The 57,671-nt window shown below is 55.7% G+C and carries 47 protein-coding genes and 3 tRNA genes (2 of these 50 cut by a window edge); 19 read left to right on the forward strand and 31 right to left on the reverse strand.

Annotated features, from left to right (window positions below; genetic code table 11):
- The 3 genes from JHD74_RS01825 to JHD74_RS01835 form a co-directional block, all read right to left on the reverse strand.
- Window positions 1–2,795 carry the 5' end (the start) of an alpha-2-macroglobulin gene (locus JHD74_RS01825; RefSeq protein WP_199061416.1) on the reverse strand. 3,202 nt of this gene lie to the left of the window's left edge, so 2,795 of the gene's 5,997 nt are visible here — the first part of the coding sequence; its start codon is at window positions 2,793–2,795; its stop codon lies off the left edge, out of view.
- A gap of 71 nt (window positions 2,796–2,866) precedes the next feature.
- Complete coding sequence (locus JHD74_RS01830) at window positions 2,867–3,310, reverse strand: hypothetical protein (RefSeq protein ID WP_199061418.1); 444 nt, start codon at window positions 3,308–3,310, stop codon at window positions 2,867–2,869.
- A 206-nt stretch (window positions 3,311–3,516) separates the two neighbouring features.
- Window positions 3,517–3,843: a YqcC family protein gene (locus JHD74_RS01835; protein WP_199061420.1), complete on the reverse strand. Its 327-nt coding sequence runs from the start codon at window positions 3,841–3,843 to the stop codon at window positions 3,517–3,519.
- Window positions 3,844–3,995: 152 nt separating this feature from the next.
- Between JHD74_RS01835 and JHD74_RS01840 the strand changes: the two genes are divergently transcribed.
- Entirely contained in the window at window positions 3,996–5,234 is a 1,239-nt protein-coding gene (locus tag JHD74_RS01840) for an MFS transporter (protein WP_024529493.1), read from the forward strand.
- A 619-nt stretch (window positions 5,235–5,853) separates the two neighbouring features.
- Here JHD74_RS01840 and syd read toward each other — a convergent pair.
- Window positions 5,854–6,402: a SecY-interacting protein gene (gene syd / locus JHD74_RS01845; protein ID WP_199061422.1), complete on the reverse strand. Its 549-nt coding sequence runs from the start codon at window positions 6,400–6,402 to the stop codon at window positions 5,854–5,856.
- Window positions 6,403–6,465: 63 nt separating this feature from the next.
- Here syd and queF point away from each other — a divergent pair, with 63 nt between their 5' ends.
- From queF to xni, 3 genes are all read left to right on the forward strand, one after another.
- Window positions 6,466–7,311, forward strand: coding sequence for an NADPH-dependent 7-cyano-7-deazaguanine reductase QueF (queF, locus tag JHD74_RS01850; RefSeq protein ID WP_199061431.1), 846 nt, complete (start codon window positions 6,466–6,468; stop codon window positions 7,309–7,311).
- 183 nt (window positions 7,312–7,494) lie between these two features.
- The gene (gene ppnN / locus JHD74_RS01855; protein ID WP_024529490.1) at window positions 7,495–8,859 is read left to right on the forward strand and encodes a nucleotide 5'-monophosphate nucleosidase PpnN; all 1,365 of its coding nucleotides are present in this window, start codon (window positions 7,495–7,497) and stop codon (window positions 8,857–8,859) included.
- Window positions 8,860–8,917: 58 nt separating this feature from the next.
- The gene (gene xni / locus JHD74_RS01860) at window positions 8,918–9,676 is read left to right on the forward strand and encodes a flap endonuclease Xni (RefSeq protein ID WP_199061441.1); all 759 of its coding nucleotides are present in this window, start codon (window positions 8,918–8,920) and stop codon (window positions 9,674–9,676) included.
- Between the two features lie 30 nt (window positions 9,677–9,706).
- On the opposite strand, the gene rlmM is transcribed toward xni, so the two are convergent.
- From rlmM to JHD74_RS01880, 4 genes are all read right to left on the reverse strand, one after another.
- Window positions 9,707–10,810: a 23S rRNA (cytidine(2498)-2'-O)-methyltransferase RlmM gene (gene rlmM, locus JHD74_RS01865; protein ID WP_199061443.1), complete on the reverse strand. Its 1,104-nt coding sequence runs from the start codon at window positions 10,808–10,810 to the stop codon at window positions 9,707–9,709.
- Entirely contained in the window at window positions 10,803–11,198 is a 396-nt protein-coding gene (locus JHD74_RS01870) for a DUF423 domain-containing protein (protein ID WP_024484299.1), read from the reverse strand. The genes rlmM and JHD74_RS01870 overlap by 8 nt, the downstream gene beginning before the upstream one ends.
- 52 nt (window positions 11,199–11,250) lie before the next feature.
- On the reverse strand, window positions 11,251–12,168 hold the full coding sequence (locus tag JHD74_RS01875) for a transcriptional regulator GcvA (protein WP_024484298.1): 918 nt from the start codon (window positions 12,166–12,168) through the stop codon (window positions 11,251–11,253).
- A gap of 538 nt (window positions 12,169–12,706) precedes the next feature.
- Window positions 12,707–12,931 (reverse strand): YgdI/YgdR family lipoprotein, encoded by a 225-nt coding sequence (locus tag JHD74_RS01880; RefSeq protein WP_024529487.1) that lies wholly within the window; start codon window positions 12,929–12,931, stop codon window positions 12,707–12,709.
- Between the two features lie 193 nt (window positions 12,932–13,124).
- Here JHD74_RS01880 and csdA point away from each other — a divergent pair, with 193 nt between their 5' ends.
- Entirely contained in the window at window positions 13,125–14,330 is a 1,206-nt protein-coding gene (csdA, locus tag JHD74_RS01885) for a cysteine desulfurase CsdA (protein ID WP_024529486.1), read from the forward strand.
- A 19-nt stretch (window positions 14,331–14,349) separates the two neighbouring features.
- Window positions 14,350–14,784: a cysteine desulfurase sulfur acceptor subunit CsdE gene (csdE, locus tag JHD74_RS01890; RefSeq protein WP_199061509.1), complete on the forward strand. Its 435-nt coding sequence runs from the start codon at window positions 14,350–14,352 to the stop codon at window positions 14,782–14,784.
- Here csdE and tcdA read toward each other — a convergent pair.
- Together tcdA and mltA are read right to left on the reverse strand one after the other, a co-directional pair.
- Window positions 14,775–15,581 carry a tRNA cyclic N6-threonylcarbamoyladenosine(37) synthase TcdA gene (gene tcdA, locus JHD74_RS01895; RefSeq protein WP_024529484.1) on the reverse strand — a complete coding sequence of 269 codons (807 nt, stop codon included), beginning with the start codon at window positions 15,579–15,581 and terminating at the stop codon, window positions 14,775–14,777. The two genes, csdE and tcdA, sit on opposite strands and share 10 nt — an antisense overlap.
- 78 nt (window positions 15,582–15,659) lie before the next feature.
- Window positions 15,660–16,805 (reverse strand): murein transglycosylase A, encoded by a 1,146-nt coding sequence (gene mltA, locus JHD74_RS01900; protein WP_074031362.1) that lies wholly within the window; start codon window positions 16,803–16,805, stop codon window positions 15,660–15,662.
- 237 nt (window positions 16,806–17,042) lie between these two features.
- Here mltA and JHD74_RS01905 point away from each other — a divergent pair.
- The 3 genes from JHD74_RS01905 to JHD74_RS01915 all read left to right on the forward strand — a co-directional run bounded on the left by JHD74_RS01905 (window position 17,043) and on the right by JHD74_RS01915 (window position 17,401).
- A tRNA-Met gene (locus tag JHD74_RS01905) sits at window positions 17,043–17,119 on the forward strand.
- A 65-nt stretch (window positions 17,120–17,184) separates the two neighbouring features.
- A tRNA-Met gene (locus tag JHD74_RS01910) sits at window positions 17,185–17,261 on the forward strand.
- Window positions 17,262–17,324: 63 nt separating this feature from the next.
- Window positions 17,325–17,401, forward strand: a tRNA-Met gene (locus tag JHD74_RS01915).
- A 104-nt stretch (window positions 17,402–17,505) separates the two neighbouring features.
- On the opposite strand, the gene amiC is transcribed toward JHD74_RS01915, so the two are convergent.
- On the reverse strand, window positions 17,506–18,756 hold the full coding sequence (gene amiC, locus JHD74_RS01920) for an N-acetylmuramoyl-L-alanine amidase AmiC (RefSeq protein WP_024529482.1): 1,251 nt from the start codon (window positions 18,754–18,756) through the stop codon (window positions 17,506–17,508).
- A gap of 228 nt (window positions 18,757–18,984) precedes the next feature.
- Between amiC and argA the strand changes: the two genes are divergently transcribed.
- Window positions 18,985–20,310: an amino-acid N-acetyltransferase gene (gene argA, locus JHD74_RS01925; RefSeq protein ID WP_024529481.1), complete on the forward strand. Its 1,326-nt coding sequence runs from the start codon at window positions 18,985–18,987 to the stop codon at window positions 20,308–20,310.
- A gap of 59 nt (window positions 20,311–20,369) precedes the next feature.
- On the opposite strand, the gene recD is transcribed toward argA, so the two are convergent.
- The 12 genes from recD to rppH form a co-directional block, all read right to left on the reverse strand.
- A complete protein-coding gene (gene recD / locus JHD74_RS01930) occupies window positions 20,370–22,220 on the reverse strand; it encodes an exodeoxyribonuclease V subunit alpha (RefSeq protein ID WP_024529480.1) in 1,851 nt (616 codons plus the stop codon).
- Window positions 22,217–25,768, reverse strand: coding sequence for an exodeoxyribonuclease V subunit beta (recB, locus tag JHD74_RS01935; RefSeq protein WP_199061445.1), 3,552 nt, complete (start codon window positions 25,766–25,768; stop codon window positions 22,217–22,219). Before recB ends, recD begins: the two co-directional genes overlap by 4 nt.
- Window positions 25,765–28,656, reverse strand: a complete 2,892-nt coding sequence (gene ptrA, locus JHD74_RS01940; RefSeq protein WP_199061511.1) for a pitrilysin — start codon at window positions 28,654–28,656, stop codon at window positions 25,765–25,767. Before ptrA ends, recB begins: the two co-directional genes overlap by 4 nt.
- 292 nt (window positions 28,657–28,948) lie before the next feature.
- Window positions 28,949–32,320, reverse strand: a complete 3,372-nt coding sequence (recC, locus tag JHD74_RS01945) for an exodeoxyribonuclease V subunit gamma (RefSeq protein WP_199061447.1) — start codon at window positions 32,318–32,320, stop codon at window positions 28,949–28,951.
- A gap of 181 nt (window positions 32,321–32,501) precedes the next feature.
- Window positions 32,502–32,855, reverse strand: a complete 354-nt coding sequence (locus JHD74_RS01950) for a prepilin-type N-terminal cleavage/methylation domain-containing protein (RefSeq protein WP_370505603.1) — start codon at window positions 32,853–32,855, stop codon at window positions 32,502–32,504.
- Complete coding sequence (locus JHD74_RS01955; RefSeq protein WP_024529476.1) at window positions 32,845–33,291, reverse strand: YgdB family protein; 447 nt, start codon at window positions 33,289–33,291, stop codon at window positions 32,845–32,847. The genes JHD74_RS01950 and JHD74_RS01955 overlap by 11 nt, the downstream gene beginning before the upstream one ends.
- 2 nt (window positions 33,292–33,293) lie before the next feature.
- Window positions 33,294–33,866 (reverse strand): prepilin peptidase-dependent protein, encoded by a 573-nt coding sequence (locus tag JHD74_RS01960; RefSeq protein ID WP_024529475.1) that lies wholly within the window; start codon window positions 33,864–33,866, stop codon window positions 33,294–33,296.
- Complete coding sequence (locus tag JHD74_RS01965) at window positions 33,854–34,357, reverse strand: prepilin peptidase-dependent protein (RefSeq protein ID WP_074031383.1); 504 nt, start codon at window positions 34,355–34,357, stop codon at window positions 33,854–33,856. Before JHD74_RS01965 ends, JHD74_RS01960 begins: the two co-directional genes overlap by 13 nt.
- 206 nt (window positions 34,358–34,563) lie before the next feature.
- Complete coding sequence (gene thyA, locus JHD74_RS01970; RefSeq protein ID WP_024484282.1) at window positions 34,564–35,358, reverse strand: thymidylate synthase; 795 nt, start codon at window positions 35,356–35,358, stop codon at window positions 34,564–34,566.
- Window positions 35,359–35,364: 6 nt separating this feature from the next.
- Window positions 35,365–36,237 carry a prolipoprotein diacylglyceryl transferase gene (lgt, locus tag JHD74_RS01975; RefSeq protein WP_024529473.1) on the reverse strand — a complete coding sequence of 291 codons (873 nt, stop codon included), beginning with the start codon at window positions 36,235–36,237 and terminating at the stop codon, window positions 35,365–35,367.
- A 195-nt stretch (window positions 36,238–36,432) separates the two neighbouring features.
- Window positions 36,433–38,682: a phosphoenolpyruvate--protein phosphotransferase gene (gene ptsP / locus JHD74_RS01980; protein ID WP_024484280.1), complete on the reverse strand. Its 2,250-nt coding sequence runs from the start codon at window positions 38,680–38,682 to the stop codon at window positions 36,433–36,435.
- Between the two features lie 12 nt (window positions 38,683–38,694).
- On the reverse strand, window positions 38,695–39,222 hold the full coding sequence (gene rppH / locus JHD74_RS01985; RefSeq protein WP_021179868.1) for an RNA pyrophosphohydrolase: 528 nt from the start codon (window positions 39,220–39,222) through the stop codon (window positions 38,695–38,697).
- 696 nt (window positions 39,223–39,918) lie between these two features.
- Between rppH and mutH the strand changes: the two genes are divergently transcribed.
- The 3 genes from mutH to JHD74_RS02000 all read left to right on the forward strand — a co-directional run bounded on the left by mutH (window position 39,919) and on the right by JHD74_RS02000 (window position 42,219).
- A complete protein-coding gene (mutH, locus tag JHD74_RS01990) occupies window positions 39,919–40,599 on the forward strand; it encodes a DNA mismatch repair endonuclease MutH (RefSeq protein WP_024529472.1) in 681 nt (226 codons plus the stop codon).
- Window positions 40,600–40,725: 126 nt separating this feature from the next.
- Complete coding sequence (locus JHD74_RS01995; protein WP_021179865.1) at window positions 40,726–40,944, forward strand: YgdI/YgdR family lipoprotein; 219 nt, start codon at window positions 40,726–40,728, stop codon at window positions 40,942–40,944.
- Window positions 40,945–41,178: 234 nt separating this feature from the next.
- On the forward strand, window positions 41,179–42,219 hold the full coding sequence (locus JHD74_RS02000) for an NADP(H)-dependent aldo-keto reductase (RefSeq protein ID WP_024529471.1): 1,041 nt from the start codon (window positions 41,179–41,181) through the stop codon (window positions 42,217–42,219).
- A gap of 315 nt (window positions 42,220–42,534) precedes the next feature.
- Here JHD74_RS02000 and lplT read toward each other — a convergent pair whose 3' ends face one another.
- Together lplT and aas are read right to left on the reverse strand one after the other, a co-directional pair.
- Complete coding sequence (lplT, locus tag JHD74_RS02005; RefSeq protein ID WP_024529470.1) at window positions 42,535–43,725, reverse strand: lysophospholipid transporter LplT; 1,191 nt, start codon at window positions 43,723–43,725, stop codon at window positions 42,535–42,537.
- Window positions 43,725–45,878, reverse strand: a complete 2,154-nt coding sequence (gene aas, locus JHD74_RS02010) for a bifunctional acyl-ACP--phospholipid O-acyltransferase/long-chain-fatty-acid--ACP ligase (RefSeq protein WP_024529469.1) — start codon at window positions 45,876–45,878, stop codon at window positions 43,725–43,727. The genes lplT and aas overlap by 1 nt, the downstream gene beginning before the upstream one ends.
- A gap of 470 nt (window positions 45,879–46,348) precedes the next feature.
- On the opposite strand from aas, the gene galR reads away from it, so the two are divergent.
- Complete coding sequence (galR, locus tag JHD74_RS02015) at window positions 46,349–47,368, forward strand: HTH-type transcriptional regulator GalR (RefSeq protein ID WP_024485039.1); 1,020 nt, start codon at window positions 46,349–46,351, stop codon at window positions 47,366–47,368.
- On the opposite strand, the gene JHD74_RS02020 is transcribed toward galR, so the two are convergent.
- On the reverse strand, window positions 47,365–47,820 hold the full coding sequence (locus JHD74_RS02020; protein WP_199061449.1) for a GNAT family N-acetyltransferase: 456 nt from the start codon (window positions 47,818–47,820) through the stop codon (window positions 47,365–47,367). The two genes, galR and JHD74_RS02020, sit on opposite strands and share 4 nt — an antisense overlap.
- A 182-nt stretch (window positions 47,821–48,002) precedes the next feature.
- Between JHD74_RS02020 and JHD74_RS02025 the strand changes: the two genes are divergently transcribed.
- Window positions 48,003–49,010, forward strand: coding sequence for a LacI family DNA-binding transcriptional regulator (locus JHD74_RS02025; RefSeq protein ID WP_199061451.1), 1,008 nt, complete (start codon window positions 48,003–48,005; stop codon window positions 49,008–49,010).
- Here JHD74_RS02025 and lysA read toward each other — a convergent pair.
- Entirely contained in the window at window positions 49,007–50,263 is a 1,257-nt protein-coding gene (gene lysA / locus JHD74_RS02030; RefSeq protein ID WP_186529078.1) for a diaminopimelate decarboxylase, read from the reverse strand. The genes JHD74_RS02025 and lysA overlap by 4 nt on opposite strands.
- Before the next feature lie 122 nt (window positions 50,264–50,385).
- Here lysA and JHD74_RS02035 point away from each other — a divergent pair, with 122 nt between their 5' ends.
- The gene (locus JHD74_RS02035; RefSeq protein WP_024529464.1) at window positions 50,386–51,309 is read left to right on the forward strand and encodes a LysR family transcriptional regulator; all 924 of its coding nucleotides are present in this window, start codon (window positions 50,386–50,388) and stop codon (window positions 51,307–51,309) included.
- On the opposite strand, the gene JHD74_RS02040 is transcribed toward JHD74_RS02035, so the two are convergent.
- Window positions 51,306–52,214: a LysR family transcriptional regulator gene (locus tag JHD74_RS02040; RefSeq protein WP_024529463.1), complete on the reverse strand. Its 909-nt coding sequence runs from the start codon at window positions 52,212–52,214 to the stop codon at window positions 51,306–51,308. The two genes, JHD74_RS02035 and JHD74_RS02040, sit on opposite strands and share 4 nt — an antisense overlap.
- A gap of 109 nt (window positions 52,215–52,323) precedes the next feature.
- On the opposite strand from JHD74_RS02040, the gene JHD74_RS02045 reads away from it, so the two are divergent.
- The 3 genes from JHD74_RS02045 to JHD74_RS02055 all read left to right on the forward strand — a co-directional run bounded on the left by JHD74_RS02045 (window position 52,324) and on the right by JHD74_RS02055 (window position 55,836).
- Window positions 52,324–53,208: an MBL fold metallo-hydrolase gene (locus tag JHD74_RS02045; protein ID WP_199061453.1), complete on the forward strand. Its 885-nt coding sequence runs from the start codon at window positions 52,324–52,326 to the stop codon at window positions 53,206–53,208.
- 18 nt (window positions 53,209–53,226) lie between these two features.
- Window positions 53,227–53,865 (forward strand): DsbA family protein, encoded by a 639-nt coding sequence (locus JHD74_RS02050; RefSeq protein ID WP_024529461.1) that lies wholly within the window; start codon window positions 53,227–53,229, stop codon window positions 53,863–53,865.
- A gap of 237 nt (window positions 53,866–54,102) precedes the next feature.
- On the forward strand, window positions 54,103–55,836 hold the full coding sequence (locus tag JHD74_RS02055) for an ABC transporter ATP-binding protein/permease (protein ID WP_199061457.1): 1,734 nt from the start codon (window positions 54,103–54,105) through the stop codon (window positions 55,834–55,836).
- A 57-nt stretch (window positions 55,837–55,893) separates the two neighbouring features.
- Here the strand turns inward: JHD74_RS02055 and agaF are convergent, their stop codons facing one another.
- The 3 genes in view from agaF to agaW are tightly spaced (at most 10 nt apart) and all read right to left on the reverse strand, a layout consistent with a single transcriptional unit that may run on beyond the window.
- On the reverse strand, window positions 55,894–56,328 hold the full coding sequence (agaF, locus tag JHD74_RS02060; protein ID WP_024529459.1) for a PTS galactosamine/N-acetylgalactosamine transporter subunit IIA: 435 nt from the start codon (window positions 56,326–56,328) through the stop codon (window positions 55,894–55,896).
- A 10-nt stretch (window positions 56,329–56,338) separates the two neighbouring features.
- Window positions 56,339–57,232 carry a PTS system mannose/fructose/sorbose family transporter subunit IID gene (locus JHD74_RS02065; protein ID WP_199061458.1) on the reverse strand — a complete coding sequence of 298 codons (894 nt, stop codon included), beginning with the start codon at window positions 57,230–57,232 and terminating at the stop codon, window positions 56,339–56,341.
- A protein-coding gene (agaW, locus tag JHD74_RS02070) for a PTS N-acetylgalactosamine transporter subunit IIC (protein WP_021179850.1) crosses the window boundary here: on the reverse strand, window positions 57,222–57,671 show its 3' portion. It continues 330 nt past the right edge of the window; only the last 450 of its 780 coding nucleotides appear in the window; the start codon falls outside the window, past its right edge — the gene reads right to left on this strand; its stop codon occupies window positions 57,222–57,224. The genes JHD74_RS02065 and agaW overlap by 11 nt, the downstream gene beginning before the upstream one ends.

Consider the following 57,671-nt stretch of genomic DNA (forward strand, 5'->3'; position numbering starts at 1 on the left):
GCATAGGACTTCAGGTCCAGCGGAATATTCGCCACGCCCTGCTCGTTGGTGGTGCGGTCTTCCAGTTCCGTTTCAAAACCGTCGCTATTCTGGCGGTTCTCAAAGAAGGCGTAATCCGGGAAGCGATCGAAGCTTGGATACATTGGCCGTAGTGTCAGCTTCGAGGTAACTCGGCGATCCTGGGCCGGTGTGCCAAACAGGTTCTGCACATCGATGTTCGCCTGCAGCTCAGAAGGTTTTACCCACCCTTGCTGCCGGTTCGGCGTCAACTCCAGCTTGACCTTCAGTTGGTCTGGCTCAAACTCTTTCACGTTGACGGCGGTATGGCCGAGCAAGGTGGATGTGTCGTTATTTTTGCCAATCAGATACAGGTAGACGTTCCACTCGCCCGTTGGCGCGTTCTCATCGGTGGTGTAACTCAATTCATTGAAACCACCGCCACCGAGAGTCAGCGGCACCGTCGTCATCAGTTTGTCGCGCGGATCGCGGATTTCGGCACGCACCGGTACGCCAGCCAGGGCTACGCCCCAATCGGCCGCACGGGTAATCAGACCAATATTGAAGGTATCGCCCGGACGGTACACGCCACGATCGGAGAACAGGTAACTGCTCAGGGTACGTGGATCGATCGGAGTTTCTTCGCCTTCAATATCAAAGCGGGAGAAATCCAGCCCGCGATCGTTGTAGCGGGTGGTCGGCAAGAAGGACACATCGCCTTCTTTTTCCACCAGGAACATCACCGGCTCGCGTTCGTTGGTATACACGTCCAGCGCAGGGAAACGCACGTGCCCATTGGCATCGGTCACCTGGCTGAGCAGCGTCACGCCGTTTTTGGCGATCACCGAGACTTTGGCGTTACCGACTGGCGCACCGCTGTGGATAGATTGGACAAACACATCGCGCGTTTTATCCTGCGAACGTTTGGCAATAATCCCCAGATCGGTCACGACAACAAAGCGCGAATCTCCCACGCTGGGTGAATCATCCCCTTCCTGCTCGCCCTGATCGCCTTCATCCTCTGTGGCCTGCGTCTTTTTCTTTTCCGGCTGCCATTCTGACAGCGTCAGCAGGAACACACCGCGATGGGAATCCGTGCTGGTGGAGAGGTAACGTGAGAGATCGATGCCCTTGTAGCTCACTTCACCCGGCCGATCGTTATTGATTACCGTTTGATACTTAAAGTGTTCGGTAAAATATTCATCGTTAAGCTGGTTGAACTGGGCCGAAGAGTATTCGCTGCTTTTGAATGAGACGATATGTTGCAGCTGGCTTGGGATCACCCGCTTGATATCCAGACGCAGGCCGGGCACGTTACGCGCCGCCACGCTGATTTGCTTGTCACCATTCACCGACAGCAGAGAACCCTGTGACATAAACTGCAAGGTTTTCGGGAAGTCCGGGACTTCGACGATGCGGTAGACCTTCTCCGGCATTTTATAGCCGCCCGAAGAAGTCATCAGGTTGGTGATTTCCAGCAGCATAAAGCGGTGAGCCGGTGCGTCAAACTTGAAGCTGAACTGCGGTTGATAGGTCTCTTCCGCTTCATTCAGGGTCAGCATCAGTGGCGTAGACTGGGCCATCACGCTGTTTTCGATGCTCTCGGTCCCGCCCCACTGATAAAAATCGTCCGGTTCGTTACTGGCTTCAGAGTCGTTAGGGTTATGCTGCGGCAATAACCAGGCCTTGACCGCACGCCCGGCATCTTTGTCTTTGATCGCATCGCTGAAAGCGACAATCAGCGCACGCTGGCCTTTAGTGCCATCGCTATCGACCACCTGAGCACTGGCATCCTTCACCGTGAGGCTATACAGGGTTGGCACCGATACCCAGCTGTCTTTCGATTGAGCGATCTCATTGGCAGACACCACCGACTTGATGCCCTTGCCCAGCACCAGATGCACTTTACCACCGTGATCCAGCGCTTTCAGCGGTTCAGAATGCACCCAGGCGTTCAGTTTCTTGGCGTCAAAGACCACGGAGAAATTGAGTTTCTTTTCAGATTTGGCGTTGGCTTCGATCAACCCCATGGCAATCTGTTTTTCAAAGCTGGCCACGTCTACTGGCGCATTGAATTTGACGTTGAAGATAGCGCTGCGCTTTTGCGGATCTTGTGGGTCCTGATAATACTCGGCTTGCCCAAGTTGATAGTCAAAAGCCGGGGCACTAAAGCTGTAGTTGGTGTTGGCGAGTTTAATCTGCGGGGCCAGCAACACGGCAGGCTCAAGCTTAACCTCATATTTGCTGCCCATCGGCAAAGGGCTTTTCGGCGTGAAGACCAGGGTCCAGGCATTATTCCACTTCCACTGCCCTTCAAGTGCCGGGCTGATGGAGATGCCTTTTTCTACGGCCTTGCCGACATCGGTCAAGGGTGCCACGGAGTTTCTAAAGGTGAGGGTGACCTGCTGCGGCGCAGATTTCTGCACGGCAAAGTTAACCGGCTCAGGATCGGATACTCGCACGCTGGTTTCCTGGTACACCATCGGTGCCGGTTCAATCGGCTGTGGCCGATTCAGCCACCAGTGCCATCCGTAGAAGGCGCCACCCGCGGCGCACAACAGCACCAGCAACGACAGGCTAATGGCTTTGGGATAGGTGTCCACCCCACCTTCCAGCCGCAGGAAGCCGCGCTTCACCCCGCCGGATACCGCTGCCCACCAGGCAGGTGCATTCCAGTTCAGGTTGCCCACCACCGGCTTGAACAGCCGCCCCAACAGGCCAAAAATCAGGGCCAACAGGCGGAACAGACCTTTGATCAACGTAAAAGGCAAACGGAGGATAAACTTCAGCAAATCCATGATTGCAGCACCTTTTTATTCCTTGAAAGACACCCAGAGAGACAACATTCCCGACGCCGGAACCGAGGCAGCTAACAGACTGCACCCACTCCAAAAATCAGTGACAACACCAAAAAAATAAGAAAAATAGCCATGACCACGCCAAAAGCAAACATGGCAATTTGAAAAGCCAGCGTGCCAATTCCGAGCATTACCGCAGCAGAAACCGCGCGCGGGTTTTCCTTACACGCCCCAGCAATAGCGCCCAGGACCACGGCCCCCACCGCCAATACGGCAGTGACGATCTTCAATATTCGATCGACATCATAATGAGGCCGCGAGACCTTTTCAGGGATTTGATGGCCAGCCAATGAGGCCAACAGTGATTCTTTGATGGCCATCGCTTTGCCCGCCACGAGGCTTTCCAACGTCTGCTGAGGGGCAAATGGCCCGGCATAGAAATGCACCATAGCCAATAACAGCGCCAGGCCGCCTAGCGCGATCCCCGACCAACCGAATATATTTTGTTTGAGCATGAGAAACCCTCCTTGGTAACTCGCGATAATGCGCACATTATCTACTAGTTCCACACGGCGGTGGAAACTCTATTTTAGCCATACCGCGTGAATTGCGCATTACCACGCATAAATCGGAAATTGCTGATAAAACGCAACGAGTTCACGACAGACAGGCTAAGCGGGCGCAGCATGCGGCGCACCCTACGGTCGAACATACAGCGCGATTACAGCTCGATATTGAGCAGTGAATCCAGCTGCTGTAGCAGCAACAGCAACGGCAGGCAGTTCGGCTGTTTATCTTTTAGCGCTTCTTCAAAATAGGGGGTGATGGCAAAACGCGTTGGTAGTGGCGCATTGGCATCGAGCAGCGCATGCATCCTTGGCAACAGTACCCACTGCAACCACTCTTCGGCCTGCATGCTTTCGATGCAAAAAGGTTCCGTGCTGGCAAAAGCCTCGGCTTCCGGCGGCGTCAACTGCCACAGCGTCAGATCGCGCATGGACTGTTCAATCGCCTGTAAATTGTGGCGAACCTGGTTGGATATACTCATCGACATTCCCGAACAATTTAAGCATGTTAATCAGCCTACGGCTGCAAGCCGCAAAGCATAACATTTAAGCCCAAAGCACCCAATTTTATCTGGTGGCGCCACGCCTGGCACGGCACAATACGCGCACCCAACAATCACACATGATAAAAGACATGCCCGCAACATCACTCAATAAAAATCACGCTACGCCCGGTAAAGCCATGCTGGCTTCGGTTACCGGTTATGCTATGGACGGCTTCGATCTGTTGATACTCGGCTTTATGCTGCCGGTGATCACTACTGAACTGGGTCTCACCTCATCACAAGCCGGTTCGCTGGTGACCTGGACATTGATCGGCGCAGTGATTGGCGGCGTGATCTTCGGCCATCTCAGCGATCGTTTTGGCCGCATCCGCGTGCTGACCATCACTATCCTGATGTTTTCGCTGTTTACCGGCCTGTGCGCCGTTGCCGTCGGTTACTGGGACTTGCTTGCCTATCGCACCCTGGCCGGGATTGGTCTAGGCGGCGAATTCGGTATTGGCATGGCGTTGATCGCCGAAGCCTGGCCCGCTGAGAAGCGTAACCGTGCCTCAGCCTATGTGGGCATGGGTTGGCAGCTCGGCGTGCTTGCCGCAGCCTTCCTCACCCCGCTGTTGTTACCTTATATCGGCTGGCGTGGCATGTTCCTGGTTGGCCTGCTGCCGGCGCTGGTTTCCTTCCTTATTCGCCGAACCATGGGCGAACCCAAAGAGTTTACGCAGCAAAAAACCAGTGAACAGCAACTCTCCTTTACTCAACGATTAAAGCTGTTATTTAAAGATCGCGCCACCAGCAAGGCCAGCCTGGGGATCTTTATCCTCTGCTCGGTGCAAAACTTTGGCTATTACGGGCTGATGATCTGGATGCCGACCTATCTGGCCAAAAACTTTGGCTTCTCGCTGACCAAATCCGGCGTCTGGACGGGAGTCACGGTGATCGGCATGACCTTCGGTATCTGGCTGTTCGGGATATTGGCCGACCGCTTTCCCCGTTGGATCATCTTTGTCATTTACCAAGTTGGAGCCGTGGTGATGGTCATAAGCTATGCGCAACTCACCGATCCCACGCTGATGCTGTTTGCGGGTGCACTGATGGGGGTGTTCGTTAACGGGATGATTGGCGGCTACGGCGCGCTGATTTCTGACACCTACCCGGTACAGGCTCGTGCCACAGCGCAGAATATCCTGTTCAACCTGGGCCGCGGCGTCGGTGGGCTGGGGCCATTGGTGATCGGTGCGCTGGTCACTCAGGTTTCCTTTACCGCCGCGATCAGCCTGCTGGCTGCAATCTACCTGTTGGATATTTTCGCCACGTTGTTCCTGCTGCCGAAAAAACAAAGCACGGGCGATACATTGGGGGCAATCGGGTAAACCTTGAGGGGGAAGCCAGGCAGGATTTGCTGTCTGGCCTTTGCTCCAGACAAAAAGTTGGGGGCACTGCGTTAACAGTGCCCCCGGTTCGTTTTATAGCTAATCCCGCTACAAGTGTGCTCCCTGCTCAATCCCTGAAAACTTTTCCTTTCGGCCATCCTGACCAAAACAATCCTTCGCAAAATCCTATAGCATCATCCTGACGCGGTTCCTCGGCCTTCCTGACCCACCAACAATCCTGTGCTGGCTCTCTATCTCCGTCCTGGAGGTGTCCTTGGTTTCAATCCTGAAACATCCTGTGTATCATCCTGATACCAATCCCTTTCACTCTTCCTGAGTGCATCCCTTTCTTCTTCCTGAAGCTGCATCATCCTGACGCTTTCCTGCTCCATCCGGCTTCCTTCCGGTAGACATAAGATCGCTTATTTCCTTTCCGTTAACAAGGGCAAGTAGGATGGATTACAGTAAATTTGACTTAGCCCACATCAGCATAAACATATAACAAATTGATATATAAGATTAATTATCGAAAAAACACCAACTAAAGTAAAAAATTAAAAGCGATCTCTCACAGCTTTTGTAAGAGATCTCGCACACGCACTAAAGGCAAATTAGCCGATTAATTAACTCTGGGGCGTAAAGCATTGAGAAAATCCCCCAAACAGGCAGCTAATAGCGTGCGTTTTTTGCTGCCAAATTGCTCAAGCAACACGTTGCCACTGACATTACACAGCGATACCACCGTCATTTCCGATTCTGTGGTCGCCAGGAACAACGTAGGCGAGAGCTTAAGGCGTTTTTGCGTCACCAGATGCCCAATCAGATTCTCCTGCAGGCGAATAAAGTCGTCTTCACTCCAGACCTGCAATAGCGTCAACGGATGCTCGCCAAACTTCGCACTCATATCCCCGGCATAGTGTTGGGTGTAGAAGGTGTGGATATCCGGCTGTAGTTGCAGTTCCAGCGCCTGCTCCACCTTTTCCAGGCTGGCCGCTGGCGTAAACGGCTGCGGCAGCCACAGCACCGTATCATCGCGATTTTCGACAATACAGGGGGAAGCCACACCGTACAGTTCCTGGCTAGCCGGGGCATGGCCGTACTGCTGTTGCCAAGCGTCGACATAGCGCTGGGTAAATTCACGCAGGGCGTGCGATACATCATGGTCCATATTTTTTCTCGCATACGGTAAACTGGTGCCTATTGTACCTATCTCACACCAAGGTGACAGCTCATGTCCTCCTATCAAGATCATCAGGCTCTGGCGGCACTGACGCTGGGCAAACCAACCGCATACCGTGACTGCTACGATGCCTCACTGTTACAAGCGGTTCCTCGCAGTATGAACCGGGAACCGCTGGGGCTTTATCCCGATAGCCTGCCGTTCCACGGGGCCGATATCTGGACGCTGTATGAACTTTCCTGGCTCAATGCCAAGGGGCTGCCACAGGTTGCGGTGGGAGAAATCAGCCTGAATGCCAACAGCATCAACCTGATTGAGTCCAAAAGCTTCAAGCTCTATCTCAACAGCTTTAACCAGACCCACTTCCCGGACTGGGAAGCGGTACGTTCTACGCTTCAACGCGATCTCGCCGCCTGCGCGCAAGGGGATGTCAGCGTGAGCCTGTTCAGCGTAGATCGGCTTGAAGGCAGCCTTATCGCCCGGTTGGAGGGCGAATGCCTTGACCACCAAGACATCAGCATTGATAACTACGAGTTCGATACAGGCTACCTAGAAGGCGCCGCCGGTAGCCAAGTCGTAGAGGAAACGCTGGTCAGCCATCTGCTGAAGTCCAACTGTCTGATCACCAACCAGCCCGATTGGGGCTCGGTACAAATCCGCTATCATGGCCCGCAGATCAACCGTGAAGCCCTGCTGCGCTATCTGGTTTCGTTCCGCCATCACAACGAATTCCATGAACAGTGCGTTGAGCGGATCTTTAACGATCTGCTGCGTTTCTGCCAGCCGCAACAATTGAGCGTTTATGCCCGCTATACCCGGCGCGGGGGTCTGGATATCAACCCTTGGCGTAGCAACGTGGCGTTCGAACCGGCGCATGGCCGTCTGGCTCGCCAATAATGCTCAACAACTGAGCTAACAGGCGGTTTGTATTGGTAAAAATCCGGAGACGGCGGTAAGGTTAAATCAAGAGTGCCCGCTTTTTGCTCAGGCATTCCAGTAGGCAATACAAAATTCTTACCGCAGTGCGCAGAGGCAGGTAAGGATTATTATCGCCCTATTTATGGGCGCAAAGGAGTTACCTTGATTACACATATCAGCCCACTGGGCGCTATGGACTTGTTGTCACAGCTGGAAGTTGACATGCTGAAGCGTACCGCCAGCAGCGACCTGTACCGTTTGTTCCGCAACTGCTCCCTGGCGGTATTAAACTCCGGCAGCCAGACCGACAACAGCAAACAGTTGCTATCGCGTTATGAAAACTTTGATATCAACGTGCTGCGCCGTGAACGCGGCGTAAAACTCGAGCTGGTGAACCCGCCAGAAGAGGCTTTCGTTGACGGTCGCATTATTCGTTCACTACAAGCCAACCTGTTTGCGGTGCTACGCGATATTCTGTTTGTCCACGGCCAAATTGACAGCGCCGAACGTTTCCAACACCTGAATTCGGAAGACTCTGTTCATATCACCAATCTGGTGTTCTCCATCCTGCGTAATGCACGTACGCTACACCTCGACGAAGATCCGAACCTGGTGGTGTGCTGGGGTGGTCACTCGATCAATGAAAACGAATATCTGTATGCCCGTAAGGTCGGTAGCCAGCTGGGTCTGCGCGAGCTGAATATCTGTACCGGCTGTGGGCCAGGGGCAATGGAAGCGCCAATGAAAGGGGCCGCCGTCGGTCATGCGCAGCAGCGTTACCACAATAGCCGCTTTATCGGTATGACCGAGCCCTCCATCATTGCCGCCGAGCCGCCGAATCCGCTGGTTAACGAACTGGTGATCATGCCAGATATAGAAAAACGTCTGGAAGCCTTTGTGCGTATCGCGCACGGCATCATCATTTTCCCTGGCGGGGTCGGCACTGCGGAAGAACTGCTGTATCTGTTGGGCATTCTGATGAACCCGGAAAACAGCGAACAGGTATTGCCGCTGATCCTCACCGGGCCGAAAGAAAGCGCAGATTATTTCCGCGTGCTGGACGAATTCATCATGAAAACGCTGGGCGAGAAAGCCCGTCGTCACTACACCATCATCATCGACAATCCGGCCGAAGTGGCCCGTCAGATGAAAAAGGCCATGCCACTGGTGAAAGAAAACCGCCGTAATACCGGGGATGCCTACAGCTTTAACTGGTCGATCCGTATTGCACCGGACCTGCAGCTCCCCTTCGAGCCAAGCCATGAAAACATGGCCAATCTCAACCTGTACCCTAATCAACCGGCGGAACAGTTGGCTGCGGCTCTGCGCCGTGCGTTCTCAGGGATCGTGGCGGGTAACGTGAAGGAGAACGGCATTCATGCCATCGAACAGTTCGGCCCTTACAAGCTGCATGGCGATCCGTTGATGATGAAGCAGATGGACAGCCTGTTGCAAGGTTTTGTCGCCCAGCACCGTATGAAACTGCCGGGAACCGCCTACGTACCTTGCTACGAGATTGTAGCCTGATCATCACCTCTGGGCGGCGTCATAGCCGCCCTTCTTTTCTGACGTTGTTGCCTTGCCTATGCCTATACATTTACTGATTGTCGATGCTCTGAACCTAATCCGCCGCATTCATGCAGTGCAGGGCTCCCCTTGTGTCAACGCTTGCAAGCATGCGCTACAGCAGTTGATTCAACACAGCCAGCCCACCCATGCCGTGGCGGTGTTCGACGAAGACGACCGTAGCGAGAGTTGGCGCCATCAAATTCTGCCCGATTACAAAGCCGGACGCTCGCCAATGCCGGAAAACCTGCATCAGGAAATGCCGCAGCTGCGCGAAGCGTTTGCCGAGCTTGGAGTGGCCAGTTGGCATTCCGCAGGCAATGAGGCGGACGATCTGGCTGCGACTCTGACGGCCAAAATTGCCGCTGGCGGCCACCAGGTGACGATTGTCTCCACCGACAAAGGCTACTGCCAACTACTGGCACCCAGCGTACAGATCCGTGACTACTTCCAGAAACGCTGGTTGGATATGCCGTTTGTGCAGCAAGAGTTTGGCGTGTTACCGCAACAGCTCACAGATTATTGGGGGTTGGCAGGGATTGGTAGCAGCAAGATCCCAGGCGTTGCCGGTATCGGGCCAAAAACGGCAGTATTGCTGCTACAACAGATGGGCAGCCTGGATGGTCTGTATCAACACCTGGAGCAGGTGCCGGAGAAGTGGCAGGGCAAGCTGTTAGAGCACCGCGAGCTGGCCTATATCAGCAAGCAGGTCGCCACCCTACGTACCGATCTGACGCTGGATGGCAATCTGCAACAGTTACGTTTGCCAACAAAGTAAGGGCGCTGCCAGTAGCAACGCCCATATGCCTTACTCGCGCTCGTCGCGGCGGCCGGGGATAGCCGACCACATGCGGCGCACGTGTACGGTGATCTCTTCACGATCGTGGTACAGCTGCTTGGCGTGGATCTCTGCGCTAATCCCCTCGTTGGCCAAGGCTTCGTGGATACTTTGCAGGCTCTGCGCCACCTCTTCGTAGCGCTTCTTCATCGGCAGCTTCAGGTTAAAGATCGCCTCACGGCACCAGCCTTTGAGCAACCATTGGATCATCAAGCTGGTCACTTTTGCCGGTTTCTCCACCATATCGCACACCACCCAGTAGTTTTTGCTGGTGGTCGGTTCAAAGCGGAAGCCGTCGACACGATGATGGGTCACCTGCCCGGTATCCATCAGGCTCTGGGCCATCGGGCCGTTGTCCACCGAATGCACCATCATGCTGCGTTTGACCAACTGATAGGTCCAGCCGCCAGGGCAAGCCCCCAGATCGACCGCAAACATCCCGCTACCTAAACGCTCGTCCCATTCGTCTGCCGGAATGAAAACGTGGAAAGCCTCTTCCAGTTTCAGCGTAGAACGGCTTGGTGCATCGGACGGGAACTTCAGCCGTGGGATCCCCATATAGAACGGGGAGTTGTTGTTGCTGTAGGAATACCCCACGTAGCAACAGCCCGGCGCGATAAAGAACACGTGAACCACTGGACGAGAGGGATTCTCACGCGCCATCAGCACTTTCTGCTCACGCAATGCGCCGCGCAGCGGCACAGTCAGCTTGCGGCAGAACTTCAGCAGCTCTTTGCTTTCGTTGGTATCCGGCACTTCTACCCGTAATTCACCGCCGCGATCGACCACGCCCATCAGCATGCCGACAATCGGTGAAACCCGATCTTCCGGCGGCAAATCACGCAGCAGTTCTCCCACCACCAACATCTGGCGGGCAAAGATCAGCTCACGGAACGGAATTTCTTTCGCCAGACGATCGGCATCGTCCGGCTGATAGCATTCAAACAGCACATAGCCGCTGTTGTCTTTAACCCTGGCAAAGCCGAACACTTCCAACTGGGCGGCCTTGTCGGTAATTTCCGCCGCGCACTCTTTCTCAAAGCCTTGGCGGCAGTACAACGCGATCTTATTCATGGCGCTCGGCCTTTTTCCTCAGACGCAAAGCGCCAATCAACATCAATGCCCAACCGATCAGGAAGCAGGTCCCGCCCACTGGCGTGACATAAACCCAAACCTTTTGGTGAGACAGCGCCAGACAGTACAGGCTGCCGCTGAACAACACGGTGCCGAGCGCCAACAGCGCTCCGCTCCAGTAAAACCACAGGCTGACCCGACGCTGCATGGCGACGGCCAGCCCCAGGATGGCCAGAGTATGGAACCCCTGGTAATCAAGCCCGGTGCGGATCCAGGCCATTTCATTGACCCCAAGCGCACTACTCAATACGTGCGCACCAAACGCGCCCAGAGCAACGTAGACAAAACCACTGATAGCAGCAAAAATCAGCATAGAACGGCTACTCATCATTATTCACCTTAATCGAGATTAACCAGCCACAACGTCACCGCAACTGGCCCTATTGTTCATAGCGAAAGCGGAACTTCTCCTGTTCGCTGGCCGCACGCGCCAAGATCCATTGGCGAAAGGCGGCTATTTTACCCAGTTCTGCCTGGCTGTCATGACATACCAGATAAAAAGCGTTTTTACTTACCAGCACATCGTTAAACGGGCAGACCAACCGACCGGCTTCAATCTCGGTTTGCGCCATCACGTTATTCACCAGCGCAATCCCCTGGCCGTGAACGGCCGCCTGAACCACCATGGCGCTATGGCTAAAGATTGGCCCTTGCTGCACGTTGATATGCTGTAACCCCAGTTGGCGGGTGTATGCCAGCCAGTCGCGGCGTGAAGTATCATGCAGAAGCGTATGATAAGCCAGATCGCCCGGCACTTTCAGTGCATGATCGCCCATTAACAGGCTGGGAGAGCAAACCGGCAGCAGATATTCCGCATACAAACGCTCGGTGCGTACTCCCGGCCAGTTGCCACGGCCATAAAAGATCGCCACATCAACGTCATCCGCCAACTTTTCTTCTTCGCGGTCAATAGCCTGGATACGCACATCGATCCCCGGATAAGCTGAGTTAAAACTGGAAAGACGGGGTACCAGCCACTGAATGGCGAAACTGGGCGGCAGGCTGACGGTTAAAGCCCCCTTGGCACTGCGTGCCTGAAGCTTGCGTGTTGCCTCATTGATCGAAGAGAAGATCTCTTTGATATCCAGGTAATAACTCTGCCCCTCTTCCGTCAGCAGCAGCGAACGGTTACGCCGTCGAAACAGTTTCAGCCCCAGGAAATCCTCCAGAGACTTGATCTGATGGCTGACTGCGGCCTGGGTAACAAACAGCTCCTCTGCCGCCTTGGTAAAGCTCAAATGGCGGGCTGCCGCGTCAAAAACCCGCAGAGCATTAAGAGGAGGGAGACGTTTAGACATGAATTAACCCTTTTGTATTGCAAACTGCGGCGTTGTCGGCTGAATGCGCCTTTACCGCCGCCCGGCTGTGCCGAACAGGGATGTTCAAATGCCGCGAGCGCAAGGATACGCCTAAGCGGCCAATCTGCAATTCATCGGCTTTAGTTACATTTATGTAACAAATGGCCGCCGGGTTTCGCAAACGAGATCAGGCTGCACGATACATAACGCCACTAGCCCATCCGCATGGACTATTGCCATTAGTTTTTTTAATCCGAGCCATTATAAATTGTCCGTTGAGCATGCGCCAGTAAATACCTATAGTGGCGACACTTCCTGGGCCGGAACGAAAAGGGATTGGGTGTCGAGGACGCCGATGAACTTTTGGCTTGTGGTTGTGATGTTGTGTTTGCAATTTGTCCGCCAATTCGGACATGGTAGCTAGGCTACTGTTTTTCACTTCCTGTACATTTACCCTGTCTGTCCATAGTGATTTTATGCAGCACCGCCAACTTCGCGGTGCTTTTTTTTGCCTGAAACTTACTGTTTTATCTGAAAATTACTGATTACCTTCAACCATTTCCTTCACGTCGGCACGGTTAATCTGCTGCTGAACGCCGTTGGCGTCTTTGTAACTGATCATCCCGGTATCGTCATCCACCTTGGGTTTGCCATCGGCAACAATGGTGCGTCCATCGCTGGTATGCATGACGTAGTTGCTTGAGCAGGCTGCCAGGGTAAACGTGAGCATCAGGGCAGAGATAACTGCGGCTGTCTTGTTCATTTGTGACTCCTTGTAGATAAAAATGCTGTAAAACTCACTTCTGTTATTTAAGGAACTCATTAGCGCGCCAATATTCAGCATAACAAACTTTCGTCAGATTTCCAGGAAACGGCGACAATTGATCGGGATAACTTGTCTCTGACACTAAAATAGGACAGGATCAATGGCTGACAAAGCCACTGATAATCAGCCGATGAAGCCTTTTGAGCCTACCTTGTTCCGCAGCCAGTTCCCGGCCCTTCAACAGGCAGGAATTTATCTGGACAGTGCCGCTACCGCGCTAAAACCGCAGGCGGTGATCGACGCCACGCAGCAGTTTTACAGCGCAGATGCAGCCACCGTACACCGTAGCCAACATCGTGCGGCGCAGGATTTGACCCAGCGCTTTGAACAGGCACGCCAGCAGGTCGCCACCTTGATTAATGCCCCCTGTGCGGACGATATCGTTTGGACCCGTGGCACCACGGAAGCCATCAATCTGGTCGCGCAGAGCTATGCTCGCCCACGCCTGCAACCTGGGGATCAGATCCTGGTTAGCGAGGCGGAGCATCATGCCAACCTGATCCCGTGGTTGATGGTGGCAGAACAAACCGGTGCCGAAGTGGTGAAGCTGCCGCTTGGCCCCGATCGCCTGCCAGATTTGACGCTGCTCCCTACCCTATTGTGCGAGAAAACCCGCATTCTGGCCTTGGGGCAAATGTCCAACGTCACGGGAGGCTGCCCGGATATCGCGCTGGCTATCGAGTTGGCTCATGCGGTGAACGCGGTAGTGATGATCGATGGCGCACAGGGCATTGTGCATTGCCCTGCCGACGTTCAGCGGCTCGATATCGATTTCTACGCCTTCTCAGCGCATAAACTCTATGGCCCAACTGGCATTGGTGCGTTGTATGGCAAAACCGCGTTGCTGGCCCAAATGGGGCCATGGCAAGGCGGGGGGAAAATGCTGACACAGGCTTCTTTCAGCGGCTTTACGCCACAAAAACCGCCGCACTGTTTTGAAGCCGGTACGCCAAATATTGCCGGAGTGCTGGGGCTGGGTGCCGCGTTGAGCTGGCTGGAAACGCAGGATATGGCCGCCGCCGAGCAATACAGCCGCGCTCTGGCGCAAAATGCCGAACAGCGTTTGCAGCAGTTACCCGGATTTCGCAGCTTCCGCAGTTCCGGCTCCAGCCTGCTGGCCTTTGATATCGCCGGGATCCACCACAGCGATATCGTCACCCTGTTAGCCGAACAGAACATCGCGGTCCGCGCGGGCCAGCACTGCGCCCAACCCTTGATCGCCGCATTAGGGGTCAGCGGAACGTTACGTGCGTCATTTGCGCCTTATAATACGCCGCAAGACGTCGATGCTCTGGTGCTGGCGTTAACTAACGCCATCGAATTACTGGCGGAATAAGATGCAAAACGGAGAACCGATGCTTGCCCCTCACCCTTTTGGCCGTGAAATCACCGCCGAGACGCTGATAGCAACCTTCAGCGCGCTAAAACAGTGGGAAGACCGTTACCGCCAACTGATCATGCTGGCGAAACGCTTACCATCGCTGGCGGACGACCTGCGGCAAACGGAGATGGAACTGAGCGGTTGCGAGAACCGGGTCTGGTTGGGGCACCAGTTGTTGGCTGATGGAACACTGCATTTTTATGGCGACAGCGAAGGACGCATTGTGCGTGGCTTGCTGGCGATCCTGCTAACCACAGTCGAAGGTAAAACGCCGCAGCAGGTATTAGCTACCGATCCCCTGGCCTTGTTTGATAGCTTGGCGCTGCGTGCCCAGCTCAGCGCCACCCGAGCTAGCGGCCTGGCTGCATTGGCAGCCAGGATTCACGCCATCGCTGCCAGCTATGCCTGACGTGCCGCCTTTGCCACCATCTTCTTCAACGCGTGGGAGACGGCAATAAAACCAAAGGTCGCGGTGACCATGGTCGCTGCGCCAAAACCCGCGCTGCAATCCATTCTCTTCGGCCCCTCTGCGGTACTGCGTGAGGCACATACTGAACCATCCGGCTGCGGATACACCAGCGGCTCAGTGGAGAAGACGCAGTCGATCCCCAGCTTGCCTTTGCTGTTTTTCACTACGTTAAAATCGTTCTTCAACCTTTCACGCAGCTTGGCTGCCAGCGGATCCTGGATGGTTTTGGCCAGATCGGCCACGGCGATCTGCGTAGGATCGATCTGCCCACCGGCACCGCCGGTAGTCACCACCGGGATCTTGAAGCGGCGGCAATAGGCTAACAACGCCGCTTTGGGTCGCACGCTGTCAATAGCATCAATCACATAGCTGAAATTATGGTTCAACAGCTCGGCGACGTTGTCCGGGGTAATAAAATCATCCACGCAGGTCACCCGGCATTCCGGGTTGATCGCCAGGATCCGTTCCGCCATCACTTCGGTTTTCGACTGGCCAACGTGCTGGCGCAAAGCATGGATCTGCCGGTTGGTGTTGGTGACGCATACGTCATCCATGTCGATCAGCGTGATCGCACCAATGCCGGTTCGTGCCAGCGCTTCTGCCGCCCATGAACCGACACCGCCAATGCCGATCACACAAACGTGTGCCTGGGCAAACAGGGCCAATGCCGGCTGGCCGTACAGGCGCGCCGTGCCGCCAAAACGCTGTAGATAGGCCTCTGAATAGGCTGTACTCATTTCGCTTTACTTACCTTGGTTGCAAATAGTCAGGGCCGGAAGATCCGGCCCTGCGCGTCAAGCTATATACCGTCTTTCTCAGCGAGTCACCAACTGGGAACCACTCGAGGCGGTCAATGGTTGATTGGCGCTAAACAGCTGTGCCCCAGCGTTGCCGCCTTTCAATACCCAGACCCGGCCATAGTGATTATAGAACCCTGCCGAGTGACCGGCTTCTGGTCCAATCCCCTGGTACATGTCAAAGTGCTGACCCTTGATGGCACCACCCACGTCGAGGGCGACCATCAGGCGCATTTCATATTTTCCCGTGAACTTGCCCTTGTTGTCCAGTAATGGGACTTCTGTCAGCAGCGTAGTACCGGCAGGGATTAGGGAGCGATCGGAAGCCACGGAGGCTTTGGCAATCAGCGGCACCGCGCTGGCCCCTTTCACCGGAGCGAAAGGCACCGGATGGAAGAACACGAACGACGGGTTTTGCTCCAGCAGTTCGCGCACTTCGGCTTCGCTATGGTTATCCGCCCACTGGCGAATGGCCTGCATCGACATATCGGCCTTGGCCACTTCACCGCGATCGATCAGCACCTTGCCTATACTGCGGTAGGCGTGGCCATTCTTGCCGCTATAGCCAAAGAACACCAATGGCTGACCGTTGCCGAAATCGACATAGCCGCTGCCCTGCACTTCCATCATGAAGTTATCCATCAGGGAGTTGGTGTAAGCAATGATGTAACGGCTGTCCAGCGCCCCTGAATAGATACCGGCACGATCTGGCAGGCGACGCTTGCCTTTGGCTGGCATGCTGTACAGCGGGTAGCGGAATTCGCCCTGTTGGGTATAACGAGCCTGCAGCACTGGGGTGTAATAACCGGTTAACTGGACGTTGCCATAGCTATCGACGCCTTCCATCTGATAGGCGCTGAGGCCGAACTGGTTCAGTTGGCGCGTATCCGCCCCCGCCGCCATCCAGTTTTGCACCGCCTGATAGGTGGAGTTATTGCGGTTAAACAGCGACGGCGAAGCGTATTTAATCTCCATCAGCTGATTGGAGTAATCCTGGCCGTTGATCGGGGCGCCTCTGGCATTGGGGCGATCCACCAACTCCAGCGACTGATCCAGATGACCATCTTTATACTGCTGCCCCCGGTCGGTCGGTTTTGACGAACAACCGGCCAGTACCGCAATCACTACCCCACCGAGCAGGTATTTGCCCCAACGTCCTTTCATTGCACACTCTCTCAGACTGATATGTTCCATACCCAATGGATACGGGTAAACTGGCTGAACGATAACAAACGGCTATAGATAAAGGAATCGCTACCGCTAAAAATTCCCAGCCAGATGATTATGATGAAAAAAAACGCAAATTGTGGACTAATTCAGCATAAAAATGGCTTTCGATGAATTATATGCAAAAAGGGTTTGCAACAAAATGCCTGGAGAGTATAGTGCGCTTCCATCGGACGCGGGGTGGAGCAGCCTGGTAGCTCGTCGGGCTCATAACCCGAAGGTCGTCGGTTCAAATCCGGCCTCCGCAACCAACCGATACTGTGTTAACGGTATCAAAAACAGGTTGGATTCGATGAAAGAAAAGGTATTATACGGACGCGGGGTGGAGCAGCCTGGTAGCTCGTCGGGCTCATAACCCGAAGGTCGTCGGTTCAAATCCGGCCCCCGCAACCAACCGATACGGCAATAGCAGTATCCTATGAAGGGTTGGTTCGATAATATCAGTATCAAGACGGACGCGGGGTGGAGCAGCCCGGTAGCTCGTCGGGCTCATAACCCGAAGGTCGTCAGTTCAAATCTGGCCCCCGCAACCAATCTTGATAACATCAGACAAGCACCTTAACGGGTGTTTTTTTGTATCTGAATTTCCCCTACCTTGCTAATCAACCACACTGCCCCTCCTTGGGCTACGCCTGGTTTAACGCCGTGCCAATGCGCCACCGTTGGCGAAATAGGCTTTGATCCCAGCCAGAATAGATTGCGCCACCTGCTGCTGAAAATGGCTGGTGCGCAGCTTGCGTTCTTCTTCCAGATTGCTGATAAATGCCGTTTCCACCAGGATCGACGGAATATCCGGGGCCTTCAATACGGCAAAGCCAGCCTGATCGACACGATTCTTGTGCAGACGGTTAATTTTACCCATCCGGTGCAGCACTTCCTTACCGAACTTCAAACTGTCATTGACGGTAGCGGTCTGCAATAGATCGAACATGGTGTGATCCAGGTAGCGATCGCCACTCTTGCTGACTCCACCAATGTCGTCTGCGGCGTTCTGGGTTTGCGCCAGAAACTTGGCGGCATTGCTGGTTGCTCCTTTGGTCGAAAGCGCAAACACCGAGGAACCGCGGGCCGCACGGTTGCTGAAGGCATCGGCATGGATCGAAACAAACAGATCGGCCCGCTGCTTACGAGCTTTGGCTACGCGCACTTTTAATGGGATAAACACGTCTTCATTGCGCGTCATAAACACTTTCATGTTGGGTTCGCGTTTGATCAACGCACTGAGGCGACGGGCAATCTGCAGCACGATGTCTTTTTCACGGGTTTTGTTTTTGCCAATAGCCCCCGGATCTTCACCGCCGTGTCCAGGATCCAGCATAATCACAATCGGCCGATCGCGCCCAGCCTTACCGGCCTGAGGTGCTTCTGCCGGTAACGTCCGCTCCAGATCGCCCTTGTTGTAATCTTCCAGTAACGCCAACAGCGGATCATACTCTTCACCGCTGCCCCCCTTGGTAGGATAAAGATCCATCACCAGGCGGTTGCGGTATTCGGAGACGGGTGTCAGGGTAAACATATTTGGGCTGACGCTTTGCTTGAGTTCCAGCACCAGCCTGACGGTATTCTTGTCAAACTGGCCGACCCGCGCCTGTTTCAGATAGGGATCTTCTTTGCGCACCTGCCCGGCGATACCTTTGAGCACGCTATTTAGCTGTACCCCTTCCACATCCACCACGATGCGCTCTGGATTGGTCAGGGCAAACTGTTTGTATTTCAGTGGAACATTAGATTCCAGCGTGACTCGGGTATAGGTCGAGGAAGGCCAGACACGGACGGCAATCACATGAGAAGCAGCGGCGAAACCAACGCGACTCACACTCAGCAACCAGGTTGCGGCAACCCCCTGCAACAAACGACGGCGGCCCGGATTGTGATTAGAGTTAGGCATGCGGCTCCGGTAAAAATAACGATTAAAAAAACAGCAAAAAAAAACAATGGCAAAAACTTTACCCAATCCATTCACTGCTGTCATCAGAAAATCTTTTTATGATCTTTCAATTTATTAATCAGTTAGCGCATTTGTCAGAAAAATCGTGCTCATTTCCTACTTGCCTTTGGCGCAATAAAAGAATAAAAATACAAAAATACCGTATAAATATGCAAATGAGGTCTTGCCGTGAAGGAACGTAGTACAGAGCTGGTGCAAGGATTCCGTCACTCAGTTCCCTATATCAATACTCACCGTGGCAAGACCTTTGTCGTCATGCTGGGTGGCGAAGCTATTGAACATGAAAACTTTTCCAGTATCGTCAACGATATCGGGCTGTTACATAGCCTGGGCATTCGTCTGGTGGTGGTCTACGGTGCGCGGCCGCAGATTGACAACAATCTGGCGCAGCATAACTACGAGCCGATTTACCATAAGCATACCCGGGTGACCGACGCCCATACGCTAGAGTTGGTCAAACAGGCCGCTGGCTTGTTACAGCTGGATATTACCGCACGGCTTTCCATGAGCCTGAATAACACCCCATTGCAAGGGGCGCACATCAACGTAGTGAGCGGCAACTTTATTATCGCTCAACCGCTGGGCGTGGATGACGGCGTCGATTATTGCCACAGCGGCCGTATCCGCCGAATTGATGAAGAAGCCATTCATCGCCAACTAGACAGTAAGGCTATCGTGCTGATTGGCCCGGTGGCGGTATCGGTGACCGGTGAAAGCTTTAACCTGACCTCGGAAGAAGTCGCCACCCAGTTGGCAATCAAGCTGAAGGCCGAGAAAATGATCGGTTTCTGTTCATCACAAGGGGTGACCGATGCGGAAGGCAATATCCTTTCCGAACTGTTCCCCAACGATGCACAAAAGCGTATCGAGCAGTTGGAAGAGGCAGGTGACTACCATTCCGGCACCGTGCGCTTCCTGCGCGGCGCGGTAAAGGCCTGCCGCAGCGGAGTACGCCGCAGCCACCTGATCAGCTACCAGGAGGATGGTGCACTGGTACAGGAGCTGTTTTCACGCGACGGTATTGGTACCCAAATCGTCATGGAGAGTGCCGAACAGGTACGCCGGGCGACCATCAATGATATCGGTGGGATACTTGAGCTGATCCGCCCATTGGAGCAGCAAGGGATTTTAGTCCGCCGTTCGCGCGAGCAGTTGGAAATGGAGATCGACAAGTTCACGATTATCGAACGCGATAACCTGACCATCGCCTGCGCGGCGCTCTACCCGTTCCCGGAAGAGAAGATTGGTGAGATGGCCTGCGTGGCGGTACATCCGGATTACCGCAGCTCGTCGCGGGGTGAGATGCTGCTGCAGCGGGTAGAAAGCCAGGCGCGCCAGATGGGGCTACAGAAGCTGTTTGTGTTGACCACGCGCAGTATCCACTGGTTCCAGGAACGCGGCTTCACTCCGGCCGAAGTCGACGTGCTGCCGATGCAGAAACAGGCTTTATATAACTACCAGCGCCGCTCGAAGATCCTGTTGGCCGATCTTTGACTTACCCTGGCTAACCCATTGTTATCATGACGGGCGCAGCGTGCTGCGCCCCCTCGTTGTTACTTCCCGATCTGCAAGCGTTCGGCCAACCCGCTGCGGCGCTGCGTGGGGGTGCGGATGGCGCTTACCAACACCTTGTCTACCGCATACAGCGAAAGCCGCTGGCGTGCACGTGTAATGGCGGTATAAACCAGTTCGCGGGTCAGCACCGGCAGAAAATGATTCGGCAACACTAGTGCCGTATGGTCGAACTCCGACCCCTGTGATTTATGTACCGTCATCGCATAGGCGGTTTCATGCGCCGGTAAGCGGCTAGGCTGTACCGATTTAATGCTGCCGTCCGGTAATTGGAAATGCACGCGCAGATCGCCGCCCTCACCGGGTAAGGCAATGCCAATATCGCCGTTAAACAACCCCAGCGCGCTATCGTTGCGGCCAATCATCACCGGCCGCCCTAAATACCAACGCCCGGCGGGGCCAGGATTACGCCGAATCAAACCGGCACGCTGCAGCCCGCTTTCGATACGCTCATTCAGCCCGGCAACGCCAAATGGCCCTTCGCGCAGTGCGCAAAGCAACTGGAAGCGGCCAAAGGCATCCAGGATCGTCACGGCCCCCGCCCCTTCTGCCACCAGCCGCAGATAGTCGCGATAACCGGCAACGCAGCTATCCAGTAGCCGTTGATAATCTTCGGTTTCTGCCAGCGGGTAACCCGCTACGTCGGCATAGCTGCCGTTCAACGCTGCCAGGGCACGCTTGCTATCGCCAGCATTCACCGCCAAAGCCAACTGGCCAATGCCGGATTTGGCATCAAACCGGTAACTCTTGCGCAGTAGGCACAGGCTATCGCGCACCGCTGCCTCGGCCTCCGCTGGCTGCCCTTGCACGGGGCAACCGGTCAGACGCGCCAACTGTGCCGCACGGGCTTCGCTATATCCCTGCTCGGCAAACCGGCAGATATCTCCCAGCACGGCTCCAGCCTCCACCGAGGCCAGTTGATCGCGATCGCCCAGGAAGATGACTCGCGCCTTGGGGGGCAAGGCAGCAATCAACCTTGCCATCATGGGCAAATCCACCATCGAAGCTTCATCCACTACCAGCACATCCAGATGCAGCGGGTTCCCCCGGTGATAACGCATGCGCTGACTGTTTGGCTGGGCCCCCAGCAAGCGGTGTAACGTCGCCGCTTCCGTAGGGAACAGAGCTCGTTGCTCCGGGGTTAGATCCAACTGACGGCTAGCGCTTCCCAGGGATTCGGTTAGACGAGCCGCTGCTTTACCGGTAGGCGCAGCAAGTTGAATGCGCAGACGCTCCCCGTCCGCCAACTGCACCAGTGCCGCCAGCAGCTTGGCAACGGTGGTCGTTTTGCCGGTGCCGGGGCCGCCGGAAATAATCGCGATGCGGCGCGTGGCGGCTACCGCTGCGGCAATTTTTTGCCAGTCGGGTTCGTCCGTAGCCACGCCAAATAACCGATCGAGAATGGTGCGTAGCTGCGCCTCTTCAAGTTCCTCTGGCACACTGTCGCTACTGATAAAAGTGGCGACGTCACCTTCGCTCTGCCACATGCGCTGCAGATACAGCCGCTGCTGTTGCTGGACCATCGGCGTTGCCGTACTGCCATCGCTAACCGCAGGCGATCTCGCCAGACGCTGTTGCCAACTCGCCACGTCCGGTTGCCCGCAGGCCTGCCAGGCAGCCAGGGCCAACTCAGGCTGGCGGCCATCAAACAGATTTTCCGGCAATAGCTGTTCGAGCAACAGACAAACGTGGCCCGCACCGGCCTCCGAGCTCAGGCAGGCGGCGGCCAGCAGGATATCCGGTTCATCATCGTTGGCAACCACCTGGGCAAATTGCACGTCCAGCGGTCGCAAGGCGCCCAGAGCCAACGCCTGATGCAAAATCTCAATCATTGCCCATCCTCAACGTTGGCCGTTTCACCGCTAAACAGGCGATCCATTCCTTCAACCAGAGCATACTCCGGACGACAGGCAAAAATACCGTTGCCCTCATGCTCGGCATCTACCCCGCGTAAAAACAGATAAATCACCCCGCCAAAATGGCGCTGGTAATCGTAATCCGCCAGGCGATGCCCCAGATAGCGGTGCAGCGCCAAGGTATAGAGTTGGTATTGCAAATCGTAGCGGTGTTCCGCCATCGCCCGCGCCATCGCCTCTTGGGTATAGGCGCTGCTGTCTTCGCCCAGCCAGTTGGATTTGTAATCCAGCAGGTAGTATTTACCCTGCCAGCAGAATACCAGATCGATAAAGCCTTTCAGCATGCCCTGAACCTGTTGGAAATCCAGCGCCGGGCAGCCAGCAGAAAGGGGATCGTAGCGTTTTACCAACTCATCCAGTTGCTGCGCTTGCAGCAGGCCACCGATCGGCAGATAGAACTGTAATTCTGCCTGCCTGGCTCCCGACGGTAAGGCGGATAGCGCGACGCCGCTGCTATTAAGTGGCGCATTCAGCAGCACGTGCATCCAGCCGGATAATACCGGCAACCAATGCTCCTCCAGCCCTTGCTGTTGTAACTGCTCCAGCAGCCACTGCTCATCTAGCGGTTGGGTAAAATCCAGCTCCTCAAACAGGCTGTGGAGGAAAGTGCCAGGGGCCGCACCGCGCGGGAAAGTATGGGGAGTAAATGCGGGGGGTGTAACCGTATCGCCCTCACCAACGGCATCAACGTCCAGGCGCGGCAACAGCTCCTGCATCCGGCTTGAGCCATGCTGTTGCAAGCCGGTATAGCTGGTTACCCGCCAGAAGTCCTGCATCCTGCGTGGGAACTGCCTGGCCGCCAGTTCTGCAGCGGTTGCCGTCTGCGGCTGCCAGCTCTGTTCACCTGGCGCATCTACCAGCGACAGCGCAATGCCTTGGGTTGCCAACTGCTGCAGGCAGGTTTGCAGATAGGCCGCATCGCCCGCCTGCCCAGCCTGCACCAGATATCCCAGCGCGCTGCGGTGCAAATCCGTATCGCCCTGTTTCTTGCGCGTACCGAGGAACAACGGCGCAATACCGATGCTGCAGTGATACACCGAACGTGTCAGCGCCACATACAGCAGGCGCAAATCCTCCGCCAAACGCTCCTCTTCCGCCCAGGCCACGCTTTCTTCGTTGGCATTAAGATCCAGCAGGGCTTTAAAGGTCTGGCGATCGTGGTATAGCACCTGCTGCTGTTGACGGAAATTCCCCACAAAAGGCAGCCACACCAGATCGAACTCTAACCCTTTCGACTTGTGGATAGTGATCACCTGCACCAGATGACGGTCGCTTTCCAGCCGCAGTTGCTGATTATCCGACTGGCGATTCGGCTGAGCAATCTGCTGCGCCAACCAACGTACCAGCGCATGTTCACCATCCAACTGCGCCGTGGCTTCCTGCAACAGCTCCCCCAGGTGCATGACATCGGTCAAACGGCGCTCGCCACCTGGGCTGGCCAGCAGGTTTTCAGCCAGATGCTGCTTGGCCATCACCTCACGCAGCATCGGTAACACACCACGGCGAAGCCAGTGGCTACGGTATTCATCAAACTCGTTGACCAAATCATCCCAAGCGGACTCGTTATGGTTTAGCCCATCCAGCGTCAAGGCATCCAACCCCAATAGCCCGGTGGCCAAAGCGCAACGCAGGGTTCGCTCCTGTTCGGGAGCCAGCACCGCCTGTAGCAGCCAAAGTAAATCTTTGGCTTCCGGCGTATCAAACACGCTGTCACGGTTGGAAAGATAAACCGAGGGGATGGCCAGCGCGCTGAGTGCGTCACGCACCAACGCCGCTTCGGCGCGGCTACGCACCAGAATGGTTATATCCGATGCCTGAACGTGACGGCGTTGATCTCCTTTGACCAGCCAGGCTTCTCCGGCCTGCCCGGCACTCAGCCAGTCGCGGATCTGGGCTGCGCACAAGCGCGCCATTAATTGTTGGTAATCACTTACTCCGGCCCCATCCCCGGGTTGCAACCAGAATTGCATGGCCGGTTGCGGTTTATTCTGCCACTCGAAGACCAGTTCCTGATTCTTCGCTGCGGCAGCCACCTCGATAAACGGGATTTGGCCAAACAGGAACGGCTTTTCCACCTGAGCAAACAGGCGGTTAACGCTGCCAACCATAGCCGGTGATGAGCGCCAGTTGGTCTCTAAGGTGTAGTGGGCACTTACCTCCGAGCGAGCCTTCATATAGGTAAAAATGTCTGCCCCACGGAAGGCGTAAATCGCTTGTTTTGGATCCCCAATCAGCAGCAGACCACACTCTTCCCGGCCAACATACAGTTTCTGGAAGATCCGGTACTGCTGTGGGTCGGTATCCTGAAACTCATCGATCATCGCCACCGGATAACGCTGACGGATCGCCAACGCCAATTGTTCACCACCGGCGCTTTGCAGTGCCGCATCCAGCCTGCTGAGCAGATCGTCAAAACCCAGTTCGGCACGCTGGCGTTTTTCCTGTTGAATAGAAAGGCGTATTTCACTCAGCGCCCGTGCCATGATCAGGTCACGCAGGGTCAAGGGTTCGGCAAATAGCTCATCAACCGCCACAAACAGCGGATGCCTCGGGGCTTCACCTTTTTTGGTTTTCTCCAGCAGCACCGATTGGCGGAACTTCTCCAGCTCTTTAGGTAACTGGTAATCTTCGGTTTCCTGGCCCGCCCATTCCCCGACCTTATTCAGCCAGTTGGGTAAATGTTTGCTGCTGTAGCTGCGTTTGTCGACGCCAGACTGACTGATAAGCGCTTCCAGATCGGCCGCCGATGCCTGCCATTGCGCCTTGAGGGCATCGATCCGCGCAACTATCTGTTCATGGCGCATCAGCACCGTTTCTTCATCTTTAGGGGGCTGACGCAGAGTGGGAGCTTCGCCATGCAGATAGCCTGAGAGATCGCTCAACAAGGCCTCTGGGCCGCTCCACTCCTGACTAACCGCCCGGGCAACGCCCAGTGGCAATGGGTAGCAGTGACGCCGCCAAAAATCGGCGCAGGCCTGACGGCGCAACGGCAGTTCGTCCTGCACCAGCGTTTGTTCAAACAGAATGCCCGACTCGAATGCGTTGTGAGTGAGCATTCGCTGACAAAAACCGTGGATAGTGTAGATCGCCGCTTCGTCCATCTGGCGCTCGGCAGCCAGCAATTGCGCTGCGGCCTCTGGCAGATCGCCAATCTCCGCCATCAGCGCGGCAAACAGCGGGTCTGAGCTATGCCCACGTACGCAGGCAATGCGTAATGCGTGGATATTGCTGCGAATGCGACCCCGGAGTTCCTCTGTCGCCGCTTCGGTAAAGGTAACCACCAGGATCTCTTCTACCGTGAGCGGCCGTGGAAACGCCGCTGCCTGGCCTAAGCCAAGCAGCAAACGCAGATACAAAGCGCCGATAGTGAAGGTCTTCCCTGTCCCTGCCGAGGCTTCGATCAGCCGTTCACCAAACAGTGGCAACGTCAGTGGATCAAGCCGCTGAGGAACGCCTTTCGTCATGGCGTCGCCACTTTACGAGGCAGCGTTTTTTGCAGGGACGAGGCGTTAGGATAGGTCACCCAACCTTCACCCGGCGCAGCAAAGTCGGCTTTCTGCTGGCTGCTGCCACTCACCTGAGACAACAGTGCCAGACCCTGTGGCTTAATCACCGCCTGATGGAAGTAATCCGCCAGTTTGGCAGGCGTTAGAGTCTGCACCTGGGCGATCAGCTTTTCACGGGTATCAAAGGCGAAATTACCGCGATCGAAATCGCTACTGAAACGGCCCGCTTCTTCACCTAAGGTCTGTGGACGCTGTTGCAACTCATTGATCATGGCCTGTTTGTATTGGGCAAAATCGGCATCGCTCAATTCACGCAGGCGCTTTTCCGTCTTCGGATAGAAATCTTGATAGCGCTGGTAGAGATAGGCTGGCTGCTTACTGTTGCTTTGCAGCAGGAAACCGATGCCCCACTGGCGGCCAACCGGCATCGCAAAGGAGAACACCGCATAGCCGAGCTGCTCTTGGGTACGCAATTGGCTGTAGAACCAAGGTTGGATGATCTGCCCCAGCAATGAGCTATACGCCATGCTGGTCACTTCGTCATACCCCGTTGGGACATACACCGCCGCCAGCGCCGAATCGGTGCTGCTGCCAGGACGCTGCAGATTGGCAAACTGGTTTTTATCAATCACGACGTTTTCGCCATGCCACCATTCCACACCGGTACAACCCAGGCTGTGCTTCAGTGAAGAGGCCAGCGTGTCCACCTGTTGCTTGCTCATATTACCCACTACCAGCAACTCCGGCGTGGCCCCGGCCATCAGGCTGTCGCGGTAAGCCAGCACGTCTTGCAACGTTATGGTTTTCAGCACTTCACGGCGTTCACTGCGCTCGGAGTAAGGCACGCGGGACAGCATCTGTACTGGCTGGATCGCCAGCTCAAAGGCTTTGCCCTTCTCGGCGGAATCCAACTGTTCCAGATACCAGGATTTCGCCTGTTCCAACTGCTCTTGCGTTGGAGTAAAGCTGGAGTAGCCTTCAATCAATGAGGTCAACAGCTGTGGCAAGCGCTGGGTGAAACCATTGGCGCTAAACATCAGGCCATTATTGGGCGCGGTAGAGAAGCTAATCCCGCCCACCGAAGCCTGATAGCTCAACTCATCGAGCGAGATCCCCGCCAGATAATCCATCAACGAGAACAGCACCTGATTACGCGCCGAATCCATGGTTTTGGCGTTACGCAAAGCTACCGTCACATCGGCCTTGGGTTCATCGGCAAAATAGCGGCTTGGCATATACAGCACCCGCAGCCCTGGCTGGTTCACCACCATTTCCGGTTTGGTAAACTCATGTGAGGGCTTGTTCAGGGTAAACTCATCCGGAATATAAGGGTTCAACCCCGGCAGAGAAAGCGCGATATCTTTACCCAACTGCTGCCATTTCGCGAAGCGTTCCGCGCTGATTTTCTCAACCTGATAAGGTGCATCAACAAAGTATGCCGTTTTGTTGTGCGGCTCATTCGGGCTGACAAACCAGATACGCGCATTTTGTGGCGTCATCTGGCTCAGGCGTTCAGCAATGGCTTTAGGATCGTAGCGATCGGCCAGGTACGGCGCATCCAGCGTATTCTCTACCGGTACGCGCAGCATGGTGTCCACCAGCCATTCGATATAATTCATGTCGCGGGTAATCGACGGGTAGCGGAAATCCAGATTCAGCACATGGGCGATCTCGTCAAAATAACTTTGTTTGATCCCTTCGCCCTGCAGCATTTTCAGATAGCTGAAGATCGCTGCCACCACCTTGTCACGCTCTGCCAGCCCCTTGTCGGTCAAGGAAACGCTGATTGAGAATACGCCGCCGTTGCGATCGACCATCGGGTCGGCACCCGCATTGATGGCATCTGCCAGCCCCTGCTTCTGCAGCCAGTCGGAAAGCGTATTGGTGCTGCGATTGCCAATCAGGTAGCTGATATAGGTATCGGTTTTGCTGCGGAACTCGGCGCTGTTGTTATCGATACGGAATTCGACCTTAAGCTGTTTACGTGGCTGCGCCGGAACATAATGAATAATGATGCCCTGCTGCTCCGAGGTGGCCGCCGGAACGGTGATCGGTGGCACTTTCGCATCGTGGTTAGGAATGCGGCCGAAGGTTTTGACCGCCAGCGCTCTCAGTTCAGGCAAGGATTGGTTGCTGTACAGCACGCCCTTCATCAGGTTGGCAGAATAGTAACGCTGATAGAAACCAACGAGTTCTTCATGCAGCTTGCTGCCTGGCTTGTCCTGCAAAGTCTCGAGGTTGCCGCCAGAAAAACGTGCGCTAGGGTGAGCCGGATTAAGGGTTTCTGCCCCAACCTGCGCCATGCGCATACCGTCACGGGAGCGCGCCATCGTTAACTCGGCATTCACCGCGTTGCGTTCACGGTCCGCGTTGCCGGGATCGAGAATGGGTTCGGCAATGGCATCGGCCATGCGGTCGACAGCCGGCTCTAAAGCGTCGTTTTCCACTTCCAGATAGTATGCGGTGCGATAAGACGCGGTGCTGGCATTGTGGCTACCACCGTGCTTTTTCAAAAACTCGGAGAGGTTTTCGGGTTCTGGATAGCGCTTGGAGCCCATCAGTACCATATGTTCCAGGTAGTGAGCCAGGCCAAGTTGGCTGTTGGGATCTTCCAGCGAGCCTACCGGCAGCGCCAGGGCAGCCAGTGACTTTGGTGCCAGCGAGTCAGACACCAGCAGCACGGTCATGCCGTTATCCAGCTTGATAGCCTGATATTCACGCGGATCGTGATCGCTTTTGTTGATCTTTTCCGCCAGCGGTTGCCAGCCTTGTGCGGCCCAACTTAACGGCGCCCAAAACATAACCAATAACATCAACCCGGTAATGCGGGTCAACAGTCTGCGCATATCCAAAATAAACCCCTGTTCTCTGGCTGTCACGCCAACTCCCTGACGGTGACAGCATGGTGCAAAATGACACAACCGGAAGCGATGCCCAATGAAATTCAATTTCTAACTCAAAGCATTACGGTTTTAAACACTCAACTCACTATAGCCCACATCGTTGGGGGCGTAACGTACGCCACGTCTACAACGTATATGCCTATACGTTATGTAAGACCAGACTTAACCTCAATGGTTGAGTATAAAAGCGTAAAATTTTTATCATCTCACTGCGACCTGTATCACCGAGGGGGTGTTACCCCAGGTTATTGCGGGCCACGGGCAGCAGGTAACGCTCTGTTTCTTTCAGGATTTGTTCAAGGCGAACATTATCCATTTGGCGGAAAACGCGCTGGGTATAGGGATCTGCCCCCTCGCCCGGGATCCGCTGATCGCCCTGCCAGGCTTGCAGCAGCTTGGCACGCGCCTTGACCTGGACTTCTTCATCCCAGTCTATCTGCTGCGTTTGCGCCTGATAACATTGGCTCAACCAGGCCCAGCCGCTTTTATTGAGCAGCATCAGCGGCTGCGACAAGCCACGGCGGTAGCCCGCCACTAGCTCAGCCAACTGCTGATGGGCCTCCTCGCTCGTAAGCGCAGCGAAGCGCCAGGCGGAATTCTTGCTGCCAAACATGCGGCTTTCGCCGCTACCACCAACGCAGCAATACACCAGGTGCTCCAGCCAAAGTAAGATACCGTCTACGGCCGAAAGCGTTGCTGGCCGCCAGCGTAGCAAGCCATCCTGCTGTACCTGATGCAGCCAACCGGTGATACGCATGCCCGCCACGTCGATATCCAGCTCCAGGCTGCCATTCTCCTGGCGCTGTTCACGCACCCGTTCGGCCAGCTCCGCCATTTCTTCCTGCTGCTTTTGCCAGTAAATCTCACCGAAAGCTCCGTAAGGTAATCCTCCCGATGCCCGTACCCGTTGGTATAACTTGCCGGCGTCCTCCCCCTCGATCAGCGTGTTCAGCAATTGGCTGTTGAACTGATAGCGGCTGAGGTTATCCAGCGTAAAAGGCTCGTCTTCCGGCAGTTCGGTCTCTTCCAGAATAAAGTTAACGCCAAGACGTAGCTGGAAGAAGGCACGGATTGGATGGCGGTAAAAACGGAGCAGTTCATCAAGAGAAACCTGGGTTTTCTCTTCCACCGCCAGCGGTTGATTAAATTCCGGATGTGCAGCACCACGACCATCGGCAGCGGCCAACCATTCTGCCGCATAGCTTTGATCTTCACTCCCCGGCAGGAAGTTTTCCGCAGCAAACGGCATACGCGCATGACGTTTAAGCAAGTGCTCACCGACCCTGCGTGCGCTGCCGTCCGCATCCAGCCCTTCATCGCCGGGCAAGCAATAGCTTTGCTGCAGATATTCCAACAGTTCAGTGACCAATACGGAAGGATAGCGCTCGCTGTTGTCCTGAATGGAACGGCCAATAAAGCTGATATATAGCTGCTGCTGGGCAGAGAGGATCGCCTCCAGGAACAGGTAGCGGTCATCGTCACGGCGGCTGCGATCGCCCCGCTTAATCTGCTGCGCCATCAGGTCAAACCCCAGCGGCGGCAAGGTGCGAGGGTAGACACCGTCGTTCATGCCCAGCAGGCAGACCACCTTGAACGGAATGGAACGCATGGGCATCAGGGTACAAAAGTTGATCTGGCCGGCCAGGAAACGCTGGCTGATGCGTTGCTGATCGAGCCGTGCGGCCAGTTCATCGCGCAGCAGCGTCAACGGCACGGCATCGGGATAGCGTGCCGCCAGGCCAAAGCTGGCCACTTTCTGCCACTGCTCTTCGATCAGCGCCAACGCCTCTTCCGTTTCGCTGTCCGTCTCAAAGAAGCTATTGAGCAGTTGGCGGCACAGCGGCAGCCATTCGGCTAACGGCCGCTCTTCGCTGAGGATTTGCCGCCAACGGCTGAGTTGTGCCAGCAGATCGGCCAGTTGCCCGGCCAGTTCGGCCACTAATCCACTCGATTCATCGTAAGGTAATACGCCCTGCCAATCTCCGGCATTACTGTCCATGGCGTAGCCCAGCAGCATCCGCGTCAGACCAAACCGCCAGGTATGCTGCCCGGTTGCGGGCAGATCCAGCTCACGCACGTTGTCATCATCCAACCCCCAACGTACCCCGGATTCGCCAGTCCAGTGGCGTAACAGGCTTAACCCCTCTTCCTGAATCGAGAAACGCGCCGCTAACGCGGGCACGTCCAACAGCGCCAATACCTGCTCTGAGGTAAAACGGCTTTGCGGCAGATCAAGCAAGGAAATAAAGGCTTGTAGCGCGGGATGCGCCTGCCTGGCCTTACGATCGGAAATGGCAAACGGCAGATAGCGCCCGGCGGGCGCATTGCCAAACACCGCCTGAATATACGGGGTGTAGCTGTCGATATCCGCCACCATCACGATGATGTCGCGCGCGGTAAGGTGGGGATCTTCTGCCAGCATGGCCAGCAACCGATCGTGCAGCACCTCGACTTCGCGCTGCGGGCTATGGCAGGCATGAAGACTGATGGAACGATCCTGCGGATCGAGCTGGCGCTTATTGTCACTGCGCTCCAGGGTTTCTGGCGTGGTGCCGATCAGTGCGTGATCTTCCAGCTCCAGCATGTCGTGCTGAATAGCGTGCAGCAAGCTATCTGCCGGGATCTCGACAAAGGCATCCACTTCCTGCACCGCCTCCATCTGCGACAGTAAATACAGATGATCGCGCCCCAGCTTCCCCCAGGAAGCCAACAGCGGGTTACTCAGCTGTTGCTCACCCTCGGCATCAAATAGTTGGGCTGCCTGTTCTGGCTGACGGAACAAGCCTTGCTCGCGTGCCTGGTGATAGTGACGGCGTTTACGGCTCTGCAAACGGGCCAGGAAGGCGTAGTCCTGAATGTCACCCCAGTAATAGCGGCAAGGGTTGGTAAACATCAGATGGATATCAATATGTTTACCCAAAGCCTGCAGCGCTTCCAGATAGATTGGCGGCAAGGCAGAAATCCCGCAGATAAATACCCGTGGCGGCAACCCCGCAGGGCATTGAGTGGCATTCTCCAGCGCGCTGATAAACCGGCGATACAAGTTGGCGCGGTGCCATTCGGGCTGGCCCAGCTCGTGGGTATATTCCACCAACCGATGCCACAGGGGAGCTTGCCAGCTTTGCGCCTCTGCCAGCCCTTCGACCACCTCCCCACGCTGCCAACTCTCCAGCCACTGCGGGCGATAAACCAGATATTGGTCAAACAGATCGGCAACGCGCCCGGCGAGCTGGTGGACCTTGCGCTTGTCGGCGTCATCGGTCAGGTAATGCTGTAAAGGAGCAAACTCGGGCCGGGTCAGCATGCCTGGCAGCAGCCACATCAGCTTCCAGGTCATGGCATCTTTGCTAAAGGCGCTCTCTTTGGGAATACCGGGCAATACCTTGGTGAACATGTCCCAGATAAAGGTCGCCGGTAGCGGGAAAACGATATTCGCGGCAATGCCAAACTGCTCGGCCAGCTGCATCTGCAACCACTGCGCCATACCGGGGCTTTGCACCAGCACCACTTCCTGTTGAAACGGATCGGCCAAAGGTTCTCTGGCTATCAGCGCGCTGGTCAGCGTTTTCAGCAAGTCCAACTGATTGGAATGATAAACCGTAAACATGAGGCTCCTTGGAAGCGTAAAAGGGCATTACCAACTACTGACTCAACGTCCCCTCACCCTAACCCAAAGGGAGAGGGAACCGATCGAGAACACCTCGACCAATATAGAGAGGGATATCGATCAAGACGACTGACAAACCTCACCGGCCCACTACATAGGGGCGCTACATGTAAGGCCCGCGCTACAGCCCGCAATACCAACGGCTGAGTTCAACCTGTTGCTGCAGCGGCGTTTGTATTTTCACCGTGCGCTTCAGGCATGAGCCTTGCGCCTGGAGGGTTTCGACTTGGTAATGCCAATTAGGCGGTAGCGATATGGCATGGTTTATTTCGGCACCGGCACTGAATATTTCCAGCTGTTGGTGCGCCAGCGACCAGGCCTGTCGATATTGCCACTGCCGTTGAAAAGCCTGCAACAACACCTGCTGATAGTGTAACAGCCCGAGCAGCGAGACGGCGAACAACAATGCCGCGATCAACACTTCAGGCAGGCTGAAACCCCGTTGAGTTCGCCAGCCTGTCCGTTTATTCAGCACAATCGCTTTCCCGCTTTTCCGGGCAAAAATCCAGCCAGCCGCCTTTTTGCGCTTTCAGCAGGTGGCCGCCAGCCCCGCCTTGTTGTGTAGCCAGTTGGTATAGCCACAAGGGCTCAGATCCCGCGATATCCCCAGCCCCACGAACCATCACCAAACCGGTACGGGCAGAGAGCCGAGCGCAGGCTTGCAGCGCCTCGCCGCTTATCTGCTGACAGGACCAATGGTCCGCCTGTAGAGACTCCCGTGGCCACGACTGCGCCAGCCCCCAGCTTAGTGCCGAAGCCGCCTGGTTATAGGCCCGCAGGTAACGTTGCTGATCGACAGCCAGCAATAGCGCGCTGTCCAATTGCCGCTGCTGGGCGGTGAGCAGCATCAGCCCCATTACCAGCAACAGCATCACCGCAGCCAATGTGCTGCCCCCCTGCTGCCTATCCATCTCTAGGGTGCCTCCATGCTAACCGCCCACTCCAGGCGGCGTTCTATATTTGCCCGCACCGTTGAGCGGCCACTTAGGGCAAACAACATCAAGGATTTGCCATCGCGCCCTGCAATCTGGCTGACAGAAAAAGACTCAATCCGGACCGCTTCCTGATCGAGCAAACGTTCCCAGCCACTGCCTTGGCACTGGATCACGCCGCTTTGCCCCTCCAGCCCACCGGCCCGCAGGCGGTAACCAAAATACTCGGCATCGCCACCGCTGTCCCAGTTGCCATTGCGGTCAAGATCGTAGGCCACGATCACACAGCTGCCCGGCGCTTCCCCTGCCGCATGGCTAATCAGCAGCGAACGCCCCTGACACTGCCCGGCACAAAACCCGCTACGGCGCAGATCCTTTTCAATCCCGAAAGCCAGCTGGCGTAACACCAGATCCAACCGATAATGACGGCCCATATCAACCGTCTGCTGACGCAGTATCGGTAAGGTTTTCGCAGCCGCCAATGCTATCAGGCTGCCGAAAGTCATCGCCAGCAGCACCTCCGGCAGGGTAAAGCCTGGTTCTAAGGTTCGCATAAGGGCAGGCTCCGGATGGCGGTTTCTTCGCTGCACAGACGCAGTCGCCCTTTGGCGGAGAGCACCAGACGTATGCGGCCAGCATGATTGCCTAGCAGAATATGCCCGGCCTGGGCATTGTTGCGCACCCCATAAAATCCCATCTCCTTTTGGGTATAACCTTGTAGCTCCACATCCAGGTGTTCTGGGGTAAAGGCCCAGCCCGCCAGTGCAGTACAGGATGCCACCTGCGGGCCGCTGCCTATGCACCAGATTTTGCCTGGCCGAAACCACAATAAAGCGTTGCGGTTATGCCAGTTGGCATCGGCCTGTAAGCGCGTTAAAAATGCCAGCAGTTGCTGGGCAGTCTGCTCCAACCGCAGCGCCTGTTGATAGTGATGCCACTGGCTAACCCCCCAAGAGGTCAGCATCCCCGCCAGGACCATCACGATCATCAGTTCGATCAGCGTCAGGCCTTGGTGGTGTTCGGGGCTATTTTTATATCGGTTCATACGGCGAGTGTAATCGGCCAGAGGCACGATGAAAGGCACCTTTTCTCAGGCTGGCAAATGATGCGCAGAATTTTTAGTTAGCAGGTAACAAGCTGGGGGAAATTGAGTACGGCTTCGCATTTTTGGCAATGCAGCACGGGCGCAGCATGTGGCGCGCCAACTTTCAGCGGGATTAAGAAAGAGGGCCGGATACGGCCCTCAGCAAATCAGATAGCGACAGGAGCCTTGATCGGCGGGTGCGGATCGTAGCCTTCAATCTCAAAATCTTCAAAGCGGTAATCAAACAGCGAGGCTGGCTTGCGTTTGATCACCAGCTTAGGCAACGCACGCGGTTCGCGGGTTAATTGCAGCTGCGTCTGCTCCATGTGGTTGCTATACAGATGGGTGTCACCACCGGTCCAGACGAAATCGCCCACTTCCAGATCGCACTGTTGCGCCATCATATGGACTAGCAACGCATAGCTGGCAATGTTGAACGGCAGGCCCAGGAACACGTCGCACGAGCGCTGATACAGCTGGCAAGAGAGTTTGCCGTCCGCCACATAGAACTGGAAGAAGGCATGGCACGGTGCCAGAGCCATCTTATCCAGCTCACCCACGTTCCAGGCAGAAACAATAATACGGCGCGAGTCCGGGTCCTGTTTCAGCTGTTGCAACACGGTGCTTAGCTGGTCAATCTGGCGACCATCCGCCGCGCCCCAGGCACGCCATTGCTTGCCATAGACCGGGCCAAGATCGCCGTTTTCATCGGCCCATTCGTCCCAGATACTGACGTTGTTTTCGCGCAGATACGCCACGTTGGTATCGCCGTTCAGGAACCACAGCAGCTCATGAATGATCGACCGCAGGTGGCATTTCTTGGTGGTCACCAACGGGAAACCTTCCTGCAGGTTGAAACGCATCTGGTGGCCGAAAATCGACAACGTGCCAGTGCCGGTACGGTCGGCTTTAGGGGTGCCCTCGGCGAGCACTTTGTTCATCAAATCCAGATACTGTTTCATTTTTCCTCACGACTGTTGTTGCTGTGGACGACGACGATACGCCCAGATCATCATAATAATACCGGCGAGCACCATCGGCACGGACAGGATTTGCCCCATGCTGATCACCCCGTCAAACAGGCCAAGCTGGGCATCCGGCTGGCGGAACGCTTCGACGATAATGCGGAATGTGCCATAGCCAATCAGGAACAGGCCCGAAACGGCCCCCATCGGACGTGGTTTGCGGATGAACAGGTTCAGAATGATAAACAGCACGATGCCTTCCAGCACCATTTCATACAGCTGCGACGGATGACGTGGCAACACGCCATATTCATTGAGCAGCGGCAGCAGTTGAGGATTGGCGGCAGCGATGGCGATATCTTCCGTACGCGAGCTTGGGAACAGCATCGCCCAAGGTGTATCGGTAGTGACACGCCCCCACAGCTCACCGTTGATAAAGTTGCCCAGGCGGCCAGCGCCAAGACCAAACGGGATCAGTGGGGCAATAAAATCAGAGACCTGGAAGAAGTTGCGCTTGGTACGACGGGCAAACCACAGCATCACCGCGATCACGCCAATCAGGCCGCCGTGGAATGACATACCGCCATCCCAGACTTTGAACAGGTAGAGCGGGTTATCCAGGAACAGCGGCAGGTTGTAGAACAATACATAACCGACACGGCCACCGATAAAGACCCCAAGGAAACCGGCATACAGCATGTTTTCCACTTCGTCTTTGGTCCAACCGCTACCGGGCTTGTTCGCGCGGCGTACCGCCAACCACATGGCAAAAACAAAGCCAACCAGGTACATCAAACCATACCAGTGCAAAGAGACCGGGCCGATAGAGAAAATCACCGGATCAAATTTTGGAAACGCCAGATAGCTAGTGCTCATCTATCACCACAATATGTCTGTTATTCATCCCCAAACGGGGGCGGCAGGTGCCAAACGCGGTGCAAAACCCGTGCAACGGGAGCACCGCATTGAGATGGCGCATCATAACATAGGCTTAACCACGTCCGGGCTCACCGGCCGGGAAAAGTTCTGTAAAAAAATAGGTCTACGCTTAACGGGCTGGGCAACGCCCAATCAACGGCCGCCGCGGATCAGCCCCCCCATGCCGCGCCGTTCCATAAACGCCGCTACCTGGTGACGAACCTCGGTGGTCATCTGGGCGCTCAATACCCGCTGGGCCAGCCCTTGAGCGTCTTCCAGTTCGATATGGCGCAACAGATATTTGATTCGTGCGACGCTGCGCCCGTTCATGCTCAGATTGCGGTAACCCATTCCCACCAGCAGCAGAGCGCCCATCGGGTCGCCCGCCAGTTCACCGCACAGGCTGACCTGCAGACCGGCCGCCGTCCCCTGCTCGATGATCAATTTCAGTACCTGCAGCATGGCTGGATGCAGGCTGTCATACAGCGAGGCAACGCGGGTGTTATTACGATCCACCGCCAGCAGGTACTGAGTTAAATCGTTGGTTCCCACCGAGATAAAATCGACGCGAGCGGCCAGATAAGGGATCAGGAAGATCATCGACGGCACTTCCAGCATTACGCCGATCCGCGGTTTGGGAATATCGTATCCCAGCATCTCTTCCACTTCTCGCCCGGCGCGATCGATCAGGCGTTTGGCCTCGTCGATCTCTTCCAGGCTGGTGATCATTGGCAACAGGATCCCCAGATTGCCGGTTCCCGCATTGGCACGCAGCATGGCACGCACCTGGATCAGGAAGATTTCTGGCTGATCCAGCGTAATGCGGATCCCCCGCCAACCAAGGCACGGGTTTTCCTCGCTGATCGGCATGTAGGGCAGTTGTTTATCAGCACCGATATCCAGCGTACGCAGCGTTACCGGCTTATGCGGATAGAAGAGTTGCAGCATGCCCTGATATTGCGCCACCTGCTCCTCTTCCGACGGGAAGCCGCTTTGCAGCATGAACGGGATCTCGGTACGGTACAGGCCAACGCCGTCCACGCGCGCACCCAGCAGTTGTTCATGTTCCGGGCTAAGGCCAGCGTTCAGCATCACCTGGATCCGCTCACCGCTTTTCAGCTCTGCGGGCTGTTCAACGTCGTCTTCTGCCAGCTTGCTGAGCTCCTGCTCTTCGCTGATCAGACGTTGATATTCCTTCACCAGCACCGGTTCCGGATCGACCAGCAGCTCGCCGCGATAGCCATCAACAATCAGCATTCGCTGGGCCAACAGCGCAGGCTGGATGTCTGCCCCCATCACCGTTGGCACACCCATGGCCCGCACCAGGATCGCGGCATGGGAGTTGGCAGCACCGTCCCGCACTACCACGCCAGCCAGGCGATCCTGCGGTACTTCGGCCAATAGGGTCGCCGTCAGCTCATCGGCGACCAGCACAAAACGGGCTGGCCATTGGCTGGCCCCTTGGGTGGTATCGTCGAGGTGGAATAGCAGGCGTTGGCCAAGCGCGCGCAGATCGCTGGCACGCTCGCGCATATAGGTATCTTGCAAGGTCGCAAACTGGGCTGCGAAGGCTTCAATCACCTGTTTTACCGCCCATTCGGCCACCGAACCGGCATCGATCTCCGCGTACAGTTCACGTTTGAGGCGAGCATCGTTGAGCAGGTGGGAATAGAGATCGAAGATCGCCGCGCTCTCTTTTTGCGAGCTGGCGCTAAAACGCTTACTGAAGCGGCGAAACTCTGCCCCAGCCTCTTCCAACGCCTGTGTCAGGCGTTCGCGCTCGCTGACGGTATCCAGCGTGGAGGCTTTATACACCTGATCGAGTGAAGGCTGGCTACTATCTAACCAGCCCTCCGCCACCGCCACGCCAGGAGCCGCAGCCAGCGCCCGAATGCGGGTCTGGCGATACTGGCCAAAAATGGCGTTTAGCTGTGATAACGAGAGGATCCCGGCCATTTGGGTGGCCAAGGTAACCATGAAGGATTCTTCGCTTTCGTCAAACTGGCGCAGTTCACGTTGCTGCACCACCAACACGCCAAGCAGCTGGCGGCGATGAATGATCGGCACGCCAAGGAAGGATCGGAAACGATCCTCTTTGACCTGCGGAATATATTTGAAGCTGGGATGGCTTTGGGCATCCGCCAGGTTGATCGGCTCCGCCCGCCGCCCGACCAGGCCGACGATGCCTTCGTCAAAGGCCAGGGCAATAGTGCGTCCACGGGGCTTTTTCAACCCGCGCGTCGCCATCAGGTAATAACAGCGGCGGTCGTTGTCTGCCAGATAAATCGAGCAGACTTCGGTGTCCATCGCCAGACAGGTTTCATTGACCAAAAGATCCAGCGCATCTGTCAGACTGGCCGCCGCGGCCACTTTCTCAACAATTTCTCGCAAGCGCGTGAGCATAGTCGGTTTGACTTAACCTCTCTTTCGGCGATAAGCAGGAGGCTGCCGCTGTGCTGCCAGTTCCTGCATTGGCATGACGGTTGCGGCAAACTCTTTCATAACCCGGCGGTACACGTCACGTTTAAACGACACCACCTGGCGCACCGGATACCAGAAACTCACCCAGCGCCAGCCGTCAAACTCAGGCGTACTGCTGCGCTGCATGTTGATATCCGCGTCATTGCACATTAACTGCAGCAGAAACCATTTCTGCTTTTGGCCGATACAAACCGGCTTTGTGTCCCAACGCACCAAACGTTTTGGCAATTTATAGCGCAACCAGTTGCGGGTAGAGGCCAGGATACGCACATCCTTTTTACTCAGCCCCACTTCTTCGAACAGCTCACGGTACATCGCCTGCTCAGGCGTTTCGCCAGGGTTTATTCCCCCTTGGGGAAACTGCCAGGAGTGCTGACCGTAACGGCGGGCCCATAGGACCTGCCCCTGACGATTACAGATTACGATACCAACATTCGGGCGGTAGCCATCATCATCGATCACCGGACTACCTCGATAAGCATAAATTCGTATTGATAACCTGATTGTTTCACACAAGCCACAGGCGGTAAACCACTGCTTTGCAACGCCGTCGCTCGAATAACATTGGGATAACTCACAGATAATGGCAAAGTTATAAACATGTAACGAGGTTCGAGGGCGGTTTTATTCACTTTTTCTGTGGATAGGTGTGTGAAGAACTCTAGGGATAAGCCGGGAAAACTCGATTGAACTTAAAATATGCCGTATTTTCAATTTTTAATTATTTCTTTAAATACAATGCATTAATGACTCAAAAGCAGTTATGAACAGGGTAAAAATGTGATCTATGCACGCTTTGGATCTTTCTCTGGTGAAAGATCCACCAATGCGGATTTTATCCACAGATTATTATACCCAGTGACCTATAAAACCGCCAAATTCGTAAAAAATGCCCCGCGTCAAGGCTGTAAATCAAACCAGTGATCGGTAAAAAGTTGGGTTATCCCAGAAATCTGTGGATAAATAGGTGTAAGATCCTGTTTATTGTCGGTGGCTACAGGTGCACAACCCCGCACTGAAAATTTTCTACCGCGATTGGGTAGCCAAAAAGTCATGCAAAATCATGCTACTATTGTTGTTTTCCCCAGCCAGCTTTTCCCTTTTAAGGCTGTGAGTAAATTCGGTACGTTTTTTAACCACAATGCATAGGTCTGATTTATGGCGTGTTTATCCCCTCTGCCACCAGAAAACGAACAGCAATTATTAGCCCGTGCTCAGGCGCTGGCTGGCTTTAACCTTGGCGAACTGGCAGCCCGTGCGCAGGTCAGCATCCCCAAGGATCTCAAACGGGATAAAGGTTGGGTCGGCATGCTGCTGGAGCTATATCTGGGGGCCATGGCGGGCAGTAAACCTGAACAGGATTTCCCAGAGCTGGGCATTGAGTTGAAAACCATCCCGGTCGACGCCGCCGGTAACCCACTGGAAACCACTTTCGTCTGCGTAGCCCCACTGACAGGCAATAGCGGCGTCACTTGGGAAAGTAGCCACGTACGCCACAAACTGGCACGCGTACTATGGATCCCAGTGGAGGGCGAACGACAAATCCCGTTGGCACAGCGCCGCGTAGGTTGCCCGCTGCTGTGGCAGCCCAATCAGGAAGAAACCGAGATGCTGCGCCGGGATTGGGAAGAGCTGATGGATCTTATCGTACTCGGCCAGGTTGAACGGATCACTGCCCGCCATGGCGAAGTGCTACAGCTGCGGCCAAAAGCGGCCAACAACAAGGCACTGACCGAAGCCACCGGCGAACAGGGCCAACCAATCCTGACCTTGCCGCGCGGCTTTTATCTGAAGAAAAACTTCACCCGGGCGCTGCTCGCCAGGCACTTTACGCTTTGATTAGCCCTCCGCCCTCTGATTTCACTGTCATTTTTCCTTACACAGATGGGATACGTCCGAAAGCCATCTTTGGCAGAGTTTGCTACCCTATTAAGACTATTATTCTCTGTATATAAGGTATTCGGCATGAAAAAGTGGGTAATGGCTATTTCCGCCCTGATGATGGTCGCCGGATTAGCAGGCTGTTCCAGCGACTATGTGATGGCCACCAAAGACGGCAATATGATCCTCACGCAGGGTAAGCCTAAAATCGATAAGGATACCGGCCTGATCAGCTATCAGGACGAGCAAGGCAACCAGCGCCAGATTAACGGCGATCAGGTCTCGCAGGTTATCGAACGTTAATCCCAGCCCCCGTATCATCCTGCCCCCTGACGGATTATCAATCAGGGGTTTAGCCCGTCAGTTAAATACCCTATGGATTTCAAACTGCAGCTTGAAAGACGGCGGGTATAATCCTCTTCCACCATCTGCCACGCTTGGTTATAGTCAAGTAAGGCGTGTTACGCCGTTGGATCTCTGGCTTCTGTTTTACCGGGCATCACGCCCGTAAGCGCTAACATTGAAGGAAGGCCGTTAATGCAATACCACCGTATTCCCCACAGTTCTTTAGAAGTGAGCGTGCTGGGACTGGGCACCATGACCTTTGGCGAACAAAACAGCGAAGCCGATGCCCACGCACAGCTGGATTATGCATTAGCCGCTGGCATCAATCTGATTGATACCGCAGAGATGTATCCTGTGCCGCCGCGCCCGGAAACCCAAGGGCTGACAGAGCAGTACATTGGCAGTTGGATCAAGGCGCGCGGTAACCGCGATAAAATCGTGTTGGCAAGCAAGGTCTCCGGGCCGATTCGGGGTAATGACGCGGGCATTCGCCCACAGCAGGCGTTGGATCGCAAAAATATCCGCGCCGCCCTGGACGCCAGCCTGAAACGGTTAAATACCGATTATCTGGATCTGTACCAGCTACACTGGCCACAGCGCACCACCAACTGTTTCGGCAAGCTCAATTATCAGTACACCGATGAAAAAGCCACCATCCCGCTGTTGGAAACCCTGGAAGCACTAACCGAGCAGGTCCGTGCCGGCAAAATTCGCTATATCGGCGTCTCTAACGAAACCCCTTGGGGCGTGATGCGCTATCTGCAACTGGCAGAAAAACACGAACTACCGCGTATCGTGTCGATCCAGAACCCCTACAGCCTGTTAAACCGCAGCTTTGAGATTGGTTTGGCAGAGATTAGCCAACATGAAGGCATCGAACTGTTAGCCTATTCCAGCCTGGCCTTCGGTACGCTGTCGGGTAAATACCTCAACGGTGCCAAACCGGCCGGGGCACGCAACACCCTGTTCAGCCGCTTTACCCGCTACTCTTCAGCCCAGAGCCAGGCGGCGATCGCCGAATACGTGGCGCTGGCGAAAAAGCACGGGCTGGATCCTTCACAGATGGCGCTGGCATTCGTGCGCCAGCAGCCGTTCGTTGCCAGCACCTTGCTGGGTGCCACCACGCTGGAACAGTTGAAGATGAATATCGACAGTTTTGACGTGGTGCTGAACGAGGAGGTGTTGCAGGCCCTGGAGGAGATCCACAGCCGCTTCACCATTCCGGCGCCATAAATGCCCCTCACCCTGACCCTCTCCCACAGGGAGAGGGAACCGCTCGAGTTCGATTTCGGTTGCAGAAATCTACCTGACCACCGCACCGAATCAGTTCTCTTTTATTGATCACGGTACCTGATTACGACACCATTCCCGCTTCCACAGGGGACCGAGAGTGCCACTATTCAAGTTCTGTCTCTAAACTCAGCACTGCACCAACCTCATCACTTTTGGCAATGATCGTTGAAACAGCCCCCCCTACTCCATACCCAACCATAACGCCGAATCAGCTCCCTCTCCCTATGGGAGAGGGTTGGGGTGAGGGGACTATTGTTAGGCTTTCGAGCGGAATTGAGATATCCACAGTACGGTGATGGCAAGGCCGAACACGACGCCAAAACCGATCCCGACGCCGATCACCGGCACGCCTAATTTGACCACCAAAGAGTAGAGGCCAAGCATCAGCAGCATGGCGGTGTTTTCACCCAGGTTCTGTACCGCGATGGCATTCCCCGCCCCAACTGAGCGTTTGCCCCGCTCTTGCAACAGCGCATTCAGCGGCACCACAAAGAAGCCCCCCAGCACACCAATCACCAGCAGTACGCCATAAGCATTCAGCATGCTGGTTTGCACGGCGAAGAAGGCCACGGCGATGCCGATCAGGATCCCGGCAGGCATACAGCGCTTAACCGTTTCCAGCGTCACAAAGCGGGCTGCCGCCCCGGCTCCGACTACAATACCTATTGCCACCATCGCGTTGAGCATGGTTGGCGTGGCGTTATCGCTAATGCCCAGCGCTACCGGTACCCACAACACCAGCAGGAAGCGCAGGGTGACACCAGCGCCCCAGAACAGGCTGGTACCAATCAGTGAGAAACGGGTTTGGCCATCGCGCCACAGCACTACGCAAGCGTTGAAGAAAGTGCTCCCCATGACGCGTGGGTGCCAGGAGGCCACCTTGTGAGCAGCAGGCAAGCGCGGAATATAGAGGTTAGCGACGACTGCCGCGCCGTAAACCACGGCACACACCGCCAGTGCAGCCACGATATGCCAGTCTGCCAGCAGGCCACCGGCTACCGACCCCACCAGGATGGCAGCAATGGTGGAAGCCTCCATCAGACCGTTGGCCTTCACCAGCTTATCGCCGCTGGTGATCTCACCCAGGATGCCGTACTTCGCTGGTGAATAAGCCGCCGCCCCGATGCCGACCAGGGTATAGCCCAGGAACGGGTTCAGCCCAAAGCAGATCACCAGCGCACCGGCCAGCTTCAAGCCGTTGGCGACCATCATCACCCGGCCTTTGGAGAAGCTGTCGGCGATTTGGCCCACAAACGGCGCCAGGATGATATAGGTGGCCACGAAGGCCATTTGCAGTATCGGTTGGCTCCAATCGGGGTACATTTGCTGTTTGATCAGCGCCAGGGTCGCAAACAGCAAGGCGTTATCGCCGAAGGCCGAGAGAAACTGGGCACAGATCACCGCGATCATTGAACGTGACAGCAGTGGGGAATCAGTTGCATTCATTATGCCTTCTCCGGCTGTTCAGCCATTTGGCGCAAAGTAACGAAATCCGGTTTGCCGCTGCCCAGTAACGGCAACGCCTTCACCAGGCGTATATCACGTGGCACCGCCAACTCCGGGGTGCCCTGCTCACGAGCCACCCGCAGCAAGCTGTCACGGGTAATGCTGGCGTCGTTGGTGAACAACACCAGCGCTTCACCTTTGCTGCTGTCGCTTTTCACCGTGGCCGCATGCAGCCCTTCCGGTGACAGGCGCACTGCCAACTGTTCCACGCTCTCCAGCGAGATCATTTCCCCCGCCAGTTTGGCAAAGCGCTTCACGCGGCCACGAATAGTGCAATAACCCTGTTCGTCGAAGCTGACAATATCACCGGTATCGTACCAGCCGGCTTGCAGCACGCCGTTTTCGTCCTCGGCTGCCGGAGCTTCCAGTTCTCCTGGTCGCTCAACCCGCAGGTAGCCCTTCATGATGTTCGGGCCTTTCAATTGCAGACGGCCACCGTTATCGATCCCGGCCATCTTGATCAAACGTGCTTCCATCTGCGGCATAATGCGGCCTACGGTGCCAACTTTGGCCGCCAGAGGCACGTTGATCGACACTACCGGAGCACACTCCGTCACACCGTAGCCTTCTAAAATACGGATGCCGTATTTGTCCTGATAAATCTGTTTGGTGCTTTCGGCCAGCTTCTCGGCACCGGCCACCACATAGCGCAGGCGGGCAAAATCGTAAGGATGGGCGAAGCGGGCGTAGTTGTTGAGGAAGGTCGCCGTACCAAACAGCACGGTGCAGTTGCGGTCATAGACCAGTTCCGGCACCACGCGATAATGCAGCGGGCTTGGGTAAAGGAATACCCGGCTACCGGTCATCAACGGGGTGATCAACCCGACAGTCAGGCCGAAAGAGTGGAACAGCGGCAGCGAGGACATAAAGCGATCGCGCGGGGTGAAATCCGCAATGGTTCGGATCTGCTCTACGTTGGCCAGCAGGCTGGCATGGGAATGCACCACGCCCTTCGGATGGCCTTCCGAGCCGGAGGTAAACAAGATCAGCGCTGCATCTTCTGGCTGCTGTGGCACCATTGCCTTTTGTGGCTGGAACAGGTGACGCAGGATCCACAGCTTATCGTCGCGGGTGACGGTATCTTTCAAATCTTCCAGATAGACCCAGTTGGCTTCCGGCACCTGCTCTGGCAGGTGTGTCAGTTTGCCCTTTTCCAGGAACTGGCGCGAGGTGACGATGGTTTTAATGGTGGCCGCGGTCATCGCGCTTTTCAGCCCGTTCACGCCGGCGGTGTAATTGAGCATGGCCGGAATACGGCCCCGCAATGAAGCGCCAAAGATGGCGGCAGCGGTAATAGTGGCATTGGGCAACAGTAGGCCAACATGCTCTTTCGGCGCGGTAAAACGTTCCAGGATGCGGCTGACGCCCAGCGATTTTTTGAGCAGCGTATGATAGCTGTCTTCCTTGAAGCCCACGTCTTCGATGCAGGGCTTGAAGCGGCCATAACGATGCTGCGCGGCCAACAGCGCGCCGAACAAGGTTTGCGGTTTGAGGGTATCCATGCGCGCCTGCATCATGATCTGATGCAGCCTGTCACCGGCCAATTGCCGGCGTTGACTGGCTTTTGGCGCATCTGGCATAGGTAAAGTGGTTGGCGGCAGAATGCTGATGGTGGTCTGTGGGAAGGCGCGGAGTTTATACACCCCGGCCATACGGCCAAACACGCTGAACTCCGGGCCATCGATACGTACCGGCACGATGGTGGCACCAGATTTGGCGGCGATAAAGGCCGCCCCGTCGTAGATCTTCATCAATGAGCCGGTCACCGTAATGCGCCCTTCCGGGAACACCACGATCGGCCTGCCCTGCTCAACCATACGCACCAGATGCTTGATGGCCATCGGTTTGGTGGGATCCAGTGGCACAAAGTCGATATAAGGCTTCAGCCAGCGCATAAACCAACGTTCCGAAATGCTGGAGTAAACGGCAAACACCGGTTTGATCGGTAAGAACAACGCCAGCAGCGCGCCATCCATGAAAGAAACGTGATTCGGGGTGATCAGCAGTTTCTGCTGCTCAAAATGCCTGGCATCGCCTTCGACACGAACACGAAACATCAGGCGAAACAGTGCACGTAACACGGTATATATCATCCCACTCTCCCTCGGGGTTGATGGCCTTAAAAATTGTCTGAGGGAAGAATACTATACGGCAGGCAAAAAAAAACCTACGCATCCGCGTAGGTTGGTGCAATTGAAAATGGCTTCAACATACAGAGTATGCCGATTGCTCACCAATCAATACCTCTGGGACATTCAATTTACCCCGCCACGCCAAACTCTCACCAGCGGCCAATCGCAACAGTCAGGCGCAAAGTGTAACCAGCGATGTAGTTTTTCCTTTGATAGACATGGTTTTGAAACTATTGCAAAACCTCAGCCGCTCCGGATCGCAGGAGCCTGCATGCTGTGCCCGTTAACCCTGGATCCGCTTGGGCGAAAAGGTGGATTTAAAAACCATAAATGCAACACTCACCACAAGTTAACGATACCAGCCCTTGCGGCGCGCGATTTTTTCCGCAAAACTGAGGAATGTAAGCGATTACCCAGGAAGTGTTGCAGATATGGCCACGATTAAGGATGTTGCCAGGCTGGCGGGTGTTTCCGTCGCCACGGTGTCCCGCGTAATAAATAATTCCCCGAAAGCCAGCGAAAGTTCACGGACCGCCGTGCTGGCCGCCATGGAAGGATTGCAGTATCACCCCAACGCCAATGCCCGTGCGCTGGCACAGCAATCCACCGAAACCCTGGGCCTGATTGTCTCTGACGTTTCCGATCCCTTCTTTGGTGCCATGGTAAAAGCCGTGGAGCAGGTGGCCTACGCCACGCATAATTTTCTGCTGATTGGTAACGGTTACCACAATGCCGAAAAAGAGCGCCAGGCCATTGAGCAACTGGTGCGTCATCGCTGTGCGGCCTTGGTGGTGCATGCCAAGAAGCTGACCGACGATGAGCTAACCGTCTGGATGCGCCAGATCCCAGGCATGGTGCTGATCAACCGTACGCTGCCTGGCTTTGAGCCCCGCTGCGTAGCGCTTGACGATCGCTATGGTGCCTGGCTGGCCACCCGTCATCTGATCCAGCAGGGCCACCAGCGGATCGCCTTCATCTGCTCCAACCACCAGATTTCAGATGCTACCGATCGATTACAGGGCTACCTGGACGCATTGGAAGAGCACGGTATTGCGGTGGATGAGAAGCTGGTTGCCTACGGCAAGCCGGATGAGATTGGCGGCGAGCAGGCCATGACCGAGTTACTGGGCCGTGGTAAGCAGTTTACCGCCATCACCTGCTATAACGATCCGATGGCCGCCGGGGCGCTTTCGGTACTCAGTGATAACAGCGTGGACGTTCCAGGCCAGATTTCGCTGATTGGTTTTGATGACGTACTGATTTCGCGCTATCTGCGCCCACGCCTGACCACTATCCGCTACCCGGTGGTGGCGATGGCGACGCAAGCAGCAGAGCTGGCATTAGCGCTGGCCAACAACCAGCCGCTACCGGAGATCACCAATATGTTCAGCCCGACGCTGGTACGCCGCCATTCGGTCGCCAGCATCAATAACGCTTTCGAGCAAAACTAATCTAGCAGGCGGTGGTAGAGGCGCACGGGGCGATCCGGGTACTCCAGCGCCTCGCCGATGTGCTGCCAGCCATGGCGTTCGTAATAACCGCTAAACTCAGCATACAGATACAGCTCCTTGAACCCGGCCCGGCGGCTGTATTCCTGCACATATTGCTGGAGCTGCAGCCCCAGCCCGCTGCCGCGCTGGCTCTCCTCAACGTAAAGCGCGGCCAGCCACGGCGTTAAATCCTGGCGGCTGATCAAATCACAGCGCCACAGCCCCACGGTGCCTACCGGCTTGTCATCCAACAGGGCAATAAAGGTGATGGGCAAACCTTCATGCCGCAGGCTGCTGGCCACCACGCTGGCAAAAAATTCCCGGCTGTTTTCGCAGCCAAACGCCTGCCACTGCCAGTCGATAACCTGTTGCTGATGCTGCGGATAGTCCGCCAGATGCACGATACGAAACACGCTAATCCCCTCTGAAAAATGCCTTAAACGCCAGCACCGTCAGTGTACGCGAATCAATGCATGGGTGCCCCAACAACATATGTTGCTGAATTTGTAGGAGTCGAACATGTTCGACGCGATCTAACCCTATGCTAGACTCAGCAATATTTACCGCAGCGGACGTTGAAAGAGGGTAGCCATTGATGATCACCATGTTGGATGTTTCCATGCGCGCGGGGGTATCCAAAGCCACGGTTTCCCGCGTTTTAAATGGCACCGGCCAGGTGAAGAAGAGCACGCGTGATGCGGTGTTCAAGGCAATGGATGAGTTGGGCTACCGGCCAAACTTTCTCGCCCAATCGCTGGCCAATAAAAGCTCCAACAGCATTGGGCTGGTGGTATCCAATTTTGACGGCCCCTACTTTGGCCGTTTGCTGCGCCAGGCCGCCAAACTGATCGAAGCCAGCGGCAAGCACCTGATCGTCACCGACGGCCACGACACGCCAGAAGATGAATTGCAGGCGGTACGGCTGCTGGCGGATCGCCGTTGCGACGCGATTATCCTGTACACCCGCTTTATGGGCGAAAGTGCCCTGATGAAGTTGCTGGAAGACCTGCCGGTTCCGGTGATGGTCATTAACCGCGATCTGCCGCAGGCTCGTGAACGCTGCGTGTTCTTCGAACAGCAACAGGCCGCCTTCAACGTGGTGGATTATCTGATCGGTCAAGGGCACCGTGAGATCGCCTGCATCACCGGGCCAATTGATACACCCACTGCCCAATCCCGCTTGGCGGGTTACCGTCAGGCGTTGGAACACCATCAGATAGCGTTCAATGATGCCCTGATCACCAACGGTGATAGTAGCGTACCTGGCGGATACCTTAGCTGTAAGGCCCTGCTGGCTAGCGGCAACGCATTCAGCGCGCTGTTTGCCAGCAACGATGATATGGCCATCGGCGCGATGAAGGCCCTGCACCAGGCTGGCAAACGCCTGCCTGAGGACGTTTCGCTGTTTGGTTTCGACGATGAGCCAAGCGCCGCCTATCTGCAACCGGCGTTATCCACCGTCTACCTGCCGATCGACGCGATGATCGAAGCGGCGATCGCCCAGGCCCTGCGTCTGATCAACGGCGAAGCGCTGCAACCGCTAACGCCGTTTGTCGGTGAGTTAAAACTGCGTGAGTCCGTGGTACCTGGCCCCTACGCTTAAATTAACTCCAGCCCGATCAATTCTTCAATCGTCTGGCGGCGACGGATCAGCCGAGGCTCACCGTTTTCAAACAGCACTTCCGGCAGCAACGGGCGGCTGTTGTAGTTGGAGGACATCGACGAGCCATAGGCCCCGGTGTCATGGAATACCAGATAATCACCGACCCGCACCTGCGGCAACGGACGGGTTTCAATACCGCCCCCCGCTTGCTGGGTAAACACATCACCCGACTCACACAGTGGCCCGGCGATCACTGTGTCTTGCAATGGTTGGTTATCAGTATTGCGGCCGTCGGCAGGCAGTAGGGAAATATGGTGATAGCTGCCATACATCGCCGGACGCATCAAATCGTTAAACCCAGCGTCCACCAGGACAAAGTGGCGGCTGCCCATCTGTTTTACCGAACGCACTTCGGCCACCAGCACGCCTGCTTCGGCCATCAGGAAACGCCCCGGCTCGATTTCCAACTTCACCGGATGGCCCAGATGTGCGGCAACTCGCTCACGTGCGCGGTTCCACAGGCCGTAATAGTGTTCGGTATTGATCGCCTCTTCCCCTTGCTGATAAGGGATAGAAAGGCCGCCACCGGCGGAAATAGCCGTAATGTCCTGCCCCAGCGCAATCACCTGCTGCACCATCGCATCACACACGCGCTCCAGGTGCTGGTAATCCACCCCAGAACCGATGTGCATATGCAGCCCGATCAGTTTCAGGCCGTATTGCTGCACCTTGGCGACCGCCTGCGGCAGATCGGCATACCAGATACCGTGCTTGCTGTTTTCACCGCCGGTATTGGTTTTCTGGCTATGGCCGTGGCCAAAGCCAGGGTTGATCCGCAACCATACCGGATGCCCGGCAGACACTTGGCCAAGCTGCTCCAGCATATCGATAGAACCGGCGTTGACCGGGATTTTCAATTCACTGACGCGCGCCAGCGTGGCGTGATCCAGCACATCGGCGGTAAACACGATATCTTCGCCACCCGGCTCAAAACCGGCTTTTAACGCGCGCTCGATTTCCCCCAGCGACACCGAATCCACCTTGACGCCCTGCTCGCGCATCAGGCGCAAAATATGAATATTCGAGCAGGCTTTCTGAGCAAAACGGATCACGTCAAAGTGCTGCAACTGGCTGATACGCTGGCTGATGATAGCCGCATCATAGGCCCAGACCGGGCAACCAAAGCGTTGGGGCAGTGCCAGCAGATTGGCGGCGTTCAGGGCGGTAGAGGTGTCGTTCAAGGAGCGTGGCATGGTTCGGTTCCCATAATCAAATTTTCCACCATCATGCCGCAGCGGCCACGGTGTGAAAAATATCTATTTCGCCATAGTCTATTCATTTATGATATGGTTTTTCCTCTCCGTGGAGTTTCGCCATGTATGCCATTACCCTGCGCCAGATTGAGATTTTCCACGCGGTGATGACCACCGGCAATCTGACCGAAGCGGCGGCGCTGCTGCAAACCTCACAACCGACCGTCAGCCGCGAGCTTGCCCGCTTCGAGAAGCTAATCCAATTGCAACTGTTCGACCGCGTACGTGGCCGCCTTTACCCGACGGTGCAAGGCTTGCGGCTGTTTGAAGAAGTGCAGCGCTCCTATTACGGCCTGGATCGCATCAAGAATGCGGCCGCCGGTATCCGGCAATTCCAGCAGGCGCAGCTTTCCATTGCCTGTCTGCCGGTGTTTTCCCAATCGCTGCTGCCTGCCGTGTGCAAACCTTTTGTTGATCGTTATCCGGAAGTGAGCTTCAGCGTGATCCCGCAGGAGTCACCGTTACTGGAAGAGTGGCTTTCGGCACAGCGCCACGATCTGGGCCTGACGGAGAATACCCTGACGCCCGCTGGCACCGAGCGCATGACGCTGATGACGATGAATGAGGTGTGTGTGCTGCCTGCCGGGCACCCATTGCTTGCGAAAAGCACGCTGACGCCGCAGGACTTCAACGCAGAAAACTTTATCAGCCTGTCGAACACCGACAGCTATCGACAACTGCTGGATGCGCTGTTCCATGAACAAGGCATCGAGCGCCGGATGGTGATGGAGACCCACAGCGCCGCTTCGGTCTGTGCGATGGTCAAGGCTGGAGTCGGCATCTCGATCGTCAACCCACTGACCGCGTTGGATTACGCCAATAATGGTGTTCATGTGCGGCCCTTCAGCGTCGAGGTGCCGTTTACCGTGAGCCTGATCCGCCCGCTGCACCGCCCCTCTTCCGCGCTGGTCACCGCCTTTGTGCAGCACTTGCAGCAGCAGGCGCAACAGTTGCCCGCCCGCCTGGCTTCGGTTATCCAACGCTAGCGCAGCGTGGCACGCCAGCCAGGATCGGTGGCAAACCATTCCACCAGGAAGTCCAGCATGGTACGCAACGTGGCGGGCATTTGGCGGCGCGAGGTGTAGATGCCGTAGATCCCCATCGTCTGTGACAAATACCCCGGTAACAGTTCCACCAACTCCCCCTTTGCCAACAGTGGCGCAGCAGAATAATAAGGTTGCATGGAGATCCCCGCACCTTGCAGCGTTCCTGCCAACAGCACCACCGATTCGTTGGCACTGAGGTTGCCACTGACCGCCACCGCCGACTTCACGCCTTGCTCATCAAAGTGCCACAGGCTTTTACCAAAGTAGGAATAGGTGAGGCAGTTGTGCAGGGCTAAATCTTGCGGGTGACGCGGGGTACCATGAGCGGCCAGATAGGCTGGAGACGCACAGATCACCGAAGCGCAGTTGGAAAGTGGCCGGGCAATCAGATTGGGATCCAGTTCATTGGTGATGCGTAGTGCCAGATCGATCCGTTCTTCCACCAGATTGACCGCTCGGTTATTCATTTGCAGATCCACCGCCACCTGAGGATGACGCTTCAGGTACTGCGCCACCGCCCCCACCAGCGCCGTTTGGCCAAGCGATTGCGAACAGGTGATTCGTAGCAGGCCACGTAAATCGTCACTCTGCTCGTTTTCCACCAGATCGATATCTTTCGCTACCGCCAGCATTTGGCGGCAACGTTCCAAGGTGCGCTCTCCGGCATCGGTCAGGCTGAGCCTACGCGTAGTACGGTGCAACAGTCGCGCCCCGGCCCATTGTTCCATCTGCGCCAGATAGCGCGTCACCATAGCTCGCGACATTGCCAGGGTATCTGCTGCCGCAATCATGCTGCCGCGTTCGACGATAGTGACAAAAACCTCTGCGGCGGTAATGCGATCCATGATTCGCTCGATTTACGCAATGAATAATTGCTTATTATCCGGTTTTTCTCCCGTTCTATGCAACCTATCATCTGACCAACGATAACAAACACCCAAAAGGCACCTGCACATGTTTAAGAAATCATTACTGACTCTGGCCGCAACCGGCTTCGTTTCACTCAGCACCTTCGCCACTGCGGCTAATACTCTGACCCTGGAAGTGTACAATCCTGGAGAAAAGAGCGTTTTCCCGGTCTCTTCCGAGATTGTCAGCGGCCCACATGAAGTGGCGCTGATCGATGCCCAATTCCAGCGTAACGACGCGCAGGAGCTGGTGAAAAAGATCAAGGCTACCGGTAAAAAGCTGACCACGGTCTATATCAGCCATTCGGATCCGGATTTCTATTTCGGCCTGGATGTGATCAAAGCCGCCTTCCCGGAGGCAAATATCATTGCTTCACCGGAAACGATCAAAGCGATCAATGCAACCCAGGCAGGTAAACTCGCCTATTGGGGGCCGATCCTGAAGGAGAATGCGCCGAAAGCCGTGATCGTGCCGCAGCCGTTGCAAGGCAGCAGCTTTAGCATCGATGGCCAGCAGGTCGAAGTGAAAGGCCTCAATGGCCCAACGCCGGATCGCACCTTTGTGTGGATCCCGTCGTTGAAAGCTGTGGTGGGTGGCGTACCGGTGGCCGGTGACAATATTCATCCGTGGATTGCGGATAATCAGACCGTCGAGTCACGCGCTCATTGGCAGCAAACGCTGGAAAGCATCAAGGCGCTGAAACCGCTGGTAGTAGTTCCAGGGCACTTCCTGCCAGGAGCGGCACAAACGCTGGAGTCGGTGACCTTTACCCACAATTACCTGACCACGCTGGAAAGCGAGTTACCAAAAACCAAGAACTCCGCGGAACTGATCGCGGCCATGCAGCAGCACTATCCAAAACTGCAAGATGGTTCTAGCCTGGAACTGAGCGCCAAGGTACTGAAAGGCGAAATGAAGTGGCCACAGTAAAGCGCTAGGAGCAAAAACATGACGACTCTGCATTACATTTTCGATCCGCTGTGCGGCTGGTGTTACGGTGCAGCACCGCTGGCCAAGGCCGCGCAGGCTATTCCAGGCCTGACCGTTGCCCTGCACGCCGGTGGCATGATGACCGGCAATGCCCGCCGAACCATCAACGAGGAATGGCGCAATTACGTGATGCCGCATGATAAGCGGATTGCCGGGCTAACCGGCCAGCCTTTCGGCGACGGTTACTTCAACGGACTGCTGCGAGACACCACGGCGGTGATGGACTCTGAACCACCGATCGTTGCGATCCTGGCCGCTGAACAGCTCGCCGGACGGGGCCTGGATATGCTGCACCGCATTCAGGAAGCCCACTACCGGGAAGGGCGACGTATTGCCGATGCGCCAGTGTTGGAAGCGCTGGCGAAAGAGTTGGGCCTGGATCCTGCTGCCTTTATTGCCGAGATGCGTTTGAACAGCGGCGCGCCAACGGCACAGCATATCGCCGACAGCCGCGCACTGCTCGCCAAAGTCCGTGGGCATGGCTTCCCAACCTTTGCCCTGGAGGATAATCAAGGGCGGCTATCCCAGATCCCCGTGCAGGAGTATTTGGGAAATGTTGAAGGCTGGAAAGCATTACTGAAAGATGCCGTAAAATAAATCTGCCGGGGCGAGCACATGTTCGCCCCGAACATAGTTGTAACAATTTCATTTTGTGTTGTGATTTGCCGCCGCGCCAAAGACGCCTTCGCCTTACGCTAATCAACGTTACTAGCGCTCGTTTTATCTCTGCTGTATTGCAAATAATGAGCCACGTCAAAACTGCTTACATGTGGCGGTTTGTTTGTTACCAACCTCGTGCCCATGCTAGAAGAAAACGATACCTTCTGGATTTTTATGAACACGAGCACCACACAAAAACAAGCCGTCTGGCAGTTGATCAAACCCTTTTGGGTTTCGGAAGAAAAATGGCGCGCCTGGGCGATGCTGATCGCCATCGTGGGCCTATCCCTGGGGCTGGTTTATATCAGCGTGCTGATCAACCAGTGGAACCAGGTGTTCTACGATGCCCTGCAGAATAAAAACTACCCGGTGTTCAAAGCCCAGCTGTGGCGCTTTACCTATCTGGCATTATCTTTCATCGTGCTGGCGGTCTACAAAATCTACCTGACCCAGGGCCTACAGATGCGCTGGCGGCGCTGGATGACGGAAAAATTTATGGGCAAGTGGCTGGCGCACCAGGCCTATTACCATACCGAACAACAGCAGATTATCGATAACCCCGATCAGCGTATCTCTGACGATCTCAACGTCCTGACCCAGTACACCTTATCTTTGTCGCTCGGCCTGCTCTCCAGCCTGGTGACACTCTGTTCGTTTATTACCATTCTCTGGCATATCAGCGGGCCGATGACCTTCGTGATCGCCCAGCATGCCATTACCCTGCCAGGCTATATGGTGTGGTTTGCCCTGTTGTACGCGGTACTGGGATCCTTACTGATCTGGTGGGTCGGCAAGCCCCTGGTTATGCTCGGCTTTAATCAGGAACGTTATGAGGCGAACTTCCGTTTCGGGCTGATCCGTATTCGTGAAAATAACGATGCCATCGCGCTGTATCACGGTGAACCACGAGAGAAACAGCAGCTAAGTAACCGCTTTGAGGCCATCCGCAGTAACTGGTGGTCGATCATGCGTATCACCCGGCGGCTGAATATCGCCAGTAATTTCTACAGCCAGTTTGCCATTGTCTTTCCGCTGCTGGTGGCGGCGCCACGCTATTTCTCAGGTGCGATCCAAATGGGCGGACTGATGCAAATCTCCTCCGCATTCGGCCAGGTGCAAGGGTCGCTGTCGTGGTTTATCGACGCGTTTACCGATCTGGCCACCTGGAAAGCCTGCGTTAACCGTCTGGCTGGCTTTAACGCGGCGGTGGACGAGGTGCATAACCAGAGCCGCGGTATCAGCCTGCAACAGGAAGACCACTCACCGCTGATACTGCGCGATGTTGGCCTTACGCTGCCCGATGGACAGCCTCTGTTAAGTGCAGCAACCATGACGCTGAAACGCGGCGAGCGCGTGCTGGTCGTTGGGCCTTCTGGCTGTGGTAAATCAACGCTGCTGCGTGCCATTGCCGGGATCTGGCCTTACGGCTCCGGTGAAATCGGCCTGGATAATCACCTCACGACGCTGTTCCTACCGCAGCGCAGCTATATCCCGATCGGTACGCTGCGTGAAGCGCTGAGCTATCCGCATCAGGATAAAGACTACAGCGATGAGCAGTTGTTGAAAGTCCTGGAAAACTGCCGGCTGAAACACCTGCAACGCTGGCTGGATACCAGCGCCAACTGGAGCCATCGCCTTTCACCGGGCGAGCAGCAGCGATTGGCGTTTGCCCGTGCGATCCTTACCCGCCCGGATGTACTGTTCCTGGATGAGGCCACCAGCGCGTTGGATGATGAAACCGAGCAATTGATGTATTGCCTGCTGGTTGACGAACTGCCGGAGGTCACGCTGGTCAGCGTGGCACACCGCAACAGCGTGGCGAAATATCATCAGACCTGCTGGCGTTTCAGCCGTAATGAAAATGGCCCGGCCCAGATGGCGCTTAGCCCGTTGCCGATGCCGAGTTAGCCTCAATAGATCCTCTCACTCCCCCCTTTGGAAGGGTTGGAGTGAGAGGGCACCTGATTAAATCCCATCAGCCTCGGCGTTGGCGCATTTCACCTTACGCCGTTCATGCCACAGGCTGGTCAAGCCACGTTTGCCGCAGGCCAGCGCCATGTCACGGAACTCGGTCAGGCTCAGCCCTTCACGCTCCAGCATCATTTCGGCAGCCAACTGCATATTAACCCCGGTCAGCACCTCACAGTTGCCATGCGCATCGGCCAACTCACAGGCACTACGGAAAGGCGATCCCCCCAACATATCGGTAAGGAACACCACGCCGTCCGCTTGCTCTACCGCTTGCAGCGCGGCACTCAACTCCACTTTCAGCTCCGCCGTCCCCATATGGACAGGGAAGTCCACCGCGATACAGGCAGGCTGTTCTCCTACCACCTGTTCTACCGCCTGCAGCAGGCCACTGGCGAAGCCGCCGTGGCCGGTAATAACAATTCCTGGCATGTTCACTTCCTCACAGCAAACCGAAAAATTTACCCACTACGCCGATCACCACCGTCACACCGATCAGTTTCACCGGTGAGAAACCGCGCTTCATCAGGAAGAACACCAGCAGCGTGAAACACAGCGGCAACAGGTTAGGCATCAACTTATCGAGCACATCCGTTTGCAACGCCACGGTGGCCTTACCGGCATGCATGATCAGCGGCGTGGAAAGATGTACATAGGAGGCCACCAGCGCACCGATGACCGTCATGCCCACGATCGACGCCGCATGGGATATTCGTTTGGTATGGGTTTTCAACAGCGTCAGCGCACTGGTGCCCGCCTGATAGCCATAGTGCGCCAGCCCAAAGCGCAGCCCGAAGTGGAACACGTTGAACAACAGCAGGAACACTATCGGCCCAAACAGGCTGCCTTCCAGCGCTAAAGAGGCCCCGATGCCCGCACAAATCGGCAACAGCGTCAGCCAAAACAGCGCATCACCAATGCCTCCCAACGGCCCCATCAGCGCCACTTTCACCGCTCGAATGGTGGAGACTTTCTCCTTGTTTTGCTCCATCGCCAGCACCAACCCCGAAAGGAAGGTAACGTCGAAGGGATGCACGTTGATAAACTCCATATGCATCTTCATCGAATTCGCCAGATCCTGAGGATTGCGGTGGATCTTGCGCAAGCCAGGGATCAAGGTGTACAGCCAGCCACCGGCCTGCATACGTTCATAGTTGAATGATGCCTGCAGTAACAGCGAACGCCAGGCCATACGGTTGATATCACTGCGCGTCAGCGCCTCTGCCGGGCGGCTATCAACGTAGTCGTCCTGCTCTACCTGGCTGGTGGCCAATGCCTGTTCCAGGCGTTTTGCTGCTTTTTGCGCCAGCAGATCGTCAGAGTCATTAAATGCCATCTTCAGCGTCCTCCGGTTGAACAGGCTTCCTGGTCACATCCGCATCTGCCCGTTGACTGTTAAAGAAATCGATCAGCGCGATCGCCAATGCCCCCAGTGCCACCGCCAAGATCGGCAGCTTAAGGAAAGTCACCGAAATAAAGCCGAGGATGAAATACGCCACGTAGGTTTTCTTCATCATCACTTTCATCAGCAGTGAGAAGCCGATCGCCGGCATCATACCGCCCGCCACCGCCAGCCCATCCAGCAGCCAGGTCGGCGCTTTCTGCACCATGGCGCTGGCCGCATCGGCACCGAAGTAAATCGGCAAAAATGCCACCACAAAATAGAAAACAAACAGGATACTGATGCCGAGGTAGTTCACTCGCTCAACGCCACGCCAGTTCAGTTCCTGCACCATGCGATCGCAGCGGTGCATCATGGGTGAAAATGCGGTGAA

Origin of the sequence: Serratia sp. ASV30 (assembly GCF_016428815.1) — a bacterium.
Lineage (GTDB): Bacteria > Pseudomonadota > Gammaproteobacteria > Enterobacterales > Enterobacteriaceae > Chania > Chania fonticola_C.

Coding starts and splice junctions, on each gene's coding strand:
- JHD74_RS01830 (WP_199061418.1), bottom strand. CDS start 3,310: ATGCTCAAACAAAATATATTCGGTTGGTCGGGGATCGCGCTAGGCGGC.
- JHD74_RS01835 (WP_199061420.1), bottom strand. CDS start 3,843: ATGAGTATATCCAACCAGGTTCGCCACAATTTACAGGCGATTGAACAG.
- JHD74_RS01840 (WP_024529493.1), top strand. CDS start 3,996: ATGCCCGCAACATCACTCAATAAAAATCACGCTACGCCCGGTAAAGCC.
- syd (WP_199061422.1), bottom strand. CDS start 6,402: ATGGACCATGATGTATCGCACGCCCTGCGTGAATTTACCCAGCGCTAT.
- queF (WP_199061431.1), top strand. CDS start 6,466: ATGTCCTCCTATCAAGATCATCAGGCTCTGGCGGCACTGACGCTGGGC.
- xni (WP_199061441.1), top strand. CDS start 8,918: ATGCCTATACATTTACTGATTGTCGATGCTCTGAACCTAATCCGCCGC.
- rlmM (WP_199061443.1), bottom strand. CDS start 10,810: ATGAATAAGATCGCGTTGTACTGCCGCCAAGGCTTTGAGAAAGAGTGC.
- JHD74_RS01870 (WP_024484299.1), bottom strand. CDS start 11,198: ATGAGTAGCCGTTCTATGCTGATTTTTGCTGCTATCAGTGGTTTTGTC.
- JHD74_RS01875 (WP_024484298.1), bottom strand. CDS start 12,168: ATGTCTAAACGTCTCCCTCCTCTTAATGCTCTGCGGGTTTTTGACGCG.
- JHD74_RS01880 (WP_024529487.1), bottom strand. CDS start 12,931: ATGAACAAGACAGCCGCAGTTATCTCTGCCCTGATGCTCACGTTTACC.
- csdA (WP_024529486.1), top strand. CDS start 13,125: ATGAAGCCTTTTGAGCCTACCTTGTTCCGCAGCCAGTTCCCGGCCCTT.
- csdE (WP_199061509.1), top strand. CDS start 14,350: ATGCTTGCCCCTCACCCTTTTGGCCGTGAAATCACCGCCGAGACGCTG.
- tcdA (WP_024529484.1), bottom strand. CDS start 15,581: ATGAGTACAGCCTATTCAGAGGCCTATCTACAGCGTTTTGGCGGCACG.
- mltA (WP_074031362.1), bottom strand. CDS start 16,805: ATGAAAGGACGTTGGGGCAAATACCTGCTCGGTGGGGTAGTGATTGCG.
- amiC (WP_024529482.1), bottom strand. CDS start 18,756: ATGCCTAACTCTAATCACAATCCGGGCCGCCGTCGTTTGTTGCAGGGG.
- recD (WP_024529480.1), bottom strand. CDS start 22,220: ATGATTGAGATTTTGCATCAGGCGTTGGCTCTGGGCGCCTTGCGACCG.
- recB (WP_199061445.1), bottom strand. CDS start 25,768: ATGACGAAAGGCGTTCCTCAGCGGCTTGATCCACTGACGTTGCCACTG.
- ptrA (WP_199061511.1), bottom strand. CDS start 28,656: ATGCGCAGACTGTTGACCCGCATTACCGGGTTGATGTTATTGGTTATG.
- recC (WP_199061447.1), bottom strand. CDS start 32,320: ATGTTTACGGTTTATCATTCCAATCAGTTGGACTTGCTGAAAACGCTG.
- JHD74_RS01955 (WP_024529476.1), bottom strand. CDS start 33,291: ATGGATAGGCAGCAGGGGGGCAGCACATTGGCTGCGGTGATGCTGTTG.
- JHD74_RS01960 (WP_024529475.1), bottom strand. CDS start 33,866: ATGCGAACCTTAGAACCAGGCTTTACCCTGCCGGAGGTGCTGCTGGCG.
- JHD74_RS01965 (WP_074031383.1), bottom strand. CDS start 34,357: ATGAACCGATATAAAAATAGCCCCGAACACCACCAAGGCCTGACGCTG.
- thyA (WP_024484282.1), bottom strand. CDS start 35,358: ATGAAACAGTATCTGGATTTGATGAACAAAGTGCTCGCCGAGGGCACC.
- lgt (WP_024529473.1), bottom strand. CDS start 36,237: ATGAGCACTAGCTATCTGGCGTTTCCAAAATTTGATCCGGTGATTTTC.
- ptsP (WP_024484280.1), bottom strand. CDS start 38,682: ATGCTCACGCGCTTGCGAGAAATTGTTGAGAAAGTGGCCGCGGCGGCC.
- mutH (WP_024529472.1), top strand. CDS start 39,919: ATGGCGTGTTTATCCCCTCTGCCACCAGAAAACGAACAGCAATTATTA.
- JHD74_RS01995 (WP_021179865.1), top strand. CDS start 40,726: ATGAAAAAGTGGGTAATGGCTATTTCCGCCCTGATGATGGTCGCCGGA.
- JHD74_RS02000 (WP_024529471.1), top strand. CDS start 41,179: ATGCAATACCACCGTATTCCCCACAGTTCTTTAGAAGTGAGCGTGCTG.
- lplT (WP_024529470.1), bottom strand. CDS start 43,725: ATGAATGCAACTGATTCCCCACTGCTGTCACGTTCAATGATCGCGGTG.
- aas (WP_024529469.1), bottom strand. CDS start 45,878: ATGATATATACCGTGTTACGTGCACTGTTTCGCCTGATGTTTCGTGTT.
- galR (WP_024485039.1), top strand. CDS start 46,349: ATGGCCACGATTAAGGATGTTGCCAGGCTGGCGGGTGTTTCCGTCGCC.
- JHD74_RS02025 (WP_199061451.1), top strand. CDS start 48,003: ATGATCACCATGTTGGATGTTTCCATGCGCGCGGGGGTATCCAAAGCC.
- lysA (WP_186529078.1), bottom strand. CDS start 50,263: ATGCCACGCTCCTTGAACGACACCTCTACCGCCCTGAACGCCGCCAAT.
- JHD74_RS02035 (WP_024529464.1), top strand. CDS start 50,386: ATGTATGCCATTACCCTGCGCCAGATTGAGATTTTCCACGCGGTGATG.
- JHD74_RS02040 (WP_024529463.1), bottom strand. CDS start 52,214: ATGGATCGCATTACCGCCGCAGAGGTTTTTGTCACTATCGTCGAACGC.
- JHD74_RS02045 (WP_199061453.1), top strand. CDS start 52,324: ATGTTTAAGAAATCATTACTGACTCTGGCCGCAACCGGCTTCGTTTCA.
- JHD74_RS02050 (WP_024529461.1), top strand. CDS start 53,227: ATGACGACTCTGCATTACATTTTCGATCCGCTGTGCGGCTGGTGTTAC.
- JHD74_RS02055 (WP_199061457.1), top strand. CDS start 54,103: ATGAACACGAGCACCACACAAAAACAAGCCGTCTGGCAGTTGATCAAA.
- agaF (WP_024529459.1), bottom strand. CDS start 56,328: ATGCCAGGAATTGTTATTACCGGCCACGGCGGCTTCGCCAGTGGCCTG.
- JHD74_RS02065 (WP_199061458.1), bottom strand. CDS start 57,232: ATGGCATTTAATGACTCTGACGATCTGCTGGCGCAAAAAGCAGCAAAA.